Raw genomic sequence first — 57,671 nt, 5'->3', positions numbered from 1 at the left:
CGCGAAGAGGGCGAGCGCCGTCGCCATGCCGGCCGGCGAGATGGTGACTTCGCCGATCTTGAAGCCGGCATAGGCTGTCTGCAGATTGCCGAAGAAATCGCCGGATTGGAATCCATATGGCACCAGCGCGACGAAGAGCGCGAAGGCGTAGAGGCCGAGCGTCGCGACGCCGGTCAACACCACAGCGAGCTGGCAGAGCGATTCTTGCCTCGCGCCGAAACCGGAGACGAGGGTCCGCCCGAGCGGCGTCTCCGGCTGGAAGAGGCGCTGAAGGCCGGTCTCGACGAAGGCGAGCAGGAGAAAGAGCGCCGTGCCGACCGCCGCGAGCCAGGCGAGCTGCAACACCAGAAAGTTGGCGAAGGCGACATAGCCCGCCGCGAGCGCCCCCGTGATGACGACGATCTCCACCCAGGCGAGCAGACGAAGGGCGTAGATCCGGTCGCGCCCCTCGAGATCGGCGCCGGGGTCGCCCTCGCATGTCTCATGGCGCGTGGCGACGGTGACGATGAGAAAGACGATGGCGATGAACAAGGCGCCGGCGCCGCGCGTCAGCACGATCACCGGAAGGCTCGCCTGCACGAATTCGGCGATCTGCTCCAGAACGCGCGTCGCCGCGGCGACGAAGCCGATGAGAACCGCGAGATAGAGCATCCGCCGCGAGAGCCGATCGCCCAAGCCGACGAGCCGCCATTGTGGTAGGCCTGGCGCCAGCAGTCCGCGCGCCAGCCCATAAGAAACGGCGACGAAAGTCACGGATTCGGACAGTCGCCGGCCGAGGGGCGCGAGAACGGCGTCCTCGAGCTGAAAGCCGTCGAGCGCCAAAGCGATGGCCGCGACGATGGCGATCGGCAGCGCTGCGGTCACAATGGTCGTCGTCAACGCCGCCGCCGCCTTGTGGAACCGATCCGGCGCCTCGACCGCCGCCTCGCGCTTCGAGAAGCGGCGGGCGAAGAGAATCGCCGGGACGCCGAGCAGCAGCGTGAAAAATATCGTCGCCAGAAAAGTCTCGATCTGCCCATTGCGCAGCCGCGCCGAGACGGCCTCTCCGCGCTGTTCCAGCAGCAGGCCGAAGACCTTGGCGTCATAGGGAAGCTCCTGCAGAGCGGCGCTCCACAGTGCGGGCGAGAACAGACCGCTGGTGCGCAGGAACAGCGTCTTGGCGAAGAGCGACCGCTGCCGCGCGCGGATCACCAGAGCGGTCTGCCGCGTCTCGATCGACAGCGCCCTCGCGCGCTTCAGCGTCGCGTCCACCTCTTCATAGAGCTTTTTCTGCTCGGCGAATTCGGCGTTGACGCTCGCCGTCGCCAGCGAGCCGCTATCCACCGCCGGAGCGGGGGCAGGCGCGGGCGCGGGGACGGCCGTGGGCAGAGAGCGCGTCTCGGCCGAGGCTTTGGCGATGATGGCTCTGCCATTGCCGGGAGCGCGCGCGCCTTTGCCGGGGGCGGGCTCCTCCTTCTTGGGCGGCGCCTCGGCCGGCGCAGCGGGCGGCGCAGCGGCGGGCGCCTCCTTCGTCTCGCCGACGGGCTTGGCCGGGCCGGACAGCTCGTCGAGCCGCGCCTGCAAAGCGGCGAGGCGCGGCGTCAGCCGGTCGATCACATCCTGCAGCTCGGCCGGCAGCGCATCGACCCGATCGCGCAGGCTCCTGAGCGTGGCGTCATTGAGCGAGGGATCGGCGAGGGCGGTCTCCACTTCCTCGAGCGTCGCGCGGGCGGCGTCGAGCCGCGTGTTGAACTGCTCGAGCGTGGAAGAGGGCTCCGCGGCGACAGCGGCGCCGGCGAAGAAGAGGATGAGGCAGAGGGCGAGAAAACGGCGCAAGGCGAAGCTTTCGTTGATGAGACGAGCCATATACGCGCAATGAGACGAACAATTTGCCAATCTTGCGGCGACGCCGACGGCGGGGCGCCATCTATTGGCCGCGATCTCCCGCCGGATAGGGCCTTCGCTCTCCGGCGCGGTCGCGGACGAGCCAGCCGCCGTCTGCATCGCGCTCGAGATGGGATTGCTGAAGCGGAACCTTACCGTAGCCGCCGGGAATGTCGAGAACGTAAGAGGGAAGCGCGACGCCCGAGACCCGTCGCGCCAGCTCCGCATAGAGCGCCTGCCCGCGCTCCAGCGAGAGGCGGAAATGGCCGGTGCCCGGCGCGAGATCGGGATGGTGCAAATAGTAGGGCTTGATCTGCGCCGTCACCAGAGCGCGCATCAGCTGCTCGAGCGTGTCGGCCGCGTCGTTGACGCCGGCGAGCAGCACGGTCTGCGCCAGAGTCGAAACGCCCGCGCTCTGGATGCCGGCCACGGCCTCGCGCGCCGCGGCCGACAGCTCGCGGGCGTGATTGACGTGCAGCACCATATAGACGGCCTTGCCGCTCGCCTTCAGCGCCGCCAGCCGCTCCTGCGTGACGAGGCGCGGCGCGGCGATCGGAACGCGCGTGTGGACGCGCAGCACGGCGACATGCGGAATGGCGGCGAGCTTTTCGGCGACCATGCGCAGCCGCCGGGCCGAGAGCGCCAGCGGATCGCCGCCGGTGAGAATGACCTCGAAAATCTGCGGCCGCTCAGCGACATAGGCGAGCGCTTTGTCCACGGCTTCGTCGGAGAGCATGGCGCCCTTGCCGAGACCGACGGTCTCGCGGCGAAAGCAGAAGCGGCAATAGACCGGGCAGACCGAGAGCAGCTTCAGCAGCACGCGATCGGGATAGCGATGCACCAGCCCTTCCGCCGGGCTGAAGGCGTCGTCGCCGATCGGATCGGCCCGTTCCTCCGGGAGCGTCTCCAGCTCGCGGAGGTCGGGCAGAAATTGCCGGGCGATCGGGTCCGCCGGATCGGCGCTGTCGATCAGCGCGGCGATTTCCGGCGTCACGGCGACGCTATAGCGCGCCTCGACGGCCGCCAGCGCCGCCGCTCGCGCCGGCTCCACCAGCCCGGCGGCGGCGAGCTCGGCCACGGAGGTCGCGGTCGCGGCGCGCGGCGAGCCGGAGCCCTGCGGCACCAGAATCGTCTCGTCGCTCCGCTCCAGGCGATAACGGGCGCTGTCCTCGGTCATCGGGCCGCTTATACGGCCGAATTCACGCGTGGCAACGGGACTTTCGGCGGCGTGACGCGCTCAATTTCGCGAGCGCGAGCCGAAGAGCCGCTCGATCTCCGGCGCGCCCATGCGATCGGAATCGTCGGGCGTCTGAAAATGGCCGGCCATGAAGCCGAGCCTTTCGACTCGGCCAGACGGCGTCGCCGCGAACGCCGAGACCTCGACGAGGGGCTCGCCGTCTTTTGCAACGACGAAGGATTCTCCGCGAGCCGCCTCGTCGACGAGCTGTGAGAGGCGTCGTTTCGCTTCGTGGATGTCGATGACGCGCATGGCGGCGATGCTATCCCGGGCGGTTCGCCGTGACGAGGGATATTCGCTTATAGTGTCGCAGCACGTCCCCTCGTTCTCGAGCCCCTATGCCCGTCACCACCCAAAACGCGCCATGGGAGATTCTGGCGCTGCTGCGCTTCTTCCTCGCCTTCGTGGTCCTGTCCGGGCATTTGAGCTGGTATCCGGCGGCCTCCGGCGGCTTTGTCGAGACATTCGACGATTTCGGCGGCAAGGCCGCGGTGCTCGGCTTTTTGCTGATGTCCGGCTTTTCCATCGCCGCCTCGCTGGAGCGCGAGGAAAAAGGCTTCTATCTGAGGCGCTTGCTGCGCATCTATCCGCTCTATCTCGGGGCGGTGGCGCTGTCGCTGCTGGTCGAGGCCGCCACGAACGGCCATGTCCAGATCGGCGCCTTCTCGATCGAGGGCGAGAAGTATTCGGCCGCGCTCGGCAATCTATTTTTCCTGCAGGCTTTTTTCGTGCGGCCTCTGCAATTCGACGGGCCGCTGTGGTCGCTGGCGATAGAGGTCTTCTATTATCTGCTCGCGCCCTTCTTCCGGCGCCTCGAGCAAAAGCGCCTGCTCGCGCTGATGGCTCTGTCCCTCTTCTGCTTTCTGCTGCCGCGTAGCGCCGATTTCGGCCTCGCCTATCGGGCGCTGCTCAAATCCAATGCGCTGGATTATCTCTGGTGCTGGCTGCTCGGCTTTCTTTTGTGGTGGGAGCGGTCCGTCGCGACGCTCGGCTTCGCCGTCCTCGGCGCGGCGGCGGTGCGCTTCGGGCCGATGACGCCGGAGCCCTTGGCCGTCGTCACTTTTCTCGCGCCGCTCGCCGCGCTTCTCCTTCGCGGCAGGATCGCCTTTCCGCAGCGGCTGCGCGGAGTGGCCGCCTATCTCGGGGCCTTCTCCTATCCGCTCTATCTTTTCCATTTTCCGGCGATGATCATGGGCTATGCGATCTTCGGCCTTCGCGCGCCGGAGGCGCTGCTGGCTCTCGCGCTGGCGACGGCGCTGCTCGCATTCCACGCCATCGATCGGCAGCGCGAAAGGCGCGGCGGCTACGTCCCCTTTTCCGCCACCGGCGTCCACAAGACCTGCTCGATGCGCTCCGCCCCGCTGGCCAGCATGACCAGCCGATCGAAGCCGAGCGCTATGCCGCTCGCCGGCGGCATATGGGCCAGCGCTTCGAGGAAATCCTCGTCCACCGGATAGCGGTCGCCATAGATGCGGGCGCGCTTCTCCATCTGCTCCTCGAAACGGCGGCGCTGCTCGGCCGGGTCGGTCAGCTCACCGAAGCCATTGGCGAGCTCCACCCCGCAGGCGAAAAGCTCGAAGCGTTCGGCGAAGCGCGGGTCGTCGGCCTTGGGCCGGGCCAGCGCCGCCTCGCTCGCCGGATAGTCGCAGAGCAGGGTCGCGCGCGCCCGGCCGAGCTGCGGCTCCACTTTCTCGGAGAGAATCTTGCTGAAGAGGTCGGACCAATCATCGTCCTCGGCGACGCGTATCCCGTCCAGCGCGGCGGCGCGGGCGAGGCCGTCGCGGTCGCCGAGCAGCGTGGCGAGGTCCATGCCGGCGTAGCGGTCGAAGGCCTCGCGGCAGGAGATCGCCTCCGGCTCCTCATAAGGGTCGACGCTCGCGCCTCTATAGGCGAATCGCTCGACGCCCAGCGCCTCGGCCGCGGCGGCGAGCAGGCCGGCGCAATCCTCCATCAGCCGCTCCGGCGGCTCATTCGCCCTATACCATTCCAGCATGGTGAATTCGGGATGGTGGAGGGCGCTGCGCTCGCGGTTGCGGAACACGCGGGCGAAGGTGAAGATGCGCTCCTCCCCCGCCGCCAGCAGCTTTTTGCAGGAAAATTCCGGCGACGTATGGAGATAGAGCCGGCTCGCCTCACCTGCGTCGGAGACGAGATCGACGCCGAAAGCCGAAATATGGGTCTCATTGCCGGGCGAGAGCTGAAGGGCCGCCGTCTCCACCTCGGCAAAGCCTTGGGCAGAGAAAAACTGCCGCAGGGCTGCGGCGATCCGCGCGCGAGCCTTGAGAAATGGCTTGCGATCGGCGTAAACATCCCTGGCCCACCAGGGCGACACTCGCGTCATTCGTCGAGCCATAGGGTTCGAGGGCGGCGGCCGGGTCCCGCGCGAGAGGCGCGGACGAGCCTTTTTCGAGCGATCTGATCGCTCCAATGCGAATCGGACCCTTTTTTGATCCGACCGGATCAGAAAAGGGTCCGAGCCGTTCATAGACCGGCCGAACGCGGCCAGCAATCGAGGATAAAACACGTGAAAGTCATCGCCAGCTCGATCCGAAAGGGCAATATCATCGAGAAGGAGGACGGCCATCTCTATGTCGTTCTGAAGGCCGAGAGCTTCTTCCCCGGCAAGGGCACGCCCACGACGCAGATCGACATGCGCCGCCTTTCCGACGGGGTGAAGGTCGCCGACCGCTACAAGACCACCGAGCAGGTCGAGCGGGCCTTCGTCGAGGATCAGGATTTCAGCTATCTCTTCGGCGACGACGATGGCTTCACCTTCATGAACACCGCGACCTACGACCAGGTCATCGTGCCCAAGGATGTGCTCGGCGATCAGGCGCAATGGCTGCAGGAAGGCATGGTCTGCATTCTGTCGCTGTTCAATGGCGTGGCGGTTGGAATCCAGCTCCCGGCGCGCGTCACGCTCGAGATCACCGAGACCGAGCCGGCGATGAAGGGCCAGACGGCCTCCTCTTCCTACAAGCCCGCCATCGCCTCCAATGGCGCCCGCGTGATGGTGCCGCCGCATATTCAGGCCGGCACGCGCATCGTCATCCAGACGGAAGACGGCTCTTACGTCGAGCGCGCGAAGGATTGATTCGAGCGAATAGCGAGTAGGGAGTAGCGAATAGAGCTTCCTTCTATTCGCTATTCGCTATTCGCTAAGAACTCCCGCAGCTTCGCTTCCAGCGCCGCGCGGTCCTTCAGCTCGCATTCCCACACGATGAGCGCGCGCCAGCCGAGGCTCGCGAGCTTTTCCTGATGCGCAATGTCGCGCGCGCGATTGCGCGCGATCTTGGCGCGCCAATAGTCGGCGTTGGTTTTCGGCATTCGCGCGCCGCGCGCGCAATCATGTCCGTGCCAGAAGCAGCCATGCACGAATATGGCGCGCTTTCTCCCGACATAGGCGATATCGGGATTGCCCGGCACATCCTTGCGATGCAGCCGATAATGCGGCGCGAAGCCGCGCAGCAGCGCGCGCACTTGCTTTTCGGGAGATGTGTCGCGCGATTTCACCGCGCGCATGATGGCGGAGCGTTTGGCGGGGTCTTCCGCCATCGCCGTCAGGCGGCGGCTCTCGAGAGGCCGCGCAGCGCGATGAGCAGCGGCTCGAGAATTTGCGCCGCTATATGGCGCGCCACGGGCGCGACGACGCCGTCGCCGGTGAGGTGATAGGCCTCATTGTAATTGTGCGGCAGCTGGTAATCCTCGGGCAGGCCCATCAGCCGCGCCGTCTCGCGCGCGGAAATCAATCGCGAGCGCACGCGGCCTTTTTCGACGATCAGCACGATTTGTCGGCTGGAGCCGCCGGCGGGCGTGCGCAGGCAGCCGGCGAGATCGTCGAAACGCGCCTCGGCGCGCTGCATCTTCTCGCCATCGGCGCCATAGCGCGTGCGGCGATAGAGCGTTCCCACCATGCGCCGCCCGGCGCGCTTCGCCGCCTCCACCTTGGCGCGATTGAGATCGCTCATCTTGGCGAGCAGCGCTTGCGTTTCTTCTCGATCATGCCAGGCGACGCCTTCCGGCCTGTCGTCGATAATATCGGCGAGGCGCGTGTTGCGCGCGGCGGGCGCGGCGAGGCGCCACCAAATCCAGTTCTCGCGTAGCGCGCGCGGCAGGCGCTCCTGCGCCGTGAGCAGCGCGCGCGTATGCCAGAGCGGCGAGGGCTCCGCCGTCGTCAGCTCGGCGGGAGCGACGAAATCGCCATGCAGCGCGACGATGAACAAGCGTGGCCGCGATTGTGGCACGAACAGCGCGGCGTCTATGACCAGCGCGCCGAAGCGATAGTTTTCGCCGGCGAGCGCGCCGCAGAGCGATTCGAAATCCTTCCCCCCATGCGATGTCAGCGCGCCGCAGACATTCTCCAGCACCAGCAGCGGCGGATGCCGTCCTTCCTTGCGCAGCGCTTTGACGATCTCGAAAAAGGGCCAGAAAGTTCCCGAGCGCTCGCCCTTCAGCCCAGCGCCGGCGCCGGCGAGCGAGAGGTCCTGACAGGGGAAGGAGGCCCAGACGAGATCGGCGCGGCCGGGCAGATCGGCGGTCGTCACCTTGCGCACGTCGCCGGGGAAGAGTTCCTCGCCGCCCCAATTGGCGCGATAGGTCCCGCATTTCTTCAGGTCGAAATCATTGGCGAAGAGGCATCGCCAGCCGGCGCCGAGTCCGGCGCGCGCCATGCCGCCGCCAGCGAAGAATTCGTAATAGCTCGGTCTGTCCATGCGGCGAGTCTAGCGCGATTCGAGAGGCCGCGACATGCCCCCTCCCCAGCCCTCCCCCGCTATGCGGGAGAGAGGGCGGACTCGGCGCTTCATGAAGGTTGCGCGTCGCCTTTGCCGCTTCCCTGTCCGGCGTCAGCGGGGGACGGAGGGGGCTCGACGCCCAGCGCCTGCAATTGCGCGCGTTCTTCCGCAGTGAGCATCGCTGGATCGATGCGCCGACGCCCGCGGCGCACGGCGGCGAAGATCGCCCAGACGCCGCCGATCAGCGCCAGCGCCGGAGCGGCCCAGAGCAGCAGAGTCTCCCGCTTCACCGGCGGGCGCAGCAGCACGAAATCGCCGTAGCGCGCCACAACATAATCGCGCACCTCGGCGTCGCTCGCGCCGTCCTTCAGCCGCTCGCGCACGATGACGCGCAGGTCCTTGGCGAGCGGCGCGTCGGAATCGTCGATGGATTGGTTTTGGCAGACGAGGCAGCGCAATTCGCTGGCGATGGCGCGCGCGCGCGCCTCGAGCTTGGGATCGGCGAGCTTTTCGGACGGCTCCACCGCGAGAGCGGGGGCGAGCAGCGCGACGCTCAAAAGCCAAGCCGAAACAATGTGCGCGATTCCCCTCTCCCGCTTGCGGGAGAGGGTGGCTCGACGAAGTCGAGTCGGGTGAGGGCCTGCGGGACCCTCATCCGACCCCGCTTCGCGGGGCCACCTTCTCCCACGAGTGGGAGAAGGAAGAAGGGAGAGATTCCGCGCCATTCCCATCACTCCGCGGCCTGTGGCTGCGCAGCCGTGCGGGCGCGGCTGGCGACGCCGATGCGCAGGCGGCGATCGGCGAGCGACAGGCCGCCGCCGAGCGCCATCACCACCGCGCCGAGCCAGATCAGCAACACCAGCGGCTTGTAATAGAGCCGCGCGTCCAGCGTGCCGTCCTCATGCTGCTCGCCGAGCGCCGCATAGACCTGCCCGAGGCCGAGCGTGACGATGCCCGCCTCCGTGCGCGCCATGCGCCGCGCCTGATAGAAGCGCTTCGCCGGCTCTATGCGCGCGATGGTCTCGCCACCCTTGCGCAGCGCCATGACGGCGTAAGTTTCCGCATAATTGGGGCCGGCGCGCGAGGCGATGTCCTCGATCGTGATTTGGTAGGGGCCGACCTCTTGGGCGACGCCCGGCTTCATGGCGACGATCTGCTCGACGCCCCAGCCAGTCGCGGCGAGGCCGAGCAGCGACAGGCCCATTCCCGCATGGGCGATCGACGTTCCCCAGGCCGAGAGCGGCAGCCCGCGCAAACGTGCGAGCGCATTTCCTTGCGCGGCGCGCTGCGCAATATCGGTGAAGGCGCCGATGACGAGATAGACGGCGAGCCCGGCGCTCACAATGGAGAGAACCGGCGCGCCATAGAGCGCGCCGAAAGCCGCCAGCGCGACGACGCCCGCCGCAAAGGCAGCGCGCAGCCGCTGCACGGCGGCGAGGAGATCGCCGCGCTTCCAGGCGAGCATTTGGCCGATCGGCATCAGCAGCACGAGCGGCAGGGCGATCGGGATCAGCACCGTGTCGAAGAAAGGCGCGCCGACGGAAATTTTGTCGCCGGTCAGCGCCTCCAGCGCCAGCGGATAGAGCGTGCCGATGACGACGGTCGCGCAGGCGACCGTCAGCAGCAGATTATTGACGACCAGCGCGCCCTCGCGCGAGATCGGCGCGAAGAGGCCGCCCGTCGGCAGAGCGCTGGCCCGAAAAGCGAACAGCGCCAGCGCGCCGCCGATGAAGGCGACGAGTATGGCGAGAATGAACACGCCGCGCTGAGGATCGCTGGCGAAGGCGTGCACCGAGGTGAGCACGCCGGAGCGCACGAGGAAAGTGCCGAGCAGCGACAGCGAGAAGGCGAGAATCGAGAGGAAGATCGTCCAAACCTTCAGCGCCTCGCGCTTCTCCATCACCGCCGCGCAATGCAGCAGCGCCGTGCCGGCGAGCCAGGGCATGAGCGAGGCGTTCTCGACCGGATCCCAGAACCAGAAGCCGCCCCAGCCCAAAGTGTAATAGGCCCAGTAGGAGCCCATTGCGATGCCGAGCGTCAGGAAGATCCAGGCGGCGAGCGTCCATGGCCGCACGAAGCGCGCCCAGGCGGCGTCTATGCGTCCGCCGATCAGCGCCGCCGCGGCGAAGGAGAAGACGATCGAGAAGCCGACATAGCCGAGATAGAGCAGCGGCGGATGAATGGCGAGGCCGGGGTCTTGCAGAATTGGGTTGAGGTCGCGGCCCTGCCAGGGCGGATCGGCGACGCGCGCGAAAGGATTGGAGGTGAGCAGGATGAAGGCGAGAAAGGCCGCGCCCATCAATCCCTGCACGGCGAGCGTGTCGGCGCGCAGCAAATCCGGCATGGCGCGCGAGAGCAGAGCGATGGCCGCGCCGCAGGAGGAGAGCACGAGCACCCACAGCAGCATGGAGCCTTCGTGATTTCCCCACACGCCGGAGATTTTATAGATCATCGGCTTTAAGGAATGGGAGTTCTCGATCACATTGACGAGCGAGAAATCCGAGACGACATGCGCATAGGTCAGCGCGCCATAGGCCGTGGCGACGAGGAGAAATTGCGCCACCGCCACAGGGCGCGCGACGCGCATCAGCGACACATCGCGAAGACGAGCGCCGACGAAGGGAAGAATGGCCTGCGCCAGCGCGAGAGCCAGCGCCAGAACGAGCGCGAAATGGCCGGTCTCGACGATCATATCTTCACCCCTCCCGAGGCGTGATGGCGAACGAAGCGATGCGAGAGCGCGGGCGCGGCTCTGGATTGCTTCGTCGCTCCGCTCCTCGCAATGACGGCTTCGTCATTGCGAGCGACGCGAAGCAATCCAGGGCCGCGGGGCGTTCCGTGACTCACTTCTTCTCTCCCTGCTTCTCTCCCTGCCACACGCCCTGCTTTTTCAGCGAGTCGGCGACTTCGCGCGGCATGTAGCGCTCGTCGTGCTTGGCCAGCACGCTGTCGGCGCGAAAGGCGCCGTCGGCGCCGAGCGTCCCATCGACGACGACGCCCTGTCCCTCGCGGAAGAGGTCCGGCAGCAGGCCCTTATAGCTGACGCCGAGATCGGCGGTTCTGTCGGTGACGGTGAAGGCGACGTTGCGATCATCGCCGCGCTGCACCGAGCCTTCCTTGACGAGGCCGCCGATGCGCAGCCTGGTCCCCGGCGCGACATGCTTTTGCGCGAGCTCGGCCGGCGAATAGAAGAACACGATATTGTCGCGCAGCGCGAACAGCACCAGCCCGACGGCGATAGCGAGAACCGCGAGCGCGCCGGAGATGAGCGCGAGCCTCTTGCCCTTGCGAGTCATATCAACCTCCAACGCCCAATTCGCGCGCCAGCGCATCGACGCGGGCGAGACCATCCTTGTCCTGCGCGAGCGCCTTGTGGGCGCCGTCGAGCGCGGTCTTGGCCTTTTCCGTCTCGGCCAGCACGCTATAGGCGCGGATGAGCCGCAGCCAGCCCTCGACATCGGCGCCGTCCTGCGCGAGCTTGCCGCGCAGCCGCTCCACCATTGTGCGAATGGCGTCCATTCGCTGCGCCTCGGGCATTGCGGCGATCTTCGCGCCTTCCTCGCTCGCCGGCGCGGATTCGGGCGCAGGCGCGCCGCGCAATTGCGCGAGCAGTGTTTCGACGCGCGGACGCCAAGGGGCGTCGGCTGGACCGTCGGCGAGCAGCTCGGACCAGACCTGCTCGGCCTTTTCGCGCGCGCCCGTCTGCGCCGCCTCGAGGCCCTTGTAGAAGCGCGCCATGGCGGATTTCGGGTCGAGCGCCAGCGCCGCATCGAACTCGCTCATGGCCTCCGCCGTCACGCGGCCTTCCGAGGCCAGCACGCGCGCTTCGCCCAGCGCATTGTGGCGATGCGGCGTCGGCCCCAGCAGGCGCAGCGCTTTCTCATAGGCGGCGGCGGCCTCGGCCGGGCGGCCATTGCGCAGATAAAAGGGCGCAATCACCTCATAGCCGCGTCCATCCTCGGGATGTTCGGCGAGATGCGCCTCGATGCGCGCCACGGCGCTCGCTATGTCGGTGTGGCCGGGCTTGGCCTCCAGCCGCGCCTCGAGCGAGGCGTCCGGCAGATCGGGACGGCCGAGCTTGCCATAGAGCAGCAGAGCGAGAGCGGGGATCAGAATGATCGCGCTCGCCGCCGCCACAATGGCGTTGCGGCGGGAGGAGGCGGCGGCGCCAGAGCTCACGCCGCGGGCGCGCAGCAAGCGGCGGGCCGCTTCTGTCCGCGCGGTCTCTGCGTCGGCGGCGGAAAGGCGCCCCTCGGCGCTCTCGCGCTCGATCTCGGCGATCTGCTCCTCGAAAAAGGCGATGTCGGGGGCGGCGGCGTCGGCGGCGTCGCTTTTGCGGGCGAGCGGCCATAGCACGCTCATGACTGCGGCGCCGGTCAGTAGAGCGAAGAGAAGCCAGATCATGGCCCGGCTGTTTAGAGGGAATCCGACTAAGAGGGAAGGGAGATAGAATTTCCGCGCGTCATCGCGAGCGGAGCGTGGCGAAAGCTTCGAGCGCTCTTTGGCGCGCGGCGGCGTGATCGACGATGGGGCGCGGATAGGTCTCGCCGAGCGTGACGCCGGCCTCGCGCAGAACGCGCTCCGGCGCGGCCCAGGGCTTGTGGATGTATTTGGCGCCGAGCTGCGCCAGCTCCGGGACGAAGCGGCGGATGAAAGCGCCGTCGGGATCGAATTTCTCGCCCTGCAGCACGGGATTGAAGATGCGGAAATAAGGCGCGGCGTCGGCGCCGCAGCCGGCGACCCATTGCCAATTGCCGGAATTATTGGCGAGATCGGCGTCGACCAGCGTGTCCCAGAACCAGCTTTCGCCCTCCCGCCAGGGAAGCAGCAGATGCTTCACCAGAAAGGAGGCGGCGACCATGCGCAGGCGATTGTGCATGAAGCCCGTGCGCCACAGCTGGCGCATGGCGGCGTCGACCAGCGGATAGCCGGTCTCGCCTTTTCGCCAGGCGGCGAGGGCGCCTGCGTCATTCGCCCAGGGGAAGCGCGCGAAGGATTTGTCGAGCGGCGCCTCCGGCATATCGGGATGGGCGGCGAGCAGATGGTGGCAAAATTCCCGCCAGCCGAGCTCGCGCAGAAAGGCGAGGCGGCCTTCTTGCGGAGCGTCGATCGTCGCGCTCCATATCTGCAATGGCGTAATCTCGCCCCAATGGAGATGCGGCGAGAGGCGGGAGGCGCCGTCCCTCGCCGGAAAATCCCGCAGCAGAGCATAGGCGTCGATGCCATCGCGCAGAAAAGCGGCGAGGCGGCGATGCGCGCCGGCCTCGCCCGGCCGCCAGCTCTCGCGCAGGCCTTGCGCCCAATCCGGCTTTTTCGGCTGCAGCCGCCAATCGTCGAGCCGATCGCTCGCGGGCGCGGGCGCTGCGTGGAGCTTCTTCGGCGCGGGGAGAGGCGGCGCCGGCTGCAGAAGCTCGGCGAGCGCGCGCCAGAAGGGCGTGAAGACGCGGAAGGGCTTCCCTTGCGCATTGCAGACCGAGCCCGGCTCTGCGAGCAGCGCGCCGGGGAAGCTTTGCGCGGTGACGCCCTTCTCGCGCAACTTTGCCTGGAGCTGCGCGTCGCGCGCTATTGCCCAGGGCTCATAGATTCGGTTGCAATAGACGGCGGCGGCGCCGGTCTCCGCGGCGAGACGCAGCAATTCCGCCTGCGCGTCGCCGCGCCGCAGCGTCAGCGGCGCGCCGCGCTTTTCGAGATCGCGCGAGAGGGCGGCGAGGCTCTCGCGCAGCCACCAGCGCGAGGCGCCGCCGAGCCGCCATTCGCCGCCTTCGTCCTCGTCCAGAATGAAGGCGGCGATGAGCGGCGCGCCGGAGGCGGCGGCGGCGCTCAGGGCGGAATTATCGGCGAGCCGAAGATCGCGCCGAAACCAGACTATGGCCGGCGCGCTCAACGCCTCACCTGCGGCGGGTGCGCAGGCTGCCGTAGAAATAATAGAGCGCGAGCCCGGCCGCCATCCAGACGAAGAGGCGGATCCAGGTTTCGATCGGCAGCGCGCCCATCAGCGCGAGGCAGGAGAAAATGCCGCAAATCGGCACCCATGGAATGCCAGGAGCGCGGAAGGGGCGATGCAGTTCCGGCCGGTTGCGACGCAGATAGAGCACCGCGCCGCAGACGAGCGCGAAAGCGGAGAGCGTGCCGATCGACACCATCTCGTCGAGAATCTCTATGGGGAAGAGACCGGCGGCGATCGCCACCAGCATGCCGACGACGATCTGGCTGATCGCCGGCGTTTTATAGACCGGGTGCAGCGTGGCGAAGACGGGCGGCAGCATGCCGTCATGCGCCATGGAGTAGAAGACGCGCGTCTGGCCGAAGAGCAGCGCCAGAATGACGGTGGTGAGGCCGGCGAGTGCGCCGATCTTGACGGTCCAGGCCATCCAGGGGGCGCCGGTGGCGTCCATCGCCACGGCGATCGGGTCCGGCACATTGAGCGCCGTGTAGGAGACGACGCCCGTCGCCACGCCGGCGACGCCGATGAACAGCACGGTGCAGATGGCGAGCGAGCCGATGATGCCGATCGGCACGTCGCGCTGCGGCAGCTTCGCCTCCTGCGCCGCCGTCGAGACGGCGTCGAAGCCGATATAGGAGAAGAAGACGACGGAGGCGCCGCGCAGCACGCCGCTCCAGCCGAAATGGCCGAATTCCCCGGTGTTCTCGGGCACGAAAGGCGTCCAATGCGCCGTGTCGATATAGGAGACGCCGAAGAAGATGACGATCAGCACCACGCCGAGCTTCAGGAAGACGATGAAATTATTGAACATGGAGGATTCGCGCGTGCCGCGCGCCAAGAGCAGCGAGAGCGCCAATATCACCAGCGCGGCCGGCAGGTTGAAGACTCCATGGCCGGCCTCGGAGAAATAGGCGGTGGTCCATTGTGGCGGCAAATTTATGCCGATTCCATGCAGCACGCGGTTGAAATAGCCTGCCCAGCCGACCGCCACCGTCGCGGCGCCGAGCCCATATTCGAGCACGAGATCCCAGCCGATGATCCAGGCGAAGATCTCGCCGAGCGTGGCGTAAGTATAGGTGTAGGCGCTGCCCGAGACGGGAATGAGCGCGGCGAGCTCCGAATAGCAGAGCGCCACGAAAGCGCAGGCGAGTCCCGCGAGCGCGAAGGAGATGACGACGCCCGGCCCGGCGAATTTCGCCGCCACAGTGCCGGTGAGCACGAATATGCCGGCGCCGATGATGCCGCCTATGCCGAGCGCGGTGAGCGAGACCGGCCCGAGCGCGCGCGCGAAATTGCCGCCTTCCTCGAGGTGATTTTCAGCGAGAATTTCGTCTACGCTCTTGCGGGCGAAAAAATTGCGCGTCGGCGCGGATGCGCCGGTCGTCGTGTCTTGCACCACGAGAAGACCCCTTCTCAGCGAATGGCGTTCGCGCGAAAGCGCGCGGCCCCTGATCGGGGCGGGATTATGGTTGCGCTGTGAAAAGGTTACAAGAGGCGCAGGCTCGAGCGGGCGTCATCGTGGGCGTCGTCCCGGGCGTTGTCGCATTTCCGACGCGGGCCTCGCGTCGAAGGCGTGGGCGAAACGGCTCGCGCGGCGGAAGCTCGCAGTTCTGCGCATAAAAATCGAGGTTTTCGCACGGGCGGCTCGGTTGTTGCAGGACTTACGTTCAATTTCCCCGGCGCGTGGCCGGGCCAGCTGGAGCGGCGCGATGAATCCGCGTTTTGGTTACCTGTGCCTGTTCGACAATCCGACCTTGGAGGCGGGCCGCGCATTGACGCGCCAGCTCATATTGGTGCGCGAAGCCGAGCGCATGCGCTTCGACGATATCTGGTTCGCCGAACGTCATTTCGACGATTATTTTCCGAGCGGCGCCAACTCTGTCATGCTCGGCTATGCGGCAGGCGTCACCATGCGGGCGCGCATCGGCTCGGCGTCCTTTCTGCCGGCGCTGCGCGATCCGATCCAGCTCGCCGAAGATGTCGCCAGCATCGATCTCTTGACCAAGGGCCGGTTCAGCTTCGGCGTCGCCAGCGGCGCCGATTTTCCCAAGCAGACGGTCAATTTCGGCGTCGCGCCGGAAGACGCCAACGAGCGCGGCCTGGAGGCGTTGGAGCTCGTCGAGCGCCTGCTGCTGGAGAGCGAGGTCACGCATAAGGGCAAATATTTCCAGGTGGAGAAGCTGAGCCTCTCGCCGCGGCCGGAGCAGAAGGTTCCGACCTGGATCGCGACGACGACGGAGAGCACGATCCGCCTCGCTGCGCGCAAGGGCTATGGGCTCATGGCGTCGGCGACCTGCACGAATGACGAGCTGCATCGCATTCTCGGCGTCTACAAAGACGAGGCGCCCGACGGCGACCCGCGTCTGGTGCTCGCGCGCTTCGGCTTTGCGACACAGGAACGCGCCGAGGCGGTGTCGATCGCGACCCCCTATCTCGAGGATTTCTGCGCCAAGGCCAACGCCGCGCGCGCCGAGGGCGAGGCGGCGCTCGATCCGCAGGCGCTTTTGTCCATGTCGCTGGTCGGCAGCTTCAAGGAGGTCGCGGATCGGGTGAACAGCCTGAACGAGGAGTTCGGCGTGCATGGCATAGCGATGGCGCCCACCACCTCGCAATTCGACACGGTGAAGCGCTGTCTCGCGGCTTTCGTCGACGAGATTCGTCTGCGTCTGCCGGTGGATTGATCGAGCGCTTTCCGATCGAACGGAAAGCGCTCTCGAGGCGAGAGAGCCGCTCGGTCGAGCGGCTCTCCGAGCTGTTGCTCTATTTGAGCTGGTCGGCAACCTTGTCGATGCCGGCCTTGGCGCAGGCTTCGTCCTTGTCGCCGCCCGGCGCGCCGGAGACGCCGACGGCTCCTATGACCACATCGCCCGCCTTGATCGGCAGAGCGCCCTGCGCCGCGATCACATTGGCGAGATGCACGGCGCTCAGCGTCGGATTGTCCTTCACGCGCTGCGCGAATTCGCCCGACGGCGTGCGGAAGGTGCGCGAGGTGTAGGCCTTGCGATGGCTGTTCTCGAAAGTATGCGGCGAGGAGCCGTCGCCGCGAATGGCGATGAGGATCTGGCCCTGCTCGCCGACGACGGTGACCGAGATGCGATAGCCCTGCTGATAGCAGACGTCATAGGCGGTCTGCGCAATGGCCAGCGCGGTCGGGGTCGGCAAGATCTTCTGTGTGAGCAGCTCGGCGTTGGCGGGCGCCGCAGTCGCGGCGACGGCGCCGAGAGCGACGAAAGAGGCGAGGAGTTTCGACGGCATGGGCTCTCCGGGGAAGAGGAAATTCTGCTCCGCATCCCGATGGGGATGATAAGCCTATCAATGTTATAGAATTAATTAGCCGTCAAGGCCACGCTCCTGAGCAGGTGACGGGATGATCTCGGTCGCGAACACGCCGCCAGGCGCAGTGAGCATTCTCCTAAAATGCAAAGAAAAGAACGAAAAATCCGCAGTGTGTCGAATAGGTCGCGCTCGCCGAAGAAAAGCCGCGAGCCCGTCATAATTCTTGACCAGGGCTGGAATGGCAGATTAAAAAATATTTAGAAAATAGGAGTTGTCGATGAGTAGATTGCGTCGTTCGTCCGACTCCGATCCAACCCGCAACGAAGGCTCCGAGCGCCTCGCCGATACGGTGGCGCAGCGCCTCGGGCGGCTGATCGCGCGCAAAGGCCGCACGCTCGAGCGGCTCGCCGAGCTGAGCGGCGTCGAACTGGATGAGCTGCGGTCGATCGAGTCCGGGGCCAAGGCGCCGACGATCGCCCATTTATGGCGCATCGCCAATGCGATCGGCGTTCCATTCGGCAGCCTCGTCGCCTCGCAGGAGCGCAGCGGCGTGCTCGTCATGCGCAAGGCCAGCCCGCGGCTGATCGGCTCTCAGGACGGCAATTTTCTCTCGCGGCCCTTGTTTCCCTATGACAGCGCCCGGCCGGTGGAGTTCTATGAGGTGACGATCGCGCCGCTGCATCAGGAGCGCGCCGAGGCCCATGCTCCCGGCGCGAAGGAGACGCTGGTCGTCGCGCAGGGCGAGATCGAGATCATCGCCGGCCGCGAGCCGCCGGTGACGCTCGCCACGGGCGACGCCGTCGATTTTCTCGCCGATGTGCCGCACAGCTATCGCAATCTCGGCGAGACGCCGGCGAGCTTCTTTCTCGTCATGTCCTATGCCCCGGCCGAGGCGGGCGAGGCGTGAAGGCGAAGCTCACACACCATATCGTTCTTGTAGACGTATAGTAAGTGAATATAAAAAGATAAGTATTTGAAAGTAGTAAAATTTTCTACTTTGAATACTATTGATTTGCCTGGGGGACGACTGTAGTTATCGCTCGCGGTTCGGATTCGTCCCGCCGCGCTTTTTCGATGACGGCCGACGTTTATCGGCGTCCGCGCGAGCTAAAGCTAGCGTCGGCGCCGGGCGCATCGTTCGAGGAATGAACCCATGACCACGGAACCAGAAGTCCGGCGGACGCTGAGCGAATCTGCGGCCCGCCAGCTCGCCAATGCGACCAAGACGAGAGCGCAGTGGTCGGGCATTACGCCGCGCTGGCTCGTGTCCTTTCTGCCTTGGACGCCCGTCGAGGCCGGCATCTACCGGCTGAACCGCGTCAAGGAGGAGGGCGCCCTCACCGACGCCGACGTGACCTGCAGCCCGGCCCGCGACCGCGACGCCGATCTGCCGGAGACCTTCGTCGATTACGAGGATCATCCGCGCGAATATTCGATGAATGCGGTCACGACCGTGCTCGACGTGCAGACCCGCGTCTCCGACCTCTACAGCCATCCTTACGATCAGATCCAGGAGCAGGTCCGGCTGCTCACGGAGAAGGTCAAGGAGCGGCAGGAGAGCGAGCTCATCAACAATGCCGAATACGGCCTGCTCGCCAACGTGCATCCGTCCATGAAAATCAGGACGCGGACGGGCGCGCCGACGCCGGACGATCTCGACGAGCTCATCACCAAGGTCTGGAAGGAGCCGGCCTTCTTCCTCGCGCATCCGCGCGCCATCGCGGCCTTCGGTCGCGAATGCACCCGCCGCGGCGTGCCGCCGCCGACCGTCACTTTGTTCGGCTCGCCCTTCATCACCTGGCGTGGCCTGCCCTTGGTGCCGAGCGACAAGCTCTTCATCGACGAGTCCGGCAAGACCAATATTCTGCTGCTGCGCACGGGCGAGAAGAAGCAGGGCGTGATCGGCCTGTTCCAGCCGGGCATTCCCGGCGAGGTCGCGCCGAGCCTCTCGGTGCGCTTCATGGGCATCAACCGCAAGGCCATCGCCTCCTATCTCATCTCGCTCTATTGCTCGGCCGCCGTGCTGACGCATGACGCGCTCGGCGTGCTCGAGGGCGTAGAGGTGGGCAAGTTCCACGATTACGGCGACAAATACGTCTGAGCGCATCGGGTCCCGCTTCGGCGGAACCCGAGTGATCGGCTGAAGCTTTCCTCATCCTGAGGAGGCGGGCGTAGCCGCCGTCTCGAAGGACGAGGAATGCTTCATTCGCCATCTTCTGGCGCTCGCGGGTGACGCTCTTGCGGCTTCTTGCGACGGAAGAGCTTTCGACAGAGACGAGGAATGATCATGTCTTCTGCGCCGTCCAATTCCGCGGCCTTCGGCGCCACCGCGCCGGATGCGCCCTCCGAGGAGACGCTGACGCGCCATGGAGCGCCGGCCTTTCCAGATCCGGCCATGATCGCCCGCCTCGCCAATGCTTTTTTCCAGGCCTCGCCGCAGGCTTCGTCCAGCGAGTCTCCGGCGACGCTCTCGCCCGGCGCGCCCATTGTGCCGCCGATGCAGCCCGAGGCGCCGGCGCCCTCCATCGTCACCAGCGTCGCGCCCTATGCGCCGGCGCGGGCGCCCGTGGGGCCGCCGGACGTTCCGCCGACGACGATTCCCTCCATCGCGCCGACGCCCAATCTCTCCGCGCCCTCGGCGCCGGTCGGCTTGCAGCCGGCGGTCCCGCCCTATGGGCTCTCGGATGTTCCCCAGCCGGGCGCTTCCGCCGGGGCCTTCGAGCCGGGAAGCCCTTCGGCGGCGGCGATCGATTATTCCGCCATTCCCAACACGCTGGCGCAATATGGCGGCGCCGCGCCCGTGCAGGCGCCGGCGCCCTATGGCGGTTATGATCCCGACTCCGTTCCGGGCGGCGTGAAGGCCGCGCCGGTGGACAATCTCTATTTCCTGCATGAGCGCGCGCCCGCGGTCGCGCCGGGCTCCGTTCCCGCGGACCCGTCGCTCTCGCTCGTCGACCGCTATGACGCCGATGTCGCGCCGGCGCCCGCCACGCCCGATGCGGCGCCGGAGAGCTTCGCCTATTCCGGCCCCTCGGAGGCCGATCCGCATCGCGTGTCGGACGCTTTCGCGCTGGGGACGCCCAATGTCGCAATGCCGGAAATCTCCGGCCAGGAGCGCAGCTTCGCGCCCGGCGCCGCCGGCCCCGCCGCGACCGATTCACTCTATTTCCTCGATCGCGCCGGCGCCGTTCCCGCCACGCCGAAGACGGCGCCGCAGGAGCCGCAGGGCTATGCGCCGCAGCTCTCCGCCAGCGCGCCGGCGAGCAGAGCCGCTTTCGACCCCTATGCGGTGAAGCGCGACTTCCCCATTCTGCAGCAGCAGGTGCATGGCAAGCCGCTGGTCTGGCTCGACAATGCGGCGACGACGCAAAAGCCGCAGGCCGTCATCGATCGGCTCGCCCACTTCTACGAATATGAGAATTCCAACATTCATCGCGCCGCCCATGCGCTGGCGGCGCGCTCGACCGACGCCTATGAGGCCGCGCGCGAGAAGGTGCGCCGCTTCCTGAAGGCGCCTTCGGTCAAGGACATCATCTTCGTGCGCGGCGCGACCGAAGCGATCAATCTGGTCGCCCAGGCCTGGGGCCGGCGCAATGTGCAGGCGGGCGACGAGATCGTCGTCTCCTGGCTCGAGCATCACGCCAATATCGTGCCCTGGCAGCAGCTCTGCGTCGAGAAGGGCGCGCGGCTGCGCGTCGCGCCGGTGGATGATCGCGGCCAGATCATCCTCGAGGAATACGAGAAGCTGCTGAACCCCAAGACGCGAATCGTCTCGGTGACGCAGGTCTCCAATGCGCTCGGCACGGTGACTCCGGTGCGCGAGATCACCGCCATGGCGCATCGCCATGGCGCGCGCGTGCTCATCGACGGCGCGCAATCGGTCTCGCATATGCCGGTGGACGTGCAGTCGATCGGCTGCGACTTCTTCGTCTTCTCCGGTCATAAGGTGTTCGGCCCGACCGGAATAGGCGTCGTCTATGGCACGGACGAGGTTCTCGCCGACATGCCGCCCTGGCAGGGCGGCGGCAATATGATCGCCGACGTGACCTTCGAGAAGACCATCTATCAAGGTCCGCCGGAGCGTTTCGAGGCCGGCACCGGCAATATCGCCGACGCCGTCGGCCTCGGCGCCGCGCTCGACTATATCGAATCGATCGGCATGGAGGTGATCGCCCGCTACGAGCATGATCTCCTCCTCTACGCGACCGAGAAGATGCGCCTCGTGCCGGGCCTCACCTTCATCGGCACGGCGGCGGAGAAGGCGAGCGTGCTCTCCTTCGTGCTCGACGGCCATCGCACCGAGGAGGTCGGCAAGGCGCTGGACCGCGAGGGGATAGCGGTGCGCGCCGGCCATCATTGCGCGCAGCCTATTCTGCGCCGCTTCGGCCTCGAGGCGACCGTGCGGCCGTCGCTCGCCTTCTACAATACATGCGCCGATGTCGATGCGCTGGTCGCCGCGCTCTTGCGCCTGCAGAGCGGACGCGCGGGCTTTCTCTGAGGGACGCCGCTCATCGCTCCTGGAGAGTGATCCGATCCAATCGGCTCGGATCACGCATCTCGATTCCAATCCCTGAGCGAATTCTGATCGATCGAACGATTCCGTTCGATCGGATCGCGCTCGCGCGGCGAGAAAAACCTTCTTTCGTGACGCCGGAGCGCATCGTCCCGATCTTCCCCCGAACGTTTTGACGAAAGGTCTATCGTCTTTATTGACTTCTTGACTCGCCACTAATAGTCTACTGTTTTTATAGACGAGGTGGCCAGGTGCTGACGAAAAAGGGCAAATACGGCATCAAAGCCATGAGCTATCTCGCGCGTTTCGAGCCGGGGCGAACAGTGCCGGTGCAAGAGATCGCGACGACGCAGCGCATCCCCAAAAAATTTCTGGACGCCATTCTCTGCGAGCTCCGCAATCTCGGCTATGTCAGCTCCAAAATGGGCAAGGGCGGCGGCTACACGCTGGCCCGCCCGGCCGAGACGATCACCGTCGGCAATATCATCCGCGCGCTCGACGGTCCGCTGGCGCCGCTGCCTTGCGCCAGCAAGACGCGCTACCAGCCCTGCGACGATTGCGTCGATGTCGAAAAATGCGCCGTCCGGCTGGTGATGCAGGATGCGCAACGGGCTCTGTCCGGCGTGCTCGACAATTGCACGCTCGCCCATGTTCGCGACCTCGCCGATGAGGTCGCGCTCTGCTACGAGATCTGATCTTCCAATCGCTTCGGAATTTCGCGTAAGGCGCCTCGGCGCGCGCCACGCCATGCGCGCGCCGACAGTCGCCGCATGCGCGCGACGACCTGCGAAACGTTGCTTTTTTCGATGAGAAGTCGATCTTCTTTGTAGACTTAATGGATATAGTCGCCTAAAGTCCCCCTCGAGCCACGAAGATGCGAGCGCGCAATGGTGCGCCGACGGAACGCGGTCGTCACGTAAGCATATGACGCCGATAGGCAATAGAGAAAAGACGAGGTTGCGGGCACATGACGAAAACCTTGAAACGATCCGTGATCGCAATGATGTTGAGCGCCTCCGCGGCGGCCCTCGCGATCGCCGAAGAGCAGAAGGCGCCGGCCGCCGCCACGACCGAGTCGCCGCGCGCGAGCAAGCCGCATTGGGCGTGGCAGCCGGCCTACCAGCCCTTCGCGCCGAATGTGCAGAAGAAGGATTGGTCGCATTCCTCCTTCGACGCTTTCGTGCTCTCCAAGATCGAGGCGCGCGGCCTAGCTCCCTCGCCGGACGCCGATCGCGCCACCTTCATCCGCCGCGCGACGTTGGACGCTTGGGGTCTCATCCCCACTCCCGACGAGGTCGCGGCCTTCGAGAGCGATGCGAGTCCTGACGCCTATGAGAAGCTCATCGACCGCCTGCTCGCCTCGCCGCGCTATGGCGAGCGCCAGGCTCGTTTCTGGCTCGACCTCGCGCGCTACGCCGACAGCACCGGCTTTCAGAACGACAATAACCGGCCGAACATGTTTCGCTATCGCGATTACGTGATCAAGTCGTTCAACGAGGACAAGCCCTATTCGCAGTTCGTCCGCGAGCAGCTCGCGGCGGACGAGATCGCGCCCGGCAATCAGGAGCTGCTGGTCGCGACCGGCTTCCTCGCCGGCTATCCGGACAACAGCAATTCGCGCGATCTGGTGCAGCGCAAATATCAGATCACCACGGATATGGTCGACACGGTCGGCCAGGCGATCCTCGGCACGACGGTCGGCTGCGCGCGCTGCCACAATCACAAGACCGATAAATTCACGCAGAAGGATTATTATTCGCTGCAGGCCTTCTTCGCCAACACCGCCTTCGACGAGAAGGCGCCCGCCAAGAAGGGCGAGGTGGAAGCCGAGTTCCTGAAGGAGCAGGCCGTCTATAACGAGGCGACCAAGAACATTCGCGCGCGGCAGAAGGAGATCATCGATTCGGTTCGCGAGGCGGCGCTCAAATATCACAAGGAGCGCTATCTGACCGACAGCCGCGAATCGATCTTCAAGGCGAAGGATCAGTGGAACGCGCTCGACCGCTGGGTCAATCACCGGCTCGACGAGGTGACAAACGACGCCGCGCTGGCCGGCTTCCTGCGCTACGCCGCCGACGACAAGAGCGCGCCGGAGCACAGCGAGGAGATCGTCAAAAAGGCGGACGAATATCAGAAGCTGACGCAGGAGCTGCGCAAGTTCCAGAATCTGCGCTCGAACAAAGGCTCGCTGACCTACACCGCCGCCACCGAGCTCGGCCATAGCGACGCGCCGCCCACGCATATTCTCTTTGTCGGCAATCACGAGAAGCCGCTCGACGAGGTGCAGCCCGCCTTCCCGGAGGGCATCACGAGCGAGCTTCCCGACATCAAGCCGACGGCGACCTCCTCCGGCCGCCGCACCGCGCTCGCCGACTGGCTGGTGAGCGAAAAGAATCCGCTCACCGCGCGCGTCTTCGTCAATCGTGTGTGGAACCAATATTTCGGCAAGGGCATCGTCGGCACGGTCAGCGATTTCGGCAAGGCCGGCGACAAGCCGACCAATCAGGAGCTGCTCGACCATCTCGCCTTCACTTTCGTGAAGGACGGCTGGAGCGTGAAGCGGCTGCATCGCTCCATTCTGCTCTCGGCGACCTATCGCCAGTCCTCTGACTATCGCGAGGATGTCGCCAAGGCCGATCCCGAGAACAAGCTGCTCGCCGTCTTTCCGCGCAAGCGCCTCGAGGCGGAGGAGATTCGTGATTCGATCCTGCTGGCGTCCGGCAGCCTGAACGAGCATATCGGCGGACCGAGCGTGTTTCCGCCCATTCCCGCCAATCTCATCGGCGGCGGCAATTTCAACAACACCGATCCCGCTTGGGCGACGTCGAAAGACCCGCAGGACTACACGCGCCGCAGCCTCTATATCTTCACGCGGCGCAGCCTGCCCTATCCGCTGCTCGAAACCTTCGACATGGCGAATCCGCAGCAGATCCACAGCAAGCGTGACGTGACGACGACGCCGCTGCAGGCGCTGACGCTCTACAACAGCGACCTCATCTTCCAATGGTCGCAAGCGCTCGCCGGCCGCGTGATCGAGGAGGCCGGCGACAATGAAGCCGCGCAGCTCGATCGGCTCTATCTCGTGCTGTTCGGCCGCAAGCCGAGCGAGCAGGAGACGAAGGCGCTGCACGCCTTCCTCGATCAGCATCGGAAGACGATCGCCGAGAAGGCCGAGAACGGCAAGCTCTCGATTGCTGTGCCGGTGACGACGAAAGCGCATTTCGTCGATCCGCTGCGCGCTTCGGCCTTCGTCGATCTCGTGCACACGGTCGTGAACAGCAACGACTTCGTCTACCGCTTCTAAAAGACACCACAGCAATCTGAACCGAGGGGAGCAGACAAATGCTCATCAAGACATCGCGTCGCGAATGGCTGCGCAGCGCAGCCTATGGAGTGGGTGGTTTCGCCGTCGGCGGCATGATGCCGGGCGGCGGCTGGCTCGGCGTTCCGCAGGCCAATGCGGCGACTTTCGTCGATCCGCTGGCGTCCAAGCAGCCGCATTTTCCGGCGAAGGTGAAATCGGTCATCTGGCTGCATATGGACGGCGCGCCCAGCACGCTCGATCTCTATGACTATAAGCCCGAGCTCGAGCGCCTCGCCGGCCAGGACATTCCAGCCTCCTTCCTCGAGGGCATCAAGACCTCGACACAGGGCGGCGTCGGCAAGCTCTTCGTCTCCAACAAGCGCAGCTGGAAGCAATATGGCCAGAGCGGCGCCTGGTTCTCCGACCTGCTGCCGAATCTCGCGCAACAGGCCGACAAGCTGACCTTCGTCAAATCGAGCGTCACCGTCGGCGCCACGCATGACATCTCGATCCTGAAGCTCAACACCGGCGATCTTTCCCCCGGCCGGCCGTCGCTCGGCGCCTGGGTCGCTTATGCGCTCGGCTCGGCCAATCCCGATCTGCCGCCCTATGTCGTGCTCTATGGCGGCCAGCGCGAGCCGCGCGCGGGCTCGGTCAATTGGAGCTCGGGATTCCTGCCGGCGGTCTACCAGGGCACGGCCTTCCGTCCGGGCGCGCAGCCGATCCTGCATCAGGCGCCGCCGGAGCTGATCGGCCTGCAGCAGCAGCGCGAGAGCCTCGACCTGCTGCATCAGCTGAACGATATTCGCTCCGCTGCGCGGCCGCAGGACAGCGAGCTCGCCGCGCGCACCAATTCCTATGATCTCGCCTATCGCATGGAAGCGACCGCGCCCGAGGCCGTCGATCTCTCCAAAGAGACCGCCGCCACCAAGGCGCTCTACGGCCTCGATGACGAGGCGACGCGCGACATGGGCACGGTGCTGCTGCGCGCCCGTCGTCTCGTCGAGCGCAACGTGCGCTTCGTGCATGTCGTGTCGGGTCCGATCGCGGGTCTCGGCCAGGGCGACGACGCCAGCTGGGACGCGCATCGTCAGCTCGAGAGCAATCACAGCGCCCATGCGCGCGCGATCGACAAGCCGGTCGCCGGCCTGCTCGCCGATCTCCAGTCGCGCGGTCTTCTCGACGACACGCTCATCGTGTGGACGTCGGAGTTCGGGCGCACGCCTTACGGCCAGAGCGGCGACGGTCGCGACCATAATCCCTGGGGCTATACGCAATGGCTCGCCGGCGGCGGCCTGAAGCATGGCCTCACCTATGGCCACACCGACGAGATCGGCCTCAAGACCGTCGCAAATCCGGTCGACACCTATGACCTGCATGCGACCGTGCTGCAGCTCCTCGGGCTCGATCACCTCAAGACGATCTATCTGCGCGCCGGCCGCGCCGAGCGTCCGACGGTCGTCTACGGCAAGGTCGTGAACGACATTCTCGCCTGATCAGACTCGCCGGAGCCCTCGAGGCTCCGGCGCGGCACGCCGATCGAGCTCGCGGCGCGGCGGCGCGCGTCGCGAGATCGCAGCGGCGCGTCCTCGGCACAGACGAAACCTCGAGGCAGGATTGTAAGAAAGCGCCATGAGCCGCATCTCAGCTTATCGAAATTCTTACGCGCGTCTCGCCCTCTGCGCGATCCTGATCGCCACGCCGGCGCTGGCCGCCTTGGACCTGCGCGATTACGACGACGATCTGATGCGCGATCTCGAAAAGACGATCAAATATTTCGAGCCGGACATCACCGCGCAAAATTCGCAGGCCGCGAAAGAGGATGCGGAAGTGCTGCTCGACGGATTCCGTTATACGGAAGATTATTTCGCCAAGCGCGGCAAGGACGACGCGGTGGCGATCTCCCGTGACGGATCGCGCCTCATCGCCGATGTCGTCGCCAAGGTCGACAAAGGTGAGTTCGACGCCGCCGCCGCTTCCGCGCGCGAGGCGACGCAAGTCTGCAAAACCTGCCACGAAATTTACAAGCCCCGACTCGCACGTTGAGAGACCCGAGGAACAGACCCATGACGCGTAAGACCGCAAACGAGTTCCCGCCCGGAATATTGAAGCTCTTCGATCTCTTCGTGCATGGCGACATCGACCGTCGCGGCTTTGTCGAGGGCGCCAAGAAGATCGCCATCGGCGCCGCCGCCGCGACCGCCTTCCTCGACGAGCTGCTGCCGCGCTTCGCCGAGGCGGAGGTCGTCAAGAAGGACGATCCGCGCATCGTCGGCAAGACGCTCGAGGTTCCTTCGCCAGACGGAACTGGAACGGTGAAGGGCTATTTCGTCCAGCCCGCCAAGGTGGAAGGCAAGCTGCCGACCGTCCTCGTCATCCACGAGAATCGCGGCCTCAATCCGCATATCGAGGACATCGCCCGCCGCCTCGCGCTGGCCAATTTCGTCGTCTTCGCGCCGGACGCGCTGGCGCCGCTCGGCGGCTATCCGGGCGACGAGGACAAGGCCCGCGAGCTCTTCACCAAGCTCGATCAGGCCAAAACGCGCAATGATTTCATCGCCGCCTATGGCGCGCTGAAGACCTGCCCGATCGGCAATGGCAAGGTCGGCGCGGTCGGCTTCTGCTATGGCGGCGGCGTCGTCAATTTCCTCGCCACCAAGCTGCCCGATCTCGCGGCCGGCGTTCCCTTCTATGGCGCCCAGCCGCCGGCCGAGGAGGTCGCCAAGATCAAATCCCCGCTGCTCATTCAATATGCGGGCGTCGACGATCGCATCAACGCCGGCTGGCCGGCCTATGAGACGGCGCTGAAAGCCGCGCATGTCGATTATCAGGCTTTCGTCTATCCGGGCGTGCAGCATGGTTTCAATAATGACACGACGCCGCGCTATGACGCCGCGGCCGCCGAGCTCGCCTGGAAACGCACCGTCGATTTCTTCAATGCGCGTCTGCGCGCCTGAGAGAGAAAAGGAAATAGCATGAGAGCCTCGACGCTCTTCCTCGGCCTGGCGCTCGGCGTGGCGTTTTTCGTCGCCGGCGCCGATGCGCAGCAAGCCACTGCGCCCGCCGCCCCCGCAGCGGCGCCCGTCACGCCGCAGAATGATCCGGCCTATACCTACAAGACCCTGCGCCTCAATCGCGCCGCCTTCGACGCTCTGCTGGCGAAGCCGGAGGATCTTCTGGTTCTGGACATTCGCCGGCCCGACGAGCTGACCAAGGTCGGCGGCTTCCCGGTGTATCTGAGCATCCAGACCAAAGAGGTTCAGAAATATCTCTCCTATATTCCGCGTGACCGTCTCATCGTCACCGTGTCCAATCGCGCGCATCGCGCCGGCGCCGTCGGCGATATTCTCGCCGGCCTCGGCTTTCATGTCGTCGGCGCGATCGGCGTGCTCGATTATCAGGACGAGGGCGGAACTCTGACCAAGATCGCGCCGCCGGCTCCCGCCGCGACGGCTGCGGTTGCTGCTCCCGCCGCCGCCCCTGCCGCCGCGGCGGCTCCCAACTCTGGCGCCAAGTGAGGCCAAGATGCGTAAGCTCGCGATTTTCACCGCTCTCTCGGTCGCTCTCGCGGCCGCCCCGGCCTCCGCTGCGTTGAAGACGGGCGCCTCGGCGCCCGATTTCAGCGCCCCCGCCGCCATAGGCGGAAAGGACTTCGTCTTCTCTCTGGCCGAGGCGTTGAAGAAAGGCCCCGTGGTCCTCTACTTCTACCCCAAATCCTTCACGCGCGGCTGCACGATCGAGGCGCATGAGTTCGCCGAGAATTACGACAATTTCGCCGCGGCCGGCGCTTCGCTGATCGGCGTCTCCGCCGATACGATCGAGACGCAGCGCGATTTCTCTACCAAAGAGTGCCGCGACAAGTTCCCCGTCGCGGCGGACGCGAATTTTTCCGTCATCAACGCCTATGACGCCAAGCGCGACCGCCCGACGCAGAATGGCGACGCGGTTTCCGACCGCATCTCTTACGTCGTGACGCCGGACGGCAAAATCGGCTTGACCTATGTCAGCTCAGACCCGATCAAGCATGTCTCGGAGACGCTCCAATTCGTGCGGCAGTGGCAGGAGAGCCACAAACCCGGCAAGATTTGAGCCTAGCGTTCAACCTCAGCATAAAAGGGACGATCATGAGTCTGTATTCGAAGCGCTCGCTCGCTCTCCTCGGCGGCGCGCTCATCGCCGGTTGCGTCGCTCTGAATTCCGCCTCCGCGCAGGCGCCCGGCCCCACGCCGGCGAAAATCGCGGTGGAGAATCGCAAGGCGGAATTCGTGCTGATCGGCAATTTCTTCCGCTGGTTCGGCGGCGTCGCCAGAGGCAACGCCCCCTATGACGAGGCGGAGGCCAAGAAGCGCTCCGAGCGCATCGCCTATATCGCCGGCCTGCTCGACGAATCCTTCCCCGACGTCTCCAACGTCGGCGAGCCGGACAGCAAGGCGAAAGCCGAAATCTGGAAAGAGAAGGCGGAGTTCGACAAGAAGCTCGCCAAGTTCAAGGAGGACGCCCATGTCTTCGCCGAGGCGATCGGCAAGGAGAAGGGCGCGACGGAAGCCTTCAAGACCGCGGTCGCCAATCTCGGCCAGGATTGCAAGGGCTGCCACGACTCCTACAAGGCGAAATAGTCAGGCCCAACGAGCGCGACGAGACGTAAGATGACGGTGATCGACAGGCCGCCCGAAACAAAGGCGGCGGACGCGCAATCGAAAGAAGAGCGTCTGGTGTGGGACTTGCCGGTGCGGCTGTTCCACTGGTCGCTCGTCGTTTCTTTCATCGGCGCCTATGTGACCAACAGGCTCGGCGTCGCCTGGTTCGATTGGCATGTCCGCTTCGGCTACGCCGTTCTCACGCTCGTCGCGTTTCGCGTGCTCTGGGGCCTTTTCGGCGCCAAGCACGCGCGCTTCGCCAGCTTCCTGCGGCATCCGCGGGAGGCGTGGCTCTATGGGCGAGGCCTGCTGCGCGGCCGCGCGCCGCTCTACGCCGGGCATAATCCGCTCGGCGCGCTGATGGTCGTCGCGCTGCTGCTCGGCCTATTGGCGCAAGCGACCATGGGCCTTTTCGCCAATGACGAGATTTTCAATGTCGGCCCCTTCGCCGGCGCGGTGAGCAAGGAGACGAGCCTGCTGCTCACCTCGCTGCACAGGAAGGGATTCTATGTGCTGGCGGCGGCCGTTTTCATTCATGTCGCGGCGGTGATCGCCTATGTGCTGGTGAAGCGCGAGAATCTCGTGCGCGCAATGGTCACGGGCTATAAGCGCGCCGAAACCGTGCATCCGAAGGACGAGATCGCCAGCTCTCGCCTGCCGCTGGCGGCGACATTGCTGCTCGTCGTCGCCATCGCCCTCGCCGCGCTCACCTCGATCGCACCGGTGGCCAGCGCCGGCGGCGATGGGTTTTGAGGAGCGGACGCGCGGCGCCTTCCGCTTAGTGTCGGTCCGAGGACAAGTTGAATCGGATGAATGGGCTGTGAGTCCAATAGAGGCGGCCCGATTCTCGCGGAGATCGCCGATGTGGACGTATGAAAATCGCGCGCGCTTATGATCGTAGCAAATTGTGCTACCCCAGCGACGTGACGGACACGGGTTCAGACCGCTGTTTTACACGAAGCAAAAGCGCCAACAGCTCCACTTCGTTCAGCATAGTAAGCCGCGGCGCCTATTCCCGTGTCGTAAATGTTATGTCGAACCCCACGAAATCGACTACTTACATTTATTTCGTAGTAGTATATATCATACTAGTCCGACTGATCGGATCCAAACAGACTCGTGTTGTTGAGAAAAAAGCGAAGTTTACATCAAAATGTCTCCGTTCGTGCTGTCTATATTGAGATATCACGGGTATCTGCTAAACACCGATCTTCGCATATTTCTATATGCTCCTAGCACGCAACACGCATAAATTCCAAAAAAAATGATATCTGCTCCTGCTGCAATATTTAATGTTATTAACCATCTAATGGACCCATCAGTAATATATGATTTGAACTTTTCATCAAACGCCGCGATCATGATCAAAGTCGCTAGTAAAAATAAAAGGCACACGCAGCCGACGACAAAAAACCATAGGCTAGGACCAAATAAAGAACGCTTGCGCACGACTTGCGCGTATGCATAAAAATAGGATCTAAAATTGCACACTATTTCATATAAATAAAATATAAATGTTGATATATAATATATAAATATAGTTATCTTAATATAAGACACGTCGATGTTTGTCGCCTGTTCGACGAGCCTCATCATAAATAATAACGCGCAAAGAATAGCTGTATTTAAATATAAGATTGAAAACAGGGTATTTCCTTTTTGTCTTGCGCGTTCTCTCATAGCGAGCACCATATAGTCAGCGAAATTGACGAGCGTGCCGCCTTGTAACATTGGTACATCGAGACTCCCCGCTCCCTATAATCGATCAGCGGCATTTTCTTCATACTGCGGAATCACAAGGCCGGCTCGGAAGCTTCCAACATCTTTAACACGGGAGCGTGCCGGTCGCAGAAAATATGAAGTGAAATCAAGCACGCTTAGGTGAGACGCGCGGGAAACGAAAAGCCCGCCGGAGGGCAGGCTCCCGAATCGCATCAGCGCTGAGGGAAGGGCTCGACATGCGTTTCCGCCGTGCGGCCGAAATAGACGGCGCGGCGCCCGGAGAACGACACCAGATAGCCTGCGCAACCGCCTGTCATGACCTTCTCGCAGAAACCGAGATAGGTGTAGCCCGAAGCCGAATGCTGCGCTTCCTCGATCGCTGCTCGCAGAGCCGCGCCGTTCAGCGCGGCGGCGATCGGCGTGTGATGGCGATGCGTCGCAAGGACGACGCTTTCGCCGTCGGGCAGATAATAGGTCGCCGTCGCGCGGCGAAAATCGATCGAATAGCTTTCGAATCCCGCCTGCATCAGCTTCCCGACAATTTCTGGAAAGCTCAGACTATTGCTCTTGGCCGCCCGCAGACAGTATTCGGCGACTTCGGATATTCCAGCGTCCATGGTTGCTCCTTCGGCTATTGGGGGGGAGGGCGTTCAATCGAGGGGCATTTTCGTCAGGCCCAGTCGCGCGACCGTTTCGCGCAAAATCCGCTCGAGGACGCGTCGGTCTTCGGCGGAGAGGCTCCCGAAGCACGCGATCTCATTCTCGTCGGCCAGGGCCGCCAGCTCGGGCACGAAGCCGGCGCCTTTGCTGGTGAGCCGCAGCGTTTGCGCGCGTCCGTCCACTTCGCTCGCTTCACGCATGACGAGCGCCTTGGCGATGAGGCGGTCGGCCAGCTTGGTGACCGCTCCCCGCGTCAGGCTCATCTCGCTGGCGAGCCGGCTGGGCGAGGTCGGCTCCCGCTCGTAGAGACTTCGCATCAGTCCCCATTCGGCGACCGTCACATCCTTGTCGGCGAGCTTTCGGGCGAAGCCGAGCGAGACGTGATTGGAGACTTGGCGCAGCCAGTAGCCGAGATGATCGGTGAGATCAGGGATGCGGGACGGCATGACGAGAAGCTCTCAATTACTTTCCTTGGAAACTATCTCGAAAAGATTTCCTAGTCAATTACCTTTGCCGCCGCGCCATGTTGGGAAGCTCGAGCGCTGCACTACCTTGAGCGACAGCCGCGCCTAGGCTACCTAAGACCCAATCGCCTATCCGATCGTCTTCGCGCGTCGAGGCTCGTCATGGCTCGTCCTATCGCATCGGCTCTCGTCCTGCTTCTGCAGATTTCCGTCGCCCATGCGCTGGACCGGCCGAGCGCGCGTGCGGCGCCGCCGGCGAAGGCGCCCGCCGCTTCTCCCGCAGGAGAGGCGCCGCGCGTGTTCGGCGATTGGCGGCTACGTTGCCTGGCGGCCGGAGGCGCGCAGACGGCGCATCGTAGCTGCGAGATTTTGCAATCCGTCCTCGTCAAGGACAAGAGCGCGACGATCGCGGAAATCGCCTTCGGCAAGCCGGATGGCGCGCAAGGGCTTTCTATGACGATCGTCGTGCCGGTCGATGTCGCCTTTCACGCGGCGCCGCGCGTGACGGTGAGCGACGCCGATCCACAGCCGCTCGATCTCGTCTGGCGGCGCTGCGCCGCAGCGGGATGTTTCGCCAGCGTTTCTCTCGCCGAGCCGATACTCGCCCGCTGGCGCGCCCACGACGGGATGGGACGCATCGCCTTCAAGAGCGCGGCCGGGCAGGATGCGGCGCTGCCGGTCTCGTTTCGCGGCCTCGCGCCGGCGCTGGATGCGCTTGCGCGGGAGCATTGACGGTCTGTGGCATAATTGCCACAGCCGTTGAAATTCGCCTCGCGCGAGACAAAAAACAGAAATTCATAGAAACACTTAAGTAATTCACTTAGTGGGCGTTTCCGCCCGCTCCGCAGCCCCGCCGCTCGCTGGACGCGCAGCTGTGGCCTTGCTGCGCTCCCGGATCGAAAATAGAAATCGCACAACTGGAAATGCGCGAGTCGGCCCGCGTCGGCCTCGCTCGACGTGATTTTTGTCGTTTGAATTTCGACGAGTTCTGGAGACTATCGAATGACCCGTTTGTCCGGCCGTCACGGCAATAGCGTGCGTTCCCCGTCCTCGGGCCTTTCGATCGGCAGTTCTCACAGAGGCGGGCTTCTGCTCGGCGTCTCGGCGCTCAGCATCGCGCTTTCCATGGGCCTTTCGCCGGCGCAAGCGCAGCAGGCGGGCGGGGCCGGCGGCAATCCGGGCGGCGGAACGGCGGGAACGACGAATAGCGCCGGAGTCGGAACGGCGGGCGGCAATGCGACCAACGCCGCGGGCGGCGGCGGTGGCGGTGGCGTCAACGCCAAAGGCGGCGCGGGCGGCGGCGGTGCGCCAGGCGGAACCGCCCCGGCCGGCGCTGGGGCGAATGGGCCTGCCGATCAAGGCGGCGGCGGCGGCGCGGGCGCCGCGACCGCCTTTACCTTTGTCGGCGCGACAGCCGTCGCCAACCTCGTGGGCAACCCCGGCGGCGCGGGCGGGGCCGGCGGCTCGGGAACGGGCTCCGGCGGCGGCGGCGGCGCGGGCGGCAATCTCGCCGTTATGACCGGCGGCGCGGGCGTGTTCAGCGGTGTCGCCGTCGGCGCGACGACGACGGGCGGGGCCGGCGGCAACGGCGGCTCGGCGACAGGAGCCGCCGGCAATGGCGGCGCGGGCGGCGGCGGCGGCTCGGCATTTCTGTTCACCGGCTCCGGGTCTGATGTGAATATCAATGGCGCGGCTGTCGGCGGGGCCGGCGGCGCCGGCGGAAAGAGCGGCTCTCTCTTCGGCAATGGCGGCGCCGGCGGCACGGGCGGCGCGGCTATTTCCGCTGTCGGGGCGCTCGGAACCGTGACCAATGTCGGCTCGATCGTGGGCGGCGCCGGCGGCGTCGGCGGGGTGACCGCCACCGGCGTCGGCGGGACGGGCGGGGCCGGAGGAGCGGGCCTTTCGGCGATCGCCGGCGGGACGATCGTCAACTCGGGAGCCATAAAGGGCGGCGCGGGCGGGCTCGGCGCCAGCGGCTCGGCCTCGGGCAATGGGGGCGCCGCGATCGTCGGCTCCGGTCTCACAATCACCAATTCCGGCGCGATCGCCGGCGGCGCAGCCGGCGGGGCGGGCGGCTCGGCCGGCGTCGCGCTCGATCTGTCCGGGACCAATCGGCTTATCACTCTGGGCGCTGGCGCGCTCTCGGGCGACATTCGCGCCAATGGCGGAACGCTGACGCTCGATCAGACCGTCGTGGGCGCCGGCAACGCCGCTTATGCGAATAAGATCGTGGATACGGCGGGCAATCTCAACGTCGTCGTCGACGCCGGCGCGAATGCGGTCACGCTGAGCAACGCCGCAAATAATCAATTCCAGACGCAGGTGAAGAGCGGGACGCTCTCGGTCGCCAATGCGGGGGCGCTCGGCGGCGGCGATCTCTCGCTCGTCGCCGGCGGCGTGGCGGCGCCGGCCTTCCAACTCGCCGCCGGCGCCAGCGCGCAGTTTTTGACCCAGAACGTCAAGATCGATCCCGGCGTCTCCGGAACCATCGGCGCCGGCGCCGGCTCGACACTGACCATCGCGCCCGGCGCGGGCAAGCAGCTGTCCTTGCAGGGCGGGGCCGGGACGACGGCGCATTTCGGATCGGCGACCAACACCGGAACCGTGGTTCTCGCGCCCACTCTCGCGACGGTCGCCAGTGCGGGCGCCGCTTCGGTGGACGGAGGGACGCTGCGGCTCGGCAATGCGCAGAGCGCGGGCGCAGTCTCGGGCCTGCAGGGCGGACTCAATGTCGGCAAGGACGCGACGACCGCGGCGACGCTCGACACCTATAGCTTCAGTTTCACCGCCAATAATCTGACGGGCTCATCCAAGGGCGTCATCACCAATAATGGCGGCGGCCTCGCCACGGTCACGACCAACAATTCCGTCGATACGACTTATTCAGGCGTGATCCAGGACGGCGTCGCCGGTCAGGTCGGGATCAATGTGAAGACATCGGGCGGCGTGCTGACGCTGGCGGGCGCGAATACCTACGGCGGCCCAACGATTATCGACTCCGCTGCGACATTGAAAGCCGGCACCGCCAACGCCTTCAGCCAAAAAAGTACGACCAGTGTTCTTGGAAAACTCGACCTCAACGGCTTCAACCAGACGATAGACACCATCTATCTCGCTGGCGGCCGCATTCGCAATGGGACGCTGACCAGCACCGATATAGCTGTCTCATCTTTCGGTGGAATTATCTCGGTTGGCGGCGCAGTCGAAAGCATCTCTGGCTCCACGGGCTTGAGGTTGACCGCGGGCACGACCAATCTCGAGGGCGCTAATACTTATTCCGGCGCCACATTGGTCGACGGTGCCACATTGCGGTTGAACAGCGCGAAGGGCCTCAGCGCCAATAGCGCGCTCACCGTCAATTGGGGCGGGACCTTCGATCTCAACGGATTCAACGCCACTGTCTCCGGCGTCGGCGGGCAGGGAACCGTCACCACCAATGGCGCCGCCTCGAAGCTGACCTTCGGCCTCGGCGCGGATTCGACCTTCGTGGGCCAGATGCGCGACGGCGCCGGCCAATTGTCGGCGCAGGTCTCGGGCGGCAAGACGCTGACCGTCACGGGGCAGAACATCTATTCGGGAACGACTCAGATCGACGCCGGTTCCGGCCTCGCCGTCGCCGCTGGCGGCGCAATCGGCACGGCCGCCAATCACGCCGGCGCCATCAATGTCGATGGAGCGCTGCTGATCAAGACCGGCGGCACGGTCGATGCGGGGACCAACAACCTCACCAATCAGGGAACCGTCACCATAGAAGCCGGCGGCCGCCTCACTGATGATCTCGTCAACAATGGAGTCGTCAACAACAGCGGCTTGGTGGCGGCGAATCTGCAGAACAATGCGGCCGGCACGGTGACCAACAAAGCCCCGACCGGCGTCTGGCAGGGCAATGTCGTCGCCAATAAGGGTACGATCGTCAATGAGGCGGGCGCCAATTGGATCGGCAATGTCAACGCCGGCGCCAATACCGGCTCCATCGACAATCGCGGCGCCTGGACCGGCAATGTCGGCAATAATCTCGGCCAGCTGAAGAACGGCGGAACGATCACCGGAACAGTCGCCAATTCCGGCGCGTTCGAAAATCTTTCGGGCGGCGTTGTCTCCGGCCTGCTGACTCAGGCCGCCGGAACGACGACCAATGCGGGCGCGCTCAATGGCGGCGCTTCAGTGACCGGCGGCCTGCTGACCAATAATAATCAGATCATCGGCGCCGTCGCGGTCACCGGCGGCCGGCTCGACAATAATGCGACGATCTCCGGCTCGGTCGACAATTCCGCGACCTTCAACAACTACGCCGGCGGCAATGTCACCGGCGGGCTGAAGACCTCGGGAACGGCGACCAACGCCGTCGGCGCGACGATCAGCGGCGGCGTCGCTGTGACGGCCGGGACATTCACCACCAAGGGCGTGGTCAATGGCGGGCTGACCAATTCGGGAACGACCCAGGCGCAGGGCGCGATCAATGGGATTGTGAAAAATCTCGCTGGATCGTTCAACGTCACCGGCGATCTGAAGACCGATTCGGTGCAGAACTCGGCCGGCGCGACCGTCGATATTTCAAAGGGAACGGTCTCCGGCGCTTCAAGCTCCCTGACCGTGGACAACGCCGGCTTGATCATCGTCAGAGCTTCGGCGACGCTCACCGCGCTCGGCGGTGTGACCAACTCAGGCGCGATCTCGGTCTTGGTCGGCGGAAAGGTCAATGACGCGCTCACCAATACCGGCTCGGTTTTCAATTCCGGCATCTACAACGGCGATCTCATCAATTCCGGCGCTGCAGCGACGGTGACCAACCTAACGACAGGCCAGTGGACCGGAAATGTGCTGTCGAACTCGGCCGGTGCAAAGATCGTCAATCAGGGCGCGTGGTTCGGTAGCGTCTCCAACACGGGTGGCTCGATCACCAGTGCGTCGACCTGGATCGGAAACGCCGTCAATTCGAGCGGAACCATCGCCAATGGCGGCGTATGGGTTGGCGCGCTGACCAATGACGTCGCCGGAACCTTTCAGAATTTGTTCGCTTCCTCCACGCTCACAGGGCTGCTGACGACCTCGGGAACGGCGACCAACGCCGGCGTGCTGGACGGCGGCGCGCTCGTCCTCGCCGGAACGCTGACCTCGACGGGCACGATCAACAATGGCGCGACCGTCACCGGCGGAACGCTGACGACGAGCGGAACCGTCAATGGCGGCCTCGTCAATGGCGTCGCCGGCACGGTGTTCGCGTCCGGCGCGATTAATGGGCAGATCGACAATAGCGGCAAGTTTACGCTGAATGGCGCGTTGGCCAACAATGGCTCCACGGTCAACAACAATGCCGGCGCGACGCTCGACGTCAATTCGAGAAGCTTCACCAACATCGGCGCGCTGAACAATAATGGCGCGATCACCATCGCCGGCGGCAGTCTCGCGGTGAATGGAACGCTCACGCAGGCCGCGGGCTCGATTCAGAATATCGGCGGCGCGATCGCCGCCAATGCGATCAACGAGACCGGCGGCCTCATCACCAATAGCGGGACCATCGGCGCGACGACGACCTTCGCGGTCAATGGCGGCGTTCTGACGAATAACGCCGGCGGCGTGGTGACGGCCGCGGCGCTCACCGTGGGCGCCGGCGGGACGATCAACAATAATGCGACGATCACCTCGGCCGCCGCGATCCAGAACGCCGGCCTCGTCAACAATAATAATGGCGGAACGCTGAACGGCGGCCTCGTCAATACGGGGACGCTCAACAATAATGCCGGCGCCATCCTCAATGGCGGGCTGACCAATAGCGCGACGGCGACCAATGGTGGAAGCGTCAATGGCGGCGTCGCCAATAGCGGCTCCTTCACGACGACGGGCGCCGTCACTGGCGGGCTGGTCAACGCCGCGGCGGGCGTGACGAAAGCGGCTGGCTCCATCGCCGGCGGCGTGACCAATACGGGCTCCTTCACCGTTACCGGCGCGCTCGCCAATGGCGCGGGCAATTTCGCCAATAATGGCGCGGGAACGCTCTTTGTCACCGGCGGTGACTACGCCAATATCGCCACTCTGACGAATAGCTCGACCGCCGCGACCGGCGTGTCGGTGTCGGCGGGCCGCACGCTCTCGGCGAGCAATGTGACCAACGCCGCTGGCGCGACCATCGCTAATTTCGGCGCGCTCGCTTCCGCAAATGTGATTCAGAACGCTGGAACGCTCAATAATTCCGGCGCCGTCACCGGCGGCCTGAATAATGCCGGCGCCTTTAATCAGCTCGCCGGCTCGCTGTCCGGCGGGCTGACCAATAGCGGAACGGCCAATGTCGCCGGCTCGCTCGCCGGCGGCGTGACCAATACGGGCTCCTTCACCGTCACGGGCGCGCTCGTCAACGGCGCGGGCAGCTTCGCGAATAATGGCGCCGGGACGCTGTTCGTCACCGGCGGTGACTACACGAATGTCGGCGCCTTCGTGAACAGCTCCACGGCGGCCACGGGCGTTTCCATCGCGGCCGGCCGCACGCTGAGCGCGACAGGCGTGACCAACAGCGCCGGCGCGACGATCGTCAATGCGGGAACGCTGGCCTCCACCGGCGCGGCGATCCAGAATGCCGGAACGCTGACCTCGACGGGCGCGCTCACCGGCGGCTTGAACAACACGAATCTCGCCAATGCGGCGGGCTCGATCGCCGGCGGCGTCGCCAACACGGGAACATTCACCGTGACCGGCGCGCTCGCCAATGGCGGCGGCGATTTCGCAAATGGCGGCGCGGGAACGCTCGCCGTCTCCGGCGGCGATTACACGGGCGTCGGCGCGCTGACCAACAGCTCCACCGCCGCGACCGGCGTGACGATCGCCTCCGGCCGCACGCTCTCGGCGACCAGCGCGACGAATAGCGCCGGCTCGACGATCGCGATTTTCGGCGGCGCGCTGCTGACGACCAATGGCTTCGTCAATCAGGGCAAGGTCAACGCCGCCGGAACCATCGGCGGCGGCGTGACCAACACGGGGACATTCAATGTCACCGCGGCGCTCGCCAATAATGGCGGCAAGTTCGACAATAACGGCAATGGCGCGCTCATCGTCGGGGCCGGCGACTACACCAATATCGGCGTGCTGACGAACAATTCCGTCGGCGACGCGACGGCGGGCGCGCAGTTCCAGGGGATCGGCGTCTCGCTCGGCCATGGCCGCACGCTCGGCGCGACGAGCGTCGTCAATAATGCGACGATCGCGCTCGGCGACCGCACGACCAATTCGACGGTCAATTCCATCATCGCCGGCAATCTCACCAATAATGGAACGCTCGATCTCGCCGCGGCCAATCAGGTGGTCGCCAATGGCGCGACAGCGGCGGCGCTCGCAAATTCGCTCACCGTCAATGGCAATTACACGGGCGGCGGCGTGCTGAATGTGGCCGCGCGCTTCGCCGATCTCGGCGGACAGCGGGCCGGCGAGCTGCTGGTGAACGGCGCCGGCGCCGGCAATGTCACCACGGTGATCGTCAATCCGTTCCAGAATCAGACCGGCTTTTTCGCCAGCCCGATTCTGATCGCCAAGACCAACCCCGGCTCGACCTCGACATTCCAGCTCGGCAACGCCACCACCAGCATAGGCGCCGCGCAGGCGCTCAACACGGGCCTCGTGAGCTTCAACCTGCAGCAGCTCACCCCCGGCCAATGGTATCTCGTCCCCAATCTCGACACCGGATCGCTGTCGGCGATCGGCGGCAGCGTCGCCTCGGCGGTCGCTTCCGCGACCACCGGCTTCTTCCAGAGCGCCTCGGCCTTCGTGCAATCGCATCCCGACGCCAAGCCCAACGCCGTCGATTTCGGAATTTGGACGCGCGCCGCCGTCGGCCGTTCCGATCTCGCGAGCTCCTCCAGCGCGCCGACGGCCGCAGGCGGGACCGCCATCACCAATGAGAAGACGCGCACGCTCTACAGCGGCTATCAGGTCGGCCTCGACGCCTCGCTCTCCAACATAGAGAACACGCAGATCAACCTGCACGGCGGCGTGATGGCCGGCCAATATCTCTCCAATTCCTATGATCTCCTCGGCTCCGGCACGAGGACGCGTTTCGACGTGCCTTTCGTCGGCGTCTATGCGGTGGCGACCGGCTTCGGCTTCTTCGCCGATGTGCAGTTCCGTCACGACTTCTGGAACGCGGACATCACCAATTATCGCGCCGGCCTCAACGAGAAGCCGCTGGAGGGCCGCGGCTGGGCGGGCTCCGCCTCGCTCGGCTATCATTGGGATCTGCCCAATGATTGGTTCATCGAGCCCTCGGCCGCGATCAATGTCACCAGCGTCGATTTCGATCGGCTGCAGGTGGCGGCGGGCACGACGCCGGCCTATCTCGTCCTCGACACGGTGCGCTCGACTCTCGGCCGCGTCGGATTGCGGGCGGGAACCTCCTTCGTCCTCGACAATAAATACGCCTTCCAGCCCTTCGCCTCGGTCAGCGGCTGGAACGAGTTCGAGACCAATCTGAAGGAGAGCTTCCAGCAGAACGTCACCTATGTGCCGATCACTGTGTCGCGCTCCGGCGCTTTCGCGCAATTCGGCCTCGGCGTCTCGGCGCAGATCATCGACACGGGCTGGGTCGGCTTTGTGCGCGGCGATTATCGCACCGGCGAGAAGCTGACCGGCGCCGCGCTCAATGGCGGCGTGTCCTATCGCTTCTGAGCGGCCGCGCCTTTTCTCGCACGAGGCGGAAGGAGAGCCTTCCGCCTCGTGACGCGGTTTGCCTTCCGTCCTGGCTTACGCCACTCTCCGCCCATGGATCGCAAAAGCGGCAAGCGGCGGACGCTTCTCACCGGTCTCCTGATCTTCGCGCTCTGCGCGCCCGCGCGCGCGGAGGAAGACGGCCCGCACGTGTCGATCATCCGCGACGCGGAGATCGAGCAATTATTGCGGGACTACACCGCCCCTGTGCTGAAGGCGGCGGGGATTCACAGCGAGGCGGCCAAGATCATTCTGGTCGGCGACCGCTCCTTCAACGCCTTCGTCGCCGACGGGCAGAAAATCTTCGTCAACACGGGCGCGCTGATGGAGGCGAAGACGCCCAATGAGATCATCGGCGTGCTCGCGCATGAGACCGGCCATATCGCCGGCGGCCATTTGGCGCGCGGGCGCCAGGAGCTCGCCAAGGCGACCATCCTCTCCGTCGCCGGCATGCTGGCGAGCGCCGGCGCCATGGTCGCGGCGCGCGGCGCCTTCAACCGCCGCGACGGGCAGGTGGGCATGGATTCCGCCGGCGCCGTCGGAATATTGCTCGGCCCGCAAGAGGCGGTGAAGCGCTCGCTGCTCGCCTATCAGCGCGGCGAGGAGCAGGCCGCCGACCGCATGGCGGTGCGCTTCCTCACGGCGACGCATCAATCCGCCAAGGGCATGCTGGAAGTGTTCAACCGCTTCGCCAGCGAATCCTTGTTCAAGACGACGGCGATCGATCCCTATCTGCTGTCGCATCCGCTGCCGAACGAGCGCATCTCCAACCTCGATCAGGCCGCCAAGCAATCGCCCTATTTCGATGTCCCGGACTCGCCGGCGCTGCAGGCCCGTCACGATCTGATGCGCGCCAAGCTCATCGGCTTCATGGGCAATTCCGGCGAGGTGGCGCGGCGCTATCCCATCTCCGATCTTTCGCTACCGGCGCGCTACGCCCGCGTCATCGCCGATAATCGCTTCGGCCGGCTGGAGGATGCGCTGCGCGGCGCCGACGCCCTGGTCGCGGCCGATCCGAAGAACCCTTACTTTTGGGAGCTGAAGGGGCAGATATTGCTCGAGGCCGGCCGCGCCAATCAGGCCATCGCGCCTTTGCGCAAGGCGGCCGCCATCGCCGGGCCGGGCGCGACGCCGATCCGCGTGCTGCTCGGCCATGCGCTGGTCTCAGCCGACGATCCCAAGCTGCTGAACGAGGCCGTGAGCGTGCTCGCCAATGCGACGCAGCGCGACGAGGATAGCGCCGACGCCTGGGAGTTTCTGTCCATGGCCTATTTCCGCAAGGGCGAGAACGCCAAGGCGCAACTCGCGGCGGCCGAGGGCCTCTTCGTCGCCGGCAAATATGTCGAGGCGCGCACGCAAGCGACGCGCGCCCAGGCGCAGTTCAAGGAAGGCACGCAGGGCTGGCTGAAGGCGGACGATATATTGACCTATCGCCCGCCGGGGAGCGAGTGAGACGATCGACGCAGGATTTTTTCGACCGGGACATCAGCATGCCGAGTACGGAAAGCGGGTCGATTTGAATTTCGCCAATGCGTCAGAAGCAGCCCTTTCAACAGCGCCGCTCAATAGCTATTTTGCCAAGCGCCGACGGCGCTGGCTGTTACGAAGCTCGAGAACTCTAAACTTGGCACAGCGCGCGCCGACGTGTGTCAGTTCCGGGTAGATGATGGACGGCGATCCAGCAGGACAGAAGGCCAGACGTTTCTCAGAGTCTCTAACGCACGACGATCATGTGCGCGGCGTTGTCAGATTCGTGTTCGGCGCCGTGGGCTTGGTCGCCTTCAACGCGCTTATCGGTCTGTTCGATCCATATCGAACCATTGACGCTCGCATCACGAAAGCGGAACAGCTGTGCGACTACTACCGCCCAAAAATTAAGAATGGCTGGCCAGAAGAGCGGGATCACAAACCCGTGCCGCCGGGCTCGATCCCCTGCGACTCGGCCAGTGAGCGCGAACTTGATCGAACATCCGAATTTCCGGTCAAGAGATATTTTGTAATGTTCGTCGAGTACGTGTCGCCCGCCGACGGAAAAAACTATTCGCAGCGCATTCAGATTCCAGCGGAACGACTGTCGCCGAATTTTAAACCTGGCATGACGATTCGGGTGTCTGCCTCGACGACCGATCCGTATTCGGTGCGTGGCCAGTAACAGGTCCTTTTCCGAGTCAATTTTGATTGTGAGATGGTCGTTCTTGCCCTCGTGGATCTCGTTGTCGCTCGTCTGGCTTGGACGAAACTTCTCGTCGATGTGGCGGTGGAGGAGGTCGCGGCCGGTGGAGCAATGACGCTGGACGAGCATCTCTCGCAACTCGACGCTCTGGTCCGCGCCGAGGCGTGCTGAAGGCGCGTCTCTTTGTCGCGTGAAAGGCTCGAGGTTGCGCGAAAGGCCAATGTCGATCTGGCGAGAGTTCTCGCCTATCTCGATGGCGTCGCCGGACCTCCGACTGTCGGCAAACACCGCGGCGTCTTTGAACCCTCTACCGGCGGATCGCCGACCATCCCGCGACGCAGAACCGCATTGAGTGGATAGGGGTGGTTTCGCCTTTCGTCGTGATCTATCGGTATCTCGAAGGCTAGGACTTCGTGACCGCGGGAAGGTTTCGCCCGCGCAAGCTCGGGACGACAGATTGACCAGACTCCCCCTCGCTCTCACCCAGGGCGACCCTTCCGGCATCGGCCCGGAGCTGACGCTGAAGGCCTATGCCGCGCGCAAGGCGCGGGCTCTGCCGCCTTTCTTCGTGCTCGCCGATCCGGCGCAGCTCGCGCGGACGGCGGCGGCGCTCGGGCTCGAGATCGCGCTGCGCGAGGTCGCGCCGGAGGGGGCGGCGGCGGTTTTCGACGCGGCTCTGCCGGTCGTGCCGCTCGGGCTTTCGGTTCGAGGAGTTCCCGGCGCGCCCGAGCCCGCCGACGCGGCGGCGACGATCCTCTCCATAGAGCGGGCCGTCGAGCTGGTCGCGGAGGGAAAAGCGCGCGCGCTCGTCACCAATCCGATCGCCAAAAATGTGCTCTACGCCGCCGGCTTCGCGCATCCGGGCCATACGGAGTTTCTCGCGGCGCTGGCGGAGCGGCGGTTCGGGCGCCCCTTCCGCCCGGTGATGATGCTCTACGCCGAGGAGCTCGCCGTCGTTCCGGCGACGATCCATGTCGCGCTCGCCGAGGTTCCGCGCCTGCTCACCCGCGAGCTGCTGGTGGAAACCGGGGTGATCGTCGCCGCCGATCTTTCGTCCCGCTTCGGCCTCGCTTCGCCGCGCCTCGCCTTCGCCGGGCTCAATCCGCACGCCGGCGAGAGCGGCGCCATGGGCCGCGAGGAGATCGACGTGATCGCCCCCGCCGTGGCCGAGCTGCGCGCGCGCGGGATAGACGCCACCGGCCCGCATCCGGCCGACACCATGTTCCACGCCGCCGCCCGCGCGCGCTATGACGTCGCCATCTGTCCGACGCATGATCAGGCGCTGATCCCCATAAAGACGTTGGCCTTCGATCGCGGCGTCAATGTCACGCTCGGCCTGCCCTTCGTGCGCACATCGCCGGACCATGGCACGGCTTTCGACATAGCCGGGAAGGGAGTCGCCGAGGCGACGAGCGTCATAGAGGCGATCCGCCTCGCCGACCGAATGACGGCGCGATGATCGACGATCTGCCGCCATTGCGCGAGGTGGTCGCGCGCCATGGGCTGATGGCCAGCAAGGCGCTCGGCCAGAATTTTCTTTTCGACCTCAACCTCACCGCCCGCATCGCTCGCGCCGCCGGCCCGCTCGCGGGCGCGACCATCGTCGAGATCGGCCCCGGTCCCGGCGGCCTCACCCGCGCGCTGCTCGCCGAGGGGGCGGGGCGCGTCATCGCCGTGGAGCGCGATTCGCGCTGCATTCCGGCGCTGCGCGAGATAGAGGCGCGCTATCCTGGGCGGCTGGTCATCGTCGAGGGCGATGCGCTGGCGCTCGATCCGGCGGAGCTGGCGCGGCTGCACGGGCTCGGCGGGCCGGCGCGGATTTGCGCGAACCTTCCCTACAATATCGCCACCGAGCTGCTGGCGCGCTGGATCGAGGCGGAGCCTTGGCCTTCCGTCTTCGACCGCTATGTGCTGATGTTCCAGCGCGAGGTCGCCGAGCGCATCGTCGCGACGCCGGCGCAGCGCGCCGATTATGGCCGCCTCGCCGTGCTCTGCGGATGGCGGACGCGCTCGCGCATATTGTTCGACCTCTCGCCCTCGGCCTTCACGCCGCCGCCCAAGGTGACGTCATCCGTGGTGGAGCTCATTCCCAATGCGTCGCCGCTGCCTTGCGATCCGAAGCTATTGTCGCAGGTGACGCGCGCCGCCTTCGGCCAGCGCCGCAAAATGCTGCGCCAGAGCCTGAAATCTCTGCCGAAGCCGGGCCTGGATGTGACCGCGCTGCTGGCGCGGGCGGGCATAGAGGAGACGCGCCGCGCCGAGGAGATCGACATCGGCGGATTCGTCGCATTGGCGCAGGCTCTGGCTGTCCTATCTTGACTCTGCGGCGCCTATCTTCGAGGAGCGGCAGTAATGGCGAAATTCTATTTTGCGGCGGTGGAGACCGAGGAAGGCCTGCGCGCCGAGCTCAAGATCGCAACCCCTTATTCGCTGGCGGCAGATGTCTTCGATCCGAGCGAGAGCTTCGCCGATTATGAGGCGAAGCTGGACGGCGCTCTGCGCGAGCTGGAGCGCACGCGCGACGAGGCGCGCGCCTGGTTCGCCAAGCATAATGGCGCGTCGGCGGCTGGGTGAGCAGGCGGGCGGCTCCGGGCTCGTAACCGCGTTTTCCCGGGGGCCTGAATTTCCGCTTGGCGGCCCCGCCTTACTCGATTATAAGCACCAGATGCGTGGCGCGCGGCCTGGGGTCTCGCGCCGCGACTGTTTTGTGGCGGTCCCGATGAGTCCCGTGGCCGCGGTCCTCGGCTCGGTGAAACATCTCGGCTCGGTGAAGCATGGCCAATCCGTTTCAGTTCCTGCAAGAAGTGCGCTCGGAAGCGAGCAAGGTCGCGTGGCCGACCCGCCGCGAGACCCTCATCACCTCCGGCCTGGTGGTCCTCATGGTGCTGGCCGCGAGCATTTTCTTCGTCGTCGTCGATCAGGGGCTGCGACTCGCCGTGGGCATGCTGCTGCGGATCGGCCAGTAAGGCCGAGGAACCCGCCGGCGCGCCGATCGTCGAGAGCGAAATTTTGGAGCTTGTCGCGCCGTGAGCATGCGCTGGTATATCGTCCACGCCTATTCGAACTTCGAGAAGAAGGTCGCCGACTCCATTCGCGAGGGCGCCGCGCAGCGCAATCTCTCCGATCAGTTCGAGGAGATTCTCGTGCCGACCGAGCAGGTCATCGAGGTGCGCCGCGGCCGCAAGGTCAGCTCGGAGCGCAAGTTCTTCCCCGGCTATGTGCTGGTGAAATGCGACCTCTCCGACCAGGTGTTCTCGCTCATCAAGAACACGCCGAAAGTGACCGGCTTCCTCGGCGCAGACAATAAGCCGATGCCGATCAGCGAGGCGGAGGCGATGCGCATCAAGGGCCAGGTGGCCGATGGCGTCGAGCGCCCCAAGCCCTCCATCTCCTTCGAGATCGGCGAGACGGTCCGCGTGGCCGACGGCCCCTTCGCCTCCTTCAACGGCGTGGTGGAAGAGGTCGACGACGCCCGCTCGCGGCTCAAGGTGGCCGTGTCCATCTTCGGCCGGCCGACTCCGGTGGAGCTGGAATTCGCGCAGGTGGAGAAGGTTTGACGATTCCACGAATTCCCTCTCCCGCTCGCGGGAGGGGGTGGCCCGACGTAAGCCGGGTCGGGTGAGGGCGCTTCGAAAGTCCTCACCGTCGCGCATTCGCGCGACGCCTTCTCTCGCGAGCGGGAGAAGGAAAAAGCCGTGGCGGGCGCGCCCCTGTCGCCAGGGGGATCACGCGTCGGACCACGAACTGCAACCGGCGGCTCGGGACGCGGAAGCGTGTCCGGCCGCTCAATGTTGGAGATGAGACATGGCGAAGAAAATCGCCGGCTACATCAAGCTGCAAGTGCCGGCGGGCGCGGCCAATCCGTCGCCGCCGATCGGTCCCGCGCTCGGTCAGCGCGGCCTCAACATCATGGAATTCTGCAAGGCCTTCAACGCCAAGACGGCGCAGATGGAGAAGGGGACGCCCATCCCCGTCATCATCACGGCCTTTCAGGATCGCTCCTTCACCTTCGAGCTGAAGCAGCCGCCGGTCTCCTACTTCCTGAAGCAGGCAGCGGGCGTCAAATCGGGCTCGAAGACGACTGGACGCGGTTTCGTCGGCCAGGTCACACGGGCGCAGATTCGCGAGATCGCCGCGAAGAAGCTGCAGGACCTCAACACGACGTCGATCGAGTCGGCCGCGTCGATGATCGAGGGCTCCGCCCGTTCCATCGGCCTCGAAGTGGTGGGGTGAGATCATGGCCCATATCGGAAAACGCATCGCCAAGGCGCGCCAGGCCGTCGAGCGCACCAAGCTCTACCCGGTCGACGAGGCGATCAAGCTGGTTCGCGCCAACGCCACCGCCAAATTCGACGAGTCCATCGAGATCGCGATGAATCTCGGCGTCGACCCCAAGCATGCGGATCAGATGGTGCGCGGCGTCGTCAACCTGCCGAATGGCACCGGCCGCACGCTGCGCGTCGCGGTCTTCGCCCGCGGCCCCAAGGCCGATGAGGCCAAGGCCGCCGGCGCGGATATCGTCGGCGCCGAGGATCTCGTCACCATCGTCCAGGGCGGCACGATCGAGTTCGATCGCTGCATCGCCACCCCGGAGCTGATGCCGCTCGTCGGCCGCCTCGGCAAGGTGCTCGGCCCGCGCGGCCTGATGCCGAACCCCAAGGTCGGCACGGTGACGATGGACGTCGCCGGCGCGGTGAAGGCCTCCAAGGGCGGCGCCGTCGAGTTCCGCGTCGAGAAGGCCGGCATCGTGCAGGGTACGGTGGGCAAGACCTCCTTCGAGGAGGGCAAGCTCGCCGAGAATATCCGCGCCTTTGTGGATGCGGTGGCCAAGGCCAAGCCCGCCGGCTCCAAGGGCACCTATATCCAGCGCGTGGCGCTCAGCTCCACCCAGGGGCCTGGCGTCAAGGTGGATGTGGCGACGCTCGGCGCGACGCAGGCGTGATGCGAGGCGGCGGCCCCAGGGCCGCCGTTTTCTCCCCGGCGGGGCGGGGCGCGGCCCCTCTCTCCGGCGAGAGATTAACGATGTTTTTGCGCCTTTCCATTAATCAATTGTTAACTGTGAATTCCATGCTAAGCTCAGTGCAGCTTCCGTTATTGCTCGAGGTCGTGAAGACCGGCGGGCGCGTTTCGGAAAATTTGCGTAGATCGCCGATTTTTAAGAAAGTCGTGTGGATGTTCACTGAGCAAAGCGCAGGACGCAACGCCGGCTATCGCCTGAATTCTGGCGACGAAGGCGCTTTCCATCTCATCTCCGACCGCATGTGCAAGGCCCTCGGCCATACGCTGATCGCCCTCATCGTCGCTGGCGGCTTCGTCAAGCTGGCCTATGTCGAGGCCGGCGAGGCGGTGAGGCGCGGCCGCCGCGGAGCGCGAGCCTGAGCGCAGCACGCAGGCGGGCCGAGCGGTCGCCTTCGGCCGCGCCGGGGCGCAGCGAAGATTCCACTTGGCAAGAGCGTTGGCCGTCGTTAAATAAGGCCCCTCGGGGTCGGCCAGCGTTCGCGACCCCATTTTCAGATATCAGCTTCCGTCGAGCTCGATTCCCGATACGGGGACAGGGCGAGACGGTGGATAGGCCGGCGGACCCGGGGGAGATTCCTCGCGTCCCGTCCGGCCATGTCCTGTCCGAGACTGCCGGCGCCTGTCCGAGGCTCACCCCGAGGACGGCTCAATCGGCTCGCTGGACGGCGGAGCCCTCCGCCCCCGACGAGCGGCCTGCATAGACGGGGAAGACCGGAATTGTAGGGCCGGCGCGGCGCTTTTCAAAGCTCGCGCGCGGTCTTTCGAATTTGGTTGGCGCCCCTCTGATCCGAGGCGAGGCCGTTTCGGCCCTCAGCCGAGGGGACAGGATCTACGGCGCCGTCGCGCCCGCCGCTCCCGCGGCGATGCGACGGCTCATCGCAACGGCGGGGCTCGTCCCCGCTCGAGGAGAGAGCAACCGTGGACAGAGCGGAGAAAAAGCAAGCCGTCGCGGCGCTGAACGAGGTCTTTGCGAAGACCCCGGTCGTCGTCGTGGCGCATTACTCCGGCCTGACCGTCGCCCAGATGCAGAAGCTGCGCAAGCAGGCTCGTGAATCTGGCGCTTCCGTTCAGGTCGCCAAGAACCGCCTCGCCAAAATCGCTCTCGACGGCACGAGCGTCGCCTCCATCGGCCCCCTTCTGAAGGGGCCGACCCTGATCGCCTATTCGGACGATCCGGTGGCGGCGCCCAAGGTGGCCGCGGCCTTCGCCAAGGATCACGACAAATTCGTCATCCTCGGCGGCGCGCTCGGCGCCCAAGCCCTCGACCCCGACGGTGTGAAGTCGCTCGCGACTCTCCCGTCGCTCGACGAACTGCGCGCAAAGCTCGTGGGCCTCATCCAGGCTCCGGCGACCAAGATCGCGCAGCTCACGACCGCTCCGGCCGCAAAGCTGGCGCGCGTGGTCCAGGCCTATGCCGACAAAGACGCGAACGCGGCCTGATAGGCGGCGCATATCCAACCAAGCAGAACCGAATTCGAAGGACTGAAGCAAGATGGCTAATCTCGAAAAGATCGTCGAAGACCTGTCGAGCCTGACCGTGCTCGAGGCCGCCGAGCTGGCGAAGCTCCTCGAGGAGAAGTGGGGCGTTTCGGCCGCCGCGGCCGTCGCCGTCGCCGCCGCTCCGGGCGCGGCCGCCGCCGCGGCTCCGGTCGAGGAGAAGACCGAGTTCAACGTCATTCTGGCCGCCGCCGGCGACAAGAAGATCGAGGTCATCAAGGAGGTCCGCGCGATCACCGGCCTCGGCCTCAAGGAGGCCAAGGACCTGGTCGAGGGCGCTCCCAAGCCGGTCAAGGAAGGCGCTTCCAAGGACGAGGCCGAGAAGATCAAGGCCGCCCTCGAGAAGGTCGGCGCCAAGGTCGAGCTCAAGTAAGACGAAAATCGCCCTCTCCCGCTTCATGGCGGGAGAGGGTTTTCGGCACGGATGACCAGGAGCGAATGGCGAATAGCGAATAGCGAATAGACAGGATCCTCTATTCGCTATTCGCAACTCGCTATTCGCTTTCAATAAGAGGATCGAGAGGCGACATGGCTCAGACTTCGGCGCAAACTTTCTCCGGTCGCAAGCGTGTCCGCAAATTCTTCGGCCATATCCGCGAAGCCGCGGAAATGCCCAATCTGATCGAAGTTCAGAAAGCTTCCTACGACCAGTTCCTGCTCGTCGACGAGCCTGCGGGCGGGCGTCCCGACGAGGGTCTGCAGTCGGTCTTCAAATCCGTTTTCCCGATCTCCGATTTCTCGCAGGTCGCTTTGCTCGAATTCGTCCGCTACGAGTTCGAGCCGCCGAAATACGACGTCGACGAGTGCCGCCAGCGCGGCATGACCTTCGCCGCGCCGCTGAAGGTGACGCTACGCCTCATCGTGTTCGATGTCGATCCTGACACGCAGGCGAAATCCGTCAAGGACATCAAGGAGCAGGACGTCTATATGGGCGACATGCCCTTCATGACGGCGAACGGCACCTTCATCGTCAATGGCACGGAGCGCGTCATCGTCTCGCAGATGCACCGCTCGCCGGGCGTCTTCTTCGACCATGACAAGGGCAAGAGCCATTCCTCCGGCAAGCTCCTGTTCGCCGCGCGCATCATTCCCTATCGCGGCTCCTGGCTCGACATAGAGTTCGACGCCAAGGACGTCGTCTATGCGCGCATCGATCGTCGCCGAAAGATTCCGGCGTCATCGCTGCTGTTCGCGCTCGGCATGGACGGCGAGGAGATTCTCTCCACCTTCTACAACACCATCACCTTCAAGGCCTCCGGCGACAGCTGGCGCCAGCCCTTCGACCCGGAGCGGCTGAAGGGGCTGAAGGCCGTCAACGACATCGTCGACGCCGACACCGGCGAGGTGATCGTCGAGGCGGGCAAGAAGCTCACCGCGCGCGCCGCGCGCCAGCTCGCCGAGAAGGGCGTGAAGGCGATCAAGATCCAGTCCGAGGATCTCTACGGCCAGTTCCTCGCCCAGGATCTCTATGATCCGTCGACGGGCGAGATCTTCGCCGAGGCCGGCGACGAGATCACGGTGAAGTCGCTGCCGCTGCTGGTCGAGAAGGGCTTCGACGAGCTGCCGGTGCTCGATATCGACCATATCAACATCGGTCCCTACATCCGCAACACGCTGGCGGTCGACAAGAACTCCTCGCGTGAGGAAGCGCTGTTCGACATCTACCGCGTCATGCGTCCGGGCGAGCCGCCGACGATGGATACGGCGGAGGCGATGTTCTATTCGCTGTTCTTCGATCCCGAGCGCTACGACCTCTCGGCCGTCGGCCGCGTGAAGATGAACATGCGCCTCGACCTCGACGCGCCCGACACGATGCGCGTTCTCCGCAAGGAGGACATCGTCGCCGTCGTGCGCGCGCTCGTCGATTTGCGCGACGGCCGCGGCGAGATCGACGATATCGACCATCTCGGCAATCGCCGCGTGCGCAGCGTCGGCGAGCTGATGGAGAACCAGTATCGTCTCGGCCTCCTGCGCATGGAGCGCGCGATCAAGGAGCGCATGTCCTCGGTCGACATCGACACGGTGATGCCGCAGGACCTCATCAACGCCAAGCCGGCGGCGGCGGCTGTGCGCGAGTTCTTCGGCTCGTCGCAGCTCTCGCAATTCATGGACCAGACCAATCCGCTGTCGGAGATCACCCATAAGCGCCGCCTCTCGGCGCTGGGACCGGGCGGTCTGACGCGCGAGCGCGCCGGCTTCGAGGTGCGCGACGTGCATCCGACGCATTACGGCCGCATCTGCCCGATCGAGACGCCGGAAGGTCCGAACATCGGCCTCATCAACTCGCTCGCGACCTTCGCGCGCGTGAACAAATACGGCTTCATCGAAGGTCCCTACCGCCGCGTGCGCGACGGCAAGGTGACGAGCGAGGTCGCCTATCTCTCCGCCATGGAGGAGCAGAAATACCACGTCGCCCAGGCCAATGCGCCGATCGACGCAGAGGGCAATCTGCTCGAGGATCTGGTGCTGTGCCGTCACGCCGGCGATGTGGTGCTCGTCCCGCGCGAGCGCGTCGACGCCATGGACGTGTCGCCCAAGCAGCTCGTCTCGGTCGCCGCGGCGCTCATTCCCTTCTTGGAGAATGACGACGCCAACCGCGCGCTGATGGGCTCCAACATGCAGCGTCAGGCCGTGCCGCTGGTGAAGGCCGACGCGCCGCTGGTCGGCACCGGCATGGAGCCGGTGGTCGCCGCCGACTCCGGCGCCGCCATCGCCTCGCGCCGCGCCGGCGTCGTCGACCAGATCGACGCGACGCGTATCGTCGTCCGCGCGACGGAAGAGCAGGACCCGACCAAGCCGGGCGTCGACATCTATCGTCTGATGAAGTTCCAGCGCTCGAACCAGTCGACCTGCATCAATCAGAAGCCGCTGGTGAAGGTCGGCGACTATGTGAAGAAGGGCGACATCATCGCCGACGGTCCCTCGACCGATCTCGGCGATCTGGCGCTCGGCCGCAATGTGCTCGTCGCCTTCATGCCGTGGAACGGCTACAACTTCGAGGACTCGATCCTTCTCAACGAGCGCATCGTCAAGGACGACGTCTTCACCTCGATCCATATCGACGAATTCGAGGTGATGGCGCGCGACACCAAGCTCGGCCCGGAGGAGATCACGCGCGATATTCCCAACGTCTCGGAAGAGACGCTGAAGAATCTCGACGAGGCCGGCATCGTCTATATCGGCGCGGAAGTGCAGGCGGGCGACATTCTCGTCGGCAAGATCACGCCCAAGGGCGAGAGCCCGATGACGCCGGAGGAGAAGCTGCTCCGCGCCATCTTCGGCGAGAAGGCGTCCGACGTTCGCGACACGTCTCTGCGCGTGCCGCCGGGCGTGCAGGGTACGATCGTCGAGGTGCGCGTGTTCAACCGCCACGGCGTCGAGAAGGACGAGCGCGCCCAGGCGATCGAGCGTGAGGAGATCGAGCGTCTCGCCAAGGACCGCGACGACGAGCTCGCCATTCTCGACCGCAACACCTACGCCCGTCTCTTCGAGATGCTGGTCGGCAAGGTCGCGATCGCCGGGCCGAAGACCTTCAAGAAGGACCAGCCGCTCAACCAGGCGATCCTCGACGAATATCCCCGCTCGCAGTGGTGGACCTTCGTCGTCGAGGACGACAATCTGATGAGCGGCATCGAGGCCGTGCGCAAGCAATATGACGAGTCGAAGAAGGGTCTCGAGAACCGCTTCCTCGACAAGGTCGAGAAGCTGCAGCGCGGCGACGAGCTGCCGCCCGGCGTGATGAAGATGGTCAAGGTCTTCGTCGCGGTGAAGCGCAAGATCCAGCCCGGCGACAAAATGGCCGGACGCCACGGCAATAAGGGCGTGGTCTCGCGCATCGTGCCGCAGGAGGACATGCCCTTCCTCGAGGATGGTCAGCCGGTCGATATCGTGCTGAACCCGCTCGGCGTGCCGAGCCGCATGAATGTCGGGCAGATTCTCGAGACGCATCTCGGCTGGGCCTGCGCCGGCCTCGGCAAGCAGGTGGGCGCCGCCGTCGACGCCTATATGCGCAGCAAGGATACGAAGCCGCTTCGGGAGAAGCTCTCCGACATCTATGGGCCGAACGAGTCGCTCGAGGGACTCGACGACACGACGGTGGTGGAGGTCGGCAAGAATCTGCGCCGCGGCGTGCCGATCGCGACGCCGGTCTTCGACGGCGCGCGCGAGAAGGACATCGTCGAGATGCTGACGCGGGCGGGGCTCTCCTCCTCTGGTCAGGTGACGCTCTTCGACGGCCGCTCGGGCGAGGCCTTCGATCGCAAGGTGACGGTCGGCTACATCTATATGCTGAAGCTGCATCATCTCGTCGACGACAAGATCCATGCGCGCTCGATCGGCCCCTATTCGCTGGTCACGCAGCAGCCGCTGGGCGGCAAGGCCCAGTTCGGCGGACAGCGTTTCGGCGAGATGGAGGTGTGGGCGCTCGAGGCCTATGGCGCAGCCTATACGCTGCAGGAGATGCTGACGGTGAAGTCCGATGACGTCGCCGGCCGCACCAAGGTCTATGAGTCGATCGTGCGCGGCGACGACACTTTCGAGTCGGGCATTCCCGAGAGCTTCAACGTGCTCATCAAGGAAATGCGCTCGCTGGCGCTCAACGTCGAGCTCACCTCCGCCGAGCCCGAGGAGGGCGAGGAGCCGCCGCCTGGCGAGACGACGGCCGAGGCGGCCGAATAAGGCCGCCGCTCTTCCTTCTCCCGCAGGGCGGGAGAAGGTGGCCCCGCGAAGCGGGGTCGGATGAGGGCCGCCGCGGATCGCGCGAGCCCTTGGAACCCTCACCCGACCCGACTGACGTCGGGCCACCCTCTCCCACAAGTGGGAGAGGGGATGCGCACATAAGATTTATGGACGTAGCGGAGAGACATCGCGAGGCGAGCGCGCTTCATCCGTTCTGCGTCTCTAGGAGAAGACCATGAATCAGCAAGAGGTCATGAATCTCTTCAATCCGGTCGTCCAGCCGCAGGCGTTCGATCAGATTCAGATTTCGATCGCGAGCCCGGAGAAAATTCTCTCCTGGTCGTTCGGCGAGATCAAGAAGCCGGAGACGATCAACTACCGCACCTTCAAGCCGGAGCGCGACGGCCTGTTCTGCGCCCGCATCTTCGGCCCGATCAAGGATTACGAGTGCTTGTGCGGCAAGTACAAGCGCATGAAATACAAGGGCGTCATCTGCGAGAAATGCGGCGTCGAGGTGACGCTGGCGCGCGTGCGCCGCGACCGCATGGGCCACATCTCGCTCGCCGCCCCGGTCGCGCATATCTGGTTCTTGAAGTCGCTGCCCTCGCGCATCGGCCTTCTGCTCGACATGACGCTGAAGGACCTCGAGCGCATCCTCTATTTCGAGTCCTATATCGTCATCGATGCGGGCCTGACGCCCTTGAAGGAGCGCCAGCTCCTCACCGAGGACGAATATCTGCGCGCCCAGGACGAATATGGGCAGGATCACTTCACCGCCATGATCGGCGCCGAGGCGATCCGCAAGATCCTCGAGTCGATGGACCTCGAGGGCATCGCCGCGCGCCTGCGCCAGGAGATCGCCGAGGCGACCACCGAGCTGAAGCCCAAGAAGCTCGCCAAGCGCCTGAAGATCATCGAGGCCTTCATTCAGTCCGGCAATAAGCCGGAGTGGATGATCCTGAAGGAAGTCCCGGTCATTCCGCCGGACCTGCGCCCGCTGGTCCCGCTCGACGGCGGCCGCTTCGCGACCTCGGACCTCAATGATCTCTATCGCCGCGTCATCAACCGCAACAATCGTCTGAAGCGGCTGATCGAGCTGCGCGCGCCGGATATCATCATCCGCAACGAGAAGCGCATGCTGCAGGAGGCCGTCGACGCTCTGTTCGACAATGGCCGTCGTGGCCGCGTCATCACCGGCGCCAATAAGCGTCCGCTGAAGTCGCTCGCCGACATGCTGAAGGGCAAGCAAGGCCGCTTCCGTCAGAATCTGCTCGGCAAGCGCGTCGACTATTCCGGCCGCTCGGTCATCGTCGTGGGTCCGGAGCTCAAGCTCCATCAGTGCGGCCTGCCGAAGAAGATGGCGCTCGAGCTGTTCAAGCCCTTCATCTATTCGCGCCTCGACGCGAAGGGCCATTCGGCCACGGTGAAGCAGGCCAAGAAGCTGGTCGAAAAAGAGAAGCCGGAGGTTTGGGACATCCTCGACGAGGTGATCCGCGAGCATCCCGTGCTGCTCAATCGCGCGCCGACGCTCCATCGCCTCGGCATTCAGGCCTTCGAGCCGGTGCTGATCGAGGGCAAGGCGATCCAGCTGCATCCGCTCGTCTGCGCGGCGTTCAACGCCGATTTCGACGGCGACCAGATGGCCGTGCACGTGCCCTTGTCGCTGGAAGCGCAGCTCGAGGCGCGCGTGCTGATGATGTCGACGAACAACATCCTGCATCCGGCCAATGGTCAGCCGATCATCGTGCCGTCGCAGGACATTGTTCTCGGCCTCTATTATCTGTCGCTGGAGCGCGACGGCGAGCCCGGCCAGGGGATGATGTTCGCCGATCAGGGCGAGATCGAGCATGCGCTGGCCGCCAAGGCGATCACGCTGCAGACCAAGATCAAGGGCCGCGCCTGGACCTACAATGAGAAGGGTGAGCGCGTGTCGAAAATCTTCGACACGACGCCCGGGCGTCTGATCCTCGGCCAGCTGCTGCCGCGCAACCCCAAGATTCCCTTCGACGCAGCCAATAAGCTGATGACGAAGAAGGAAATCTCCAACATGATCGACACCGTCTACCGCAACTGCGGTCAGAAGGAGACGGTCATCTTCTGCGATCGCATCATGTCTCTCGGCTTCCGCGAGGCGTTCAAGGCGGGCATCTCCTTCGGCAAGGATGACATGGTCATTCCGGAGACGAAGGAGCGCATCATCACCGAGACGCGCGGCGCGACCAAGGAATATGAGCAGCAGTATAATGACGGCCTCATCACCCAGGGCGAGAAATACAATAAGGTCGTCGACGCCTGGATGAAGTGCTCGGAGAAGCTCGCCGAGGAGATGATGATCCGCATCTCCACCGTCCGCAAGGACGAGCATGGCCGCGATCTGCCGATCAACTCGATCTATATGATGTCCCACTCGGGCGCCCGCGGCTCGCCCGCGCAGATGAAGCAGCTCGCGGCGATGCGCGGCCTCATGACCAAGCCCTCGGGCGAGATCATCGAGACCCCGATCATCTCGAACTTCAAAGAGGGCCTCACCGTTCTCGAATACTTCAACTCCACCCACGGCTCGCGCAAGGGCCTGTCGGATACGGCGTTGAAGACCGCGAACTCGGGCTATCTCACGCGTCGTCTCGTCGACGTGGCGCAGGATTCGATCATCACCACGGTCGATTGCGGCACTGAGAAGGGCATTCGCATGCGGGCGATCATCGACGCCGGCCAGGTCGTCGCCTCGCTCACCTCGCGCATTCTCGGCCGCACCGCGGCGGAGGATCTGCGCGACCAGCAGGGCAAGGTGATCGTCCCCAATGGCGAGATGATCCAGGAGTGGCATATCGAGCCGATCAACGCCGCCGGTCTTCAGGAGGTGAAGATCCGCTCGGTGCTGACCTGCGAGTCGAAGAACGGCGTCTGCGGCAAATGCTACGGGCGCGATCTCGCCCGCGGCACGCCCGTCAACATGGGCGAGGCGGTCGGCGTCATCGCGGCGCAGTCGATCGGCGAGCCGGGCACGCAGCTCACCATGCGCACCTTCCACATCGGCGGCGCGGCGCAGCTCGCGGACCAGTCCTTCGTCGAGTCGAACTTCGAAGGCACGGTGCATATCCGCAACCGCCATGTCGCGCGCAACTCGGACGGCGATCTCATCGTCATGGCGCGTAACGTCGCGGCGGTGATCGTCGGGCCGGACGGCGTCGAGCGCGCCGTCAACCGCATCCAATATGGCGCGCGGCTGAAGGTGGACGAAGGCGACAAGATCAAGCGCGGCGA

The 57,671-nt window shown here is 65.1% G+C and carries 46 protein-coding genes and 1 pseudogene (1 of these 47 running past the window's edge); 32 read left to right on the top strand and 15 right to left on the bottom strand.

The window, feature by feature from the left end; genetic code table 11:
• The 3 genes from A1351_RS03255 to A1351_RS03245 form a co-directional block, all read right to left on the bottom strand.
• A protein-coding gene (locus tag A1351_RS03255) for a DUF3772 domain-containing protein (protein ID WP_064032177.1) crosses the window boundary here: on the bottom strand, nt 1-1,845 show its 5' portion. It extends 813 nt beyond the left edge of the window; the window shows 1,845 of its 2,658 coding nt (coding positions 1-1,845); its start codon is at nt 1,843-1,845; its stop codon lies beyond the left edge, outside the window.
• A 61-nt stretch (nt 1,846-1,906) separates the two neighbouring features.
• Complete coding sequence (locus A1351_RS03250) at nt 1,907-3,040, bottom strand: lysine-2,3-aminomutase-like protein (protein WP_024877992.1); 1,134 nt, start codon at nt 3,038-3,040, stop codon at nt 1,907-1,909.
• A 60-nt stretch (nt 3,041-3,100) separates the two neighbouring features.
• A complete protein-coding gene (locus A1351_RS03245) occupies nt 3,101-3,352 on the bottom strand; it encodes a type II toxin-antitoxin system Phd/YefM family antitoxin (RefSeq protein WP_026599693.1) in 252 nt (83 codons plus the stop codon).
• Between the two features lie 86 nt (nt 3,353-3,438).
• On the opposite strand from A1351_RS03245, the pseudogene A1351_RS25720 reads away from it, so the two are divergent.
• Nucleotides 3,439-4,347, top strand: a pseudogene (locus A1351_RS25720) (acyltransferase family protein); the annotation flags it as partial.
• Nucleotides 4,348-4,403: 56 nt separating this feature from the next.
• Here A1351_RS25720 and epmA read toward each other — a convergent pair.
• Nucleotides 4,404-5,441 carry an EF-P lysine aminoacylase EpmA gene (gene epmA / locus A1351_RS23620; protein ID WP_083967064.1) on the bottom strand — a complete coding sequence of 346 codons (1,038 nt, stop codon included), beginning with the start codon at nt 5,439-5,441 and terminating at the stop codon, nt 4,404-4,406.
• 183 nt (nt 5,442-5,624) lie between these two features.
• Here epmA and efp point away from each other — a divergent pair, with 183 nt between their 5' ends.
• Nucleotides 5,625-6,194 (top strand): elongation factor P, encoded by a 570-nt coding sequence (efp, locus tag A1351_RS03230; protein WP_024877988.1) that lies wholly within the window; start codon nt 5,625-5,627, stop codon nt 6,192-6,194.
• 50 nt (nt 6,195-6,244) lie between these two features.
• On the opposite strand, the gene A1351_RS03225 is transcribed toward efp, so the two are convergent.
• From A1351_RS03225 to A1351_RS03190, 8 genes are all read right to left on the bottom strand, one after another.
• Nucleotides 6,245-6,655 carry a very short patch repair endonuclease gene (locus A1351_RS03225; protein WP_064032173.1) on the bottom strand — a complete coding sequence of 137 codons (411 nt, stop codon included), beginning with the start codon at nt 6,653-6,655 and terminating at the stop codon, nt 6,245-6,247.
• A gap of 5 nt (nt 6,656-6,660) precedes the next feature.
• Entirely contained in the window at nt 6,661-7,812 is a 1,152-nt protein-coding gene (locus A1351_RS03220) for a DNA cytosine methyltransferase (protein ID WP_024877986.1), read from the bottom strand.
• An 89-nt stretch (nt 7,813-7,901) separates the two neighbouring features.
• Nucleotides 7,902-8,390, bottom strand: a complete 489-nt coding sequence (locus A1351_RS03215) for a cytochrome c-type biogenesis protein (RefSeq protein ID WP_064032171.1) — start codon at nt 8,388-8,390, stop codon at nt 7,902-7,904.
• 173 nt (nt 8,391-8,563) lie between these two features.
• On the bottom strand, nt 8,564-10,525 hold the full coding sequence (locus A1351_RS03210) for a heme lyase CcmF/NrfE family subunit (protein ID WP_024881615.1): 1,962 nt from the start codon (nt 10,523-10,525) through the stop codon (nt 8,564-8,566).
• 151 nt (nt 10,526-10,676) lie between these two features.
• On the bottom strand, nt 10,677-11,129 hold the full coding sequence (gene ccmE, locus A1351_RS03205; protein WP_064032169.1) for a cytochrome c maturation protein CcmE: 453 nt from the start codon (nt 11,127-11,129) through the stop codon (nt 10,677-10,679).
• 1 nt (nt 11,130) lies between these two features.
• Nucleotides 11,131-12,237: a c-type cytochrome biogenesis protein CcmI gene (gene ccmI, locus A1351_RS03200; RefSeq protein WP_064032167.1), complete on the bottom strand. Its 1,107-nt coding sequence runs from the start codon at nt 12,235-12,237 to the stop codon at nt 11,131-11,133.
• A gap of 58 nt (nt 12,238-12,295) precedes the next feature.
• Nucleotides 12,296-13,717, bottom strand: a complete 1,422-nt coding sequence (locus A1351_RS03195) for a deoxyribodipyrimidine photo-lyase (protein WP_064032166.1) — start codon at nt 13,715-13,717, stop codon at nt 12,296-12,298.
• 4 nt (nt 13,718-13,721) lie between these two features.
• Nucleotides 13,722-15,176: an amino acid permease gene (locus A1351_RS03190; protein ID WP_064032164.1), complete on the bottom strand. Its 1,455-nt coding sequence runs from the start codon at nt 15,174-15,176 to the stop codon at nt 13,722-13,724.
• Between the two features lie 310 nt (nt 15,177-15,486).
• Here A1351_RS03190 and A1351_RS03185 point away from each other — a divergent pair, with 310 nt between their 5' ends.
• A complete protein-coding gene (locus A1351_RS03185; protein ID WP_024881610.1) occupies nt 15,487-16,458 on the top strand; it encodes an LLM class flavin-dependent oxidoreductase in 972 nt (323 codons plus the stop codon).
• Between the two features lie 79 nt (nt 16,459-16,537).
• On the opposite strand, the gene A1351_RS03180 is transcribed toward A1351_RS03185, so the two are convergent.
• Nucleotides 16,538-17,032: a heme-binding protein gene (locus A1351_RS03180; RefSeq protein ID WP_024881609.1), complete on the bottom strand. Its 495-nt coding sequence runs from the start codon at nt 17,030-17,032 to the stop codon at nt 16,538-16,540.
• A gap of 298 nt (nt 17,033-17,330) precedes the next feature.
• Here A1351_RS03180 and A1351_RS03175 point away from each other — a divergent pair, with 298 nt between their 5' ends.
• From A1351_RS03175 to A1351_RS03120, 12 genes are all read left to right on the top strand, one after another.
• Nucleotides 17,331-17,960: a helix-turn-helix domain-containing protein gene (locus tag A1351_RS03175; protein WP_064032162.1), complete on the top strand. Its 630-nt coding sequence runs from the start codon at nt 17,331-17,333 to the stop codon at nt 17,958-17,960.
• A 246-nt stretch (nt 17,961-18,206) separates the two neighbouring features.
• A complete protein-coding gene (locus tag A1351_RS03170) occupies nt 18,207-19,154 on the top strand; it encodes a family 2A encapsulin nanocompartment shell protein (RefSeq protein ID WP_024881607.1) in 948 nt (315 codons plus the stop codon).
• A gap of 186 nt (nt 19,155-19,340) precedes the next feature.
• Nucleotides 19,341-21,551, top strand: a complete 2,211-nt coding sequence (locus A1351_RS03165; protein WP_198162203.1) for a family 2A encapsulin nanocompartment cargo protein cysteine desulfurase — start codon at nt 19,341-19,343, stop codon at nt 21,549-21,551.
• A 266-nt stretch (nt 21,552-21,817) separates the two neighbouring features.
• The gene (locus A1351_RS03160) at nt 21,818-22,261 is read left to right on the top strand and encodes an Rrf2 family transcriptional regulator (protein WP_024881605.1); all 444 of its coding nucleotides are present in this window, start codon (nt 21,818-21,820) and stop codon (nt 22,259-22,261) included.
• 272 nt (nt 22,262-22,533) lie between these two features.
• Nucleotides 22,534-24,870: a DUF1549 and DUF1553 domain-containing protein gene (locus A1351_RS03155; RefSeq protein WP_198162202.1), complete on the top strand. Its 2,337-nt coding sequence runs from the start codon at nt 22,534-22,536 to the stop codon at nt 24,868-24,870.
• A 38-nt stretch (nt 24,871-24,908) separates the two neighbouring features.
• Nucleotides 24,909-26,366, top strand: coding sequence for a DUF1501 domain-containing protein (locus A1351_RS03150; protein ID WP_064032156.1), 1,458 nt, complete (start codon nt 24,909-24,911; stop codon nt 26,364-26,366).
• A 136-nt stretch (nt 26,367-26,502) separates the two neighbouring features.
• Nucleotides 26,503-26,916 carry a hypothetical protein gene (locus A1351_RS03145; protein ID WP_024881602.1) on the top strand — a complete coding sequence of 138 codons (414 nt, stop codon included), beginning with the start codon at nt 26,503-26,505 and terminating at the stop codon, nt 26,914-26,916.
• A 20-nt stretch (nt 26,917-26,936) separates the two neighbouring features.
• Nucleotides 26,937-27,827, top strand: coding sequence for a dienelactone hydrolase family protein (locus A1351_RS03140; RefSeq protein WP_024881601.1), 891 nt, complete (start codon nt 26,937-26,939; stop codon nt 27,825-27,827).
• 18 nt (nt 27,828-27,845) lie between these two features.
• A complete protein-coding gene (locus tag A1351_RS03135; RefSeq protein ID WP_024881600.1) occupies nt 27,846-28,388 on the top strand; it encodes a sulfurtransferase in 543 nt (180 codons plus the stop codon).
• A 7-nt stretch (nt 28,389-28,395) separates the two neighbouring features.
• The gene (locus A1351_RS03130) at nt 28,396-28,959 is read left to right on the top strand and encodes a peroxiredoxin (RefSeq protein ID WP_064032154.1); all 564 of its coding nucleotides are present in this window, start codon (nt 28,396-28,398) and stop codon (nt 28,957-28,959) included.
• 35 nt (nt 28,960-28,994) lie between these two features.
• Nucleotides 28,995-29,486 carry a cytochrome c gene (locus A1351_RS03125; protein ID WP_026599676.1) on the top strand — a complete coding sequence of 164 codons (492 nt, stop codon included), beginning with the start codon at nt 28,995-28,997 and terminating at the stop codon, nt 29,484-29,486.
• Between the two features lie 30 nt (nt 29,487-29,516).
• Nucleotides 29,517-30,260 (top strand): cytochrome b/b6 domain-containing protein, encoded by a 744-nt coding sequence (locus tag A1351_RS03120; RefSeq protein WP_018267507.1) that lies wholly within the window; start codon nt 29,517-29,519, stop codon nt 30,258-30,260.
• Between the two features lie 1,181 nt (nt 30,261-31,441).
• Here A1351_RS03120 and A1351_RS03115 read toward each other — a convergent pair.
• Both A1351_RS03115 and A1351_RS03110 read right to left on the bottom strand, forming a co-directional pair.
• Nucleotides 31,442-31,846: a DUF1398 domain-containing protein gene (locus tag A1351_RS03115; RefSeq protein WP_026599675.1), complete on the bottom strand. Its 405-nt coding sequence runs from the start codon at nt 31,844-31,846 to the stop codon at nt 31,442-31,444.
• 33 nt (nt 31,847-31,879) lie between these two features.
• The gene (locus A1351_RS03110) at nt 31,880-32,335 is read right to left on the bottom strand and encodes a MarR family winged helix-turn-helix transcriptional regulator (RefSeq protein ID WP_024881595.1); all 456 of its coding nucleotides are present in this window, start codon (nt 32,333-32,335) and stop codon (nt 31,880-31,882) included.
• A gap of 180 nt (nt 32,336-32,515) precedes the next feature.
• On the opposite strand from A1351_RS03110, the gene A1351_RS03105 reads away from it, so the two are divergent.
• The 17 genes from A1351_RS03105 to rpoC all read left to right on the top strand — a co-directional run.
• Nucleotides 32,516-33,085: an invasion associated locus B family protein gene (locus A1351_RS03105; RefSeq protein WP_064032152.1), complete on the top strand. Its 570-nt coding sequence runs from the start codon at nt 32,516-32,518 to the stop codon at nt 33,083-33,085.
• Between the two features lie 270 nt (nt 33,086-33,355).
• Nucleotides 33,356-41,002 carry a hypothetical protein gene (locus A1351_RS03100; protein WP_064032150.1) on the top strand — a complete coding sequence of 2,549 codons (7,647 nt, stop codon included), beginning with the start codon at nt 33,356-33,358 and terminating at the stop codon, nt 41,000-41,002.
• Between the two features lie 93 nt (nt 41,003-41,095).
• Nucleotides 41,096-42,493 carry a M48 family metalloprotease gene (locus A1351_RS03095; protein ID WP_064032148.1) on the top strand — a complete coding sequence of 466 codons (1,398 nt, stop codon included), beginning with the start codon at nt 41,096-41,098 and terminating at the stop codon, nt 42,491-42,493.
• A 211-nt stretch (nt 42,494-42,704) separates the two neighbouring features.
• Nucleotides 42,705-43,193: a hypothetical protein gene (locus A1351_RS24350; protein ID WP_157096068.1), complete on the top strand. Its 489-nt coding sequence runs from the start codon at nt 42,705-42,707 to the stop codon at nt 43,191-43,193.
• A gap of 33 nt (nt 43,194-43,226) precedes the next feature.
• A complete protein-coding gene (locus A1351_RS24345; protein WP_157096067.1) occupies nt 43,227-43,385 on the top strand; it encodes a hypothetical protein in 159 nt (52 codons plus the stop codon).
• Nucleotides 43,386-43,671: 286 nt separating this feature from the next.
• Nucleotides 43,672-44,673 (top strand): 4-hydroxythreonine-4-phosphate dehydrogenase PdxA, encoded by a 1,002-nt coding sequence (gene pdxA, locus A1351_RS03085; RefSeq protein ID WP_026599670.1) that lies wholly within the window; start codon nt 43,672-43,674, stop codon nt 44,671-44,673.
• Nucleotides 44,670-45,533, top strand: coding sequence for a 16S rRNA (adenine(1518)-N(6)/adenine(1519)-N(6))-dimethyltransferase RsmA (rsmA, locus tag A1351_RS03080; RefSeq protein WP_026599669.1), 864 nt, complete (start codon nt 44,670-44,672; stop codon nt 45,531-45,533). The genes pdxA and rsmA overlap by 4 nt, the downstream gene beginning before the upstream one ends.
• A gap of 33 nt (nt 45,534-45,566) precedes the next feature.
• A complete protein-coding gene (locus tag A1351_RS03075; RefSeq protein ID WP_026599668.1) occupies nt 45,567-45,788 on the top strand; it encodes a hypothetical protein in 222 nt (73 codons plus the stop codon).
• Between the two features lie 200 nt (nt 45,789-45,988).
• Nucleotides 45,989-46,180, top strand: a complete 192-nt coding sequence (gene secE, locus A1351_RS03070) for a preprotein translocase subunit SecE (protein ID WP_024881587.1) — start codon at nt 45,989-45,991, stop codon at nt 46,178-46,180.
• 60 nt (nt 46,181-46,240) lie between these two features.
• Entirely contained in the window at nt 46,241-46,771 is a 531-nt protein-coding gene (gene nusG, locus A1351_RS03065) for a transcription termination/antitermination protein NusG (protein ID WP_024881586.1), read from the top strand.
• A gap of 247 nt (nt 46,772-47,018) precedes the next feature.
• On the top strand, nt 47,019-47,447 hold the full coding sequence (gene rplK / locus A1351_RS03060; RefSeq protein ID WP_018267520.1) for a 50S ribosomal protein L11: 429 nt from the start codon (nt 47,019-47,021) through the stop codon (nt 47,445-47,447).
• Between the two features lie 4 nt (nt 47,448-47,451).
• Nucleotides 47,452-48,156 (top strand): 50S ribosomal protein L1, encoded by a 705-nt coding sequence (rplA, locus tag A1351_RS03055; RefSeq protein WP_024881585.1) that lies wholly within the window; start codon nt 47,452-47,454, stop codon nt 48,154-48,156.
• Nucleotides 48,157-48,386: 230 nt separating this feature from the next.
• Nucleotides 48,387-48,593, top strand: coding sequence for a hypothetical protein (locus A1351_RS25095; protein WP_157198954.1), 207 nt, complete (start codon nt 48,387-48,389; stop codon nt 48,591-48,593).
• 558 nt (nt 48,594-49,151) lie between these two features.
• Nucleotides 49,152-49,673 (top strand): 50S ribosomal protein L10, encoded by a 522-nt coding sequence (rplJ, locus tag A1351_RS03045; protein WP_024881583.1) that lies wholly within the window; start codon nt 49,152-49,154, stop codon nt 49,671-49,673.
• A 52-nt stretch (nt 49,674-49,725) separates the two neighbouring features.
• The gene (rplL, locus tag A1351_RS03040) at nt 49,726-50,103 is read left to right on the top strand and encodes a 50S ribosomal protein L7/L12 (RefSeq protein ID WP_018267526.1); all 378 of its coding nucleotides are present in this window, start codon (nt 49,726-49,728) and stop codon (nt 50,101-50,103) included.
• Between the two features lie 155 nt (nt 50,104-50,258).
• Nucleotides 50,259-54,407: a DNA-directed RNA polymerase subunit beta gene (rpoB, locus tag A1351_RS03035; protein WP_064032144.1), complete on the top strand. Its 4,149-nt coding sequence runs from the start codon at nt 50,259-50,261 to the stop codon at nt 54,405-54,407.
• A 235-nt stretch (nt 54,408-54,642) separates the two neighbouring features.
• Nucleotides 54,643-57,671 (top strand): DNA-directed RNA polymerase subunit beta' (rpoC, locus tag A1351_RS03030; protein ID WP_064032142.1); only part of this gene is annotated, 3,029 nt, incomplete at its 3' end.

The organism is Methylosinus sp. R-45379, from assembly GCF_001644125.1.
Classification (GTDB): Bacteria; Pseudomonadota; Alphaproteobacteria; order Rhizobiales; family Beijerinckiaceae; genus Methylosinus.
Note: the sequence above shows the minus strand (reverse complement) of the source record. Positions and strands in the feature narration are given on the sequence as shown.

Excerpts from the sequence above, each read along its gene's own strand:
- epmA (WP_083967064.1), bottom strand. The coding sequence starts at position 5,441 with ATGACGCGAGTGTCGCCCTGGTGGGCCAGGGATGTTTACGCCGATCGC.
- A1351_RS03110 (WP_024881595.1), bottom strand. The coding sequence starts at position 32,335 with ATGCCGTCCCGCATCCCTGATCTCACCGATCATCTCGGCTACTGGCTG.
- A1351_RS03130 (WP_064032154.1), top strand. The coding sequence starts at position 28,396 with ATGCGTAAGCTCGCGATTTTCACCGCTCTCTCGGTCGCTCTCGCGGCC.
- rsmA (WP_026599669.1), top strand. The coding sequence starts at position 44,670 with ATGATCGACGATCTGCCGCCATTGCGCGAGGTGGTCGCGCGCCATGGG.
- A1351_RS03135 (WP_024881600.1), top strand. The coding sequence starts at position 27,846 with ATGAGAGCCTCGACGCTCTTCCTCGGCCTGGCGCTCGGCGTGGCGTTT.
- A1351_RS03100 (WP_064032150.1), top strand. The coding sequence starts at position 33,356 with ATGACCCGTTTGTCCGGCCGTCACGGCAATAGCGTGCGTTCCCCGTCC.
- A1351_RS03145 (WP_024881602.1), top strand. The coding sequence starts at position 26,503 with ATGAGCCGCATCTCAGCTTATCGAAATTCTTACGCGCGTCTCGCCCTC.
- A1351_RS03210 (WP_024881615.1), bottom strand. The coding sequence starts at position 10,525 with ATGATCGTCGAGACCGGCCATTTCGCGCTCGTTCTGGCGCTGGCTCTC.
- A1351_RS03140 (WP_024881601.1), top strand. The coding sequence starts at position 26,937 with ATGACGCGTAAGACCGCAAACGAGTTCCCGCCCGGAATATTGAAGCTC.
- A1351_RS03115 (WP_026599675.1), bottom strand. The coding sequence starts at position 31,846 with ATGGACGCTGGAATATCCGAAGTCGCCGAATACTGTCTGCGGGCGGCC.
- rplL (WP_018267526.1), top strand. The coding sequence starts at position 49,726 with ATGGCTAATCTCGAAAAGATCGTCGAAGACCTGTCGAGCCTGACCGTG.
- rpoB (WP_064032144.1), top strand. The coding sequence starts at position 50,259 with ATGGCTCAGACTTCGGCGCAAACTTTCTCCGGTCGCAAGCGTGTCCGC.
- A1351_RS03165 (WP_198162203.1), top strand. The coding sequence starts at position 19,341 with ATGTCTTCTGCGCCGTCCAATTCCGCGGCCTTCGGCGCCACCGCGCCG.
- A1351_RS03120 (WP_018267507.1), top strand. The coding sequence starts at position 29,517 with ATGACGGTGATCGACAGGCCGCCCGAAACAAAGGCGGCGGACGCGCAA.
- ccmI (WP_064032167.1), bottom strand. The coding sequence starts at position 12,237 with ATGATCTGGCTTCTCTTCGCTCTACTGACCGGCGCCGCAGTCATGAGC.
- A1351_RS03180 (WP_024881609.1), bottom strand. The coding sequence starts at position 17,032 with ATGCCGTCGAAACTCCTCGCCTCTTTCGTCGCTCTCGGCGCCGTCGCC.
- A1351_RS03175 (WP_064032162.1), top strand. The coding sequence starts at position 17,331 with ATGAGTAGATTGCGTCGTTCGTCCGACTCCGATCCAACCCGCAACGAA.
- A1351_RS03075 (WP_026599668.1), top strand. The coding sequence starts at position 45,567 with ATGGCGAAATTCTATTTTGCGGCGGTGGAGACCGAGGAAGGCCTGCGC.
- A1351_RS03155 (WP_198162202.1), top strand. The coding sequence starts at position 22,534 with ATGACGAAAACCTTGAAACGATCCGTGATCGCAATGATGTTGAGCGCC.
- A1351_RS03185 (WP_024881610.1), top strand. The coding sequence starts at position 15,487 with ATGAATCCGCGTTTTGGTTACCTGTGCCTGTTCGACAATCCGACCTTG.
- A1351_RS03250 (WP_024877992.1), bottom strand. The coding sequence starts at position 3,040 with ATGACCGAGGACAGCGCCCGTTATCGCCTGGAGCGGAGCGACGAGACG.
- A1351_RS25095 (WP_157198954.1), top strand. The coding sequence starts at position 48,387 with ATGTTCACTGAGCAAAGCGCAGGACGCAACGCCGGCTATCGCCTGAAT.
- A1351_RS03125 (WP_026599676.1), top strand. The coding sequence starts at position 28,995 with ATGAGTCTGTATTCGAAGCGCTCGCTCGCTCTCCTCGGCGGCGCGCTC.
- ccmE (WP_064032169.1), bottom strand. The coding sequence starts at position 11,129 with ATGACTCGCAAGGGCAAGAGGCTCGCGCTCATCTCCGGCGCGCTCGCG.
- rplK (WP_018267520.1), top strand. The coding sequence starts at position 47,019 with ATGGCGAAGAAAATCGCCGGCTACATCAAGCTGCAAGTGCCGGCGGGC.
- A1351_RS03170 (WP_024881607.1), top strand. The coding sequence starts at position 18,207 with ATGACCACGGAACCAGAAGTCCGGCGGACGCTGAGCGAATCTGCGGCC.
- A1351_RS03245 (WP_026599693.1), bottom strand. The coding sequence starts at position 3,352 with ATGCGCGTCATCGACATCCACGAAGCGAAACGACGCCTCTCACAGCTC.
- A1351_RS03220 (WP_024877986.1), bottom strand. The coding sequence starts at position 7,812 with ATGGACAGACCGAGCTATTACGAATTCTTCGCTGGCGGCGGCATGGCG.
- A1351_RS03095 (WP_064032148.1), top strand. The coding sequence starts at position 41,096 with ATGGATCGCAAAAGCGGCAAGCGGCGGACGCTTCTCACCGGTCTCCTG.
- rplA (WP_024881585.1), top strand. The coding sequence starts at position 47,452 with ATGGCCCATATCGGAAAACGCATCGCCAAGGCGCGCCAGGCCGTCGAG.
- A1351_RS03150 (WP_064032156.1), top strand. The coding sequence starts at position 24,909 with ATGCTCATCAAGACATCGCGTCGCGAATGGCTGCGCAGCGCAGCCTAT.
- A1351_RS03105 (WP_064032152.1), top strand. The coding sequence starts at position 32,516 with ATGGCTCGTCCTATCGCATCGGCTCTCGTCCTGCTTCTGCAGATTTCC.
- secE (WP_024881587.1), top strand. The coding sequence starts at position 45,989 with ATGGCCAATCCGTTTCAGTTCCTGCAAGAAGTGCGCTCGGAAGCGAGC.
- A1351_RS24350 (WP_157096068.1), top strand. The coding sequence starts at position 42,705 with ATGATGGACGGCGATCCAGCAGGACAGAAGGCCAGACGTTTCTCAGAG.
- A1351_RS24345 (WP_157096067.1), top strand. The coding sequence starts at position 43,227 with ATGGTCGTTCTTGCCCTCGTGGATCTCGTTGTCGCTCGTCTGGCTTGG.
- A1351_RS03225 (WP_064032173.1), bottom strand. The coding sequence starts at position 6,655 with ATGGCGGAAGACCCCGCCAAACGCTCCGCCATCATGCGCGCGGTGAAA.